Source organism: Candidatus Zixiibacteriota bacterium (assembly GCA_026397505.1).
GTDB lineage: Bacteria > Zixibacteria > MSB-5A5 > GN15 > PGXB01 > JAPLUR01.
Genome location: JAPLUR010000042.1, coordinates 1 through 50,304 on the forward strand (window position 1 = coordinate 1; position 50,304 = coordinate 50,304).

General features: G+C 50.9%; 39 protein-coding genes. 12 read left to right on the forward strand and 27 right to left on the reverse strand.

What is annotated here, in order from left to right; all coding sequences use genetic code 11:
* The 7 genes from NT002_02450 to NT002_02480 all read right to left on the reverse strand — a co-directional run.
* Positions 1 to 1,472 (reverse strand): hypothetical protein (locus tag NT002_02450; protein ID MCX6828129.1); only part of this gene is annotated, 1,472 nt, incomplete at its 3' end.
* Positions 1,462 to 2,445, reverse strand: a complete 984-nt coding sequence (locus NT002_02455; protein MCX6828130.1) for a hypothetical protein — start codon at positions 2,443 to 2,445, stop codon at positions 1,462 to 1,464. The genes NT002_02450 and NT002_02455, both read right to left, overlap by 11 nt.
* Before the next feature lie 91 nt (positions 2,446 to 2,536).
* Positions 2,537 to 3,106: a hypothetical protein gene (locus NT002_02460; GenBank protein MCX6828131.1), complete on the reverse strand. Its 570-nt coding sequence runs from the start codon at positions 3,104 to 3,106 to the stop codon at positions 2,537 to 2,539.
* A 17-nt stretch (positions 3,107 to 3,123) separates the two neighbouring features.
* Positions 3,124 to 5,241, reverse strand: a complete 2,118-nt coding sequence (locus NT002_02465) for a hypothetical protein (protein MCX6828132.1) — start codon at positions 5,239 to 5,241, stop codon at positions 3,124 to 3,126.
* A 323-nt stretch (positions 5,242 to 5,564) separates the two neighbouring features.
* Positions 5,565 to 6,617 (reverse strand): hypothetical protein, encoded by a 1,053-nt coding sequence (locus NT002_02470; GenBank protein ID MCX6828133.1) that lies wholly within the window; start codon positions 6,615 to 6,617, stop codon positions 5,565 to 5,567.
* Positions 6,610 to 7,704: an NHL repeat-containing protein gene (locus NT002_02475; GenBank protein ID MCX6828134.1), complete on the reverse strand. Its 1,095-nt coding sequence runs from the start codon at positions 7,702 to 7,704 to the stop codon at positions 6,610 to 6,612. The genes NT002_02470 and NT002_02475 overlap by 8 nt, the downstream gene beginning before the upstream one ends.
* A gap of 777 nt (positions 7,705 to 8,481) precedes the next feature.
* On the reverse strand, positions 8,482 to 11,793 hold the full coding sequence (locus tag NT002_02480) for a PDZ domain-containing protein (protein ID MCX6828135.1): 3,312 nt from the start codon (positions 11,791 to 11,793) through the stop codon (positions 8,482 to 8,484).
* Positions 11,794 to 12,075: 282 nt separating this feature from the next.
* Between NT002_02480 and NT002_02485 the strand changes: the two genes are divergently transcribed.
* Positions 12,076 to 12,459 (forward strand): VOC family protein, encoded by a 384-nt coding sequence (locus NT002_02485; protein ID MCX6828136.1) that lies wholly within the window; start codon positions 12,076 to 12,078, stop codon positions 12,457 to 12,459.
* A gap of 205 nt (positions 12,460 to 12,664) precedes the next feature.
* On the opposite strand, the gene NT002_02490 is transcribed toward NT002_02485, so the two are convergent.
* The 12 genes from NT002_02490 to NT002_02545 form a co-directional block, all read right to left on the reverse strand.
* Positions 12,665 to 13,708, reverse strand: a complete 1,044-nt coding sequence (locus NT002_02490; protein MCX6828137.1) for a radical SAM protein — start codon at positions 13,706 to 13,708, stop codon at positions 12,665 to 12,667.
* Between the two features lie 37 nt (positions 13,709 to 13,745).
* Positions 13,746 to 15,077, reverse strand: coding sequence for an SPASM domain-containing protein (locus NT002_02495; GenBank protein ID MCX6828138.1), 1,332 nt, complete (start codon positions 15,075 to 15,077; stop codon positions 13,746 to 13,748).
* 1,111 nt (positions 15,078 to 16,188) lie between these two features.
* Positions 16,189 to 17,649, reverse strand: a complete 1,461-nt coding sequence (locus NT002_02500) for a serine hydrolase (protein MCX6828139.1) — start codon at positions 17,647 to 17,649, stop codon at positions 16,189 to 16,191.
* A 225-nt stretch (positions 17,650 to 17,874) separates the two neighbouring features.
* Positions 17,875 to 18,540, reverse strand: coding sequence for a hydrogenase nickel incorporation protein HypB (hypB, locus tag NT002_02505; protein MCX6828140.1), 666 nt, complete (start codon positions 18,538 to 18,540; stop codon positions 17,875 to 17,877).
* A gap of 50 nt (positions 18,541 to 18,590) precedes the next feature.
* Positions 18,591 to 18,932, reverse strand: coding sequence for a hydrogenase maturation nickel metallochaperone HypA (locus tag NT002_02510; protein ID MCX6828141.1), 342 nt, complete (start codon positions 18,930 to 18,932; stop codon positions 18,591 to 18,593).
* Positions 18,933 to 18,939: 7 nt separating this feature from the next.
* Positions 18,940 to 19,398, reverse strand: coding sequence for a hydrogenase maturation protease (locus tag NT002_02515; GenBank protein MCX6828142.1), 459 nt, complete (start codon positions 19,396 to 19,398; stop codon positions 18,940 to 18,942).
* A gap of 5 nt (positions 19,399 to 19,403) precedes the next feature.
* Positions 19,404 to 20,867, reverse strand: a complete 1,464-nt coding sequence (locus tag NT002_02520) for a Ni/Fe hydrogenase subunit alpha (GenBank protein MCX6828143.1) — start codon at positions 20,865 to 20,867, stop codon at positions 19,404 to 19,406.
* 2 nt (positions 20,868 to 20,869) lie between these two features.
* On the reverse strand, positions 20,870 to 21,853 hold the full coding sequence (locus NT002_02525; GenBank protein ID MCX6828144.1) for an oxidoreductase: 984 nt from the start codon (positions 21,851 to 21,853) through the stop codon (positions 20,870 to 20,872).
* Complete coding sequence (locus NT002_02530) at positions 21,850 to 22,338, reverse strand: hydrogenase iron-sulfur subunit (protein MCX6828145.1); 489 nt, start codon at positions 22,336 to 22,338, stop codon at positions 21,850 to 21,852. The genes NT002_02525 and NT002_02530 overlap by 4 nt, the downstream gene beginning before the upstream one ends.
* The gene (locus NT002_02535) at positions 22,331 to 24,334 is read right to left on the reverse strand and encodes a CoB--CoM heterodisulfide reductase iron-sulfur subunit A family protein (GenBank protein ID MCX6828146.1); all 2,004 of its coding nucleotides are present in this window, start codon (positions 24,332 to 24,334) and stop codon (positions 22,331 to 22,333) included. Before NT002_02535 ends, NT002_02530 begins: the two co-directional genes overlap by 8 nt.
* Positions 24,321 to 25,223: a CoB--CoM heterodisulfide reductase iron-sulfur subunit B family protein gene (locus NT002_02540; protein MCX6828147.1), complete on the reverse strand. Its 903-nt coding sequence runs from the start codon at positions 25,221 to 25,223 to the stop codon at positions 24,321 to 24,323. Before NT002_02540 ends, NT002_02535 begins: the two co-directional genes overlap by 14 nt.
* Positions 25,220 to 25,864: a 4Fe-4S dicluster domain-containing protein gene (locus tag NT002_02545; protein ID MCX6828148.1), complete on the reverse strand. Its 645-nt coding sequence runs from the start codon at positions 25,862 to 25,864 to the stop codon at positions 25,220 to 25,222. Before NT002_02545 ends, NT002_02540 begins: the two co-directional genes overlap by 4 nt.
* Before the next feature lie 554 nt (positions 25,865 to 26,418).
* On the opposite strand from NT002_02545, the gene NT002_02550 reads away from it, so the two are divergent.
* From NT002_02550 to NT002_02580, 7 genes are all read left to right on the forward strand, one after another.
* Positions 26,419 to 27,354, forward strand: coding sequence for a cation diffusion facilitator family transporter (locus tag NT002_02550; protein ID MCX6828149.1), 936 nt, complete (start codon positions 26,419 to 26,421; stop codon positions 27,352 to 27,354).
* 307 nt (positions 27,355 to 27,661) lie between these two features.
* On the forward strand, positions 27,662 to 30,235 hold the full coding sequence (locus NT002_02555) for a cation-translocating P-type ATPase (protein MCX6828150.1): 2,574 nt from the start codon (positions 27,662 to 27,664) through the stop codon (positions 30,233 to 30,235).
* 155 nt (positions 30,236 to 30,390) lie between these two features.
* Positions 30,391 to 30,687 carry a GYD domain-containing protein gene (locus NT002_02560; protein MCX6828151.1) on the forward strand — a complete coding sequence of 99 codons (297 nt, stop codon included), beginning with the start codon at positions 30,391 to 30,393 and terminating at the stop codon, positions 30,685 to 30,687.
* 32 nt (positions 30,688 to 30,719) lie between these two features.
* Positions 30,720 to 31,745, forward strand: a complete 1,026-nt coding sequence (locus NT002_02565) for a patatin-like phospholipase family protein (protein ID MCX6828152.1) — start codon at positions 30,720 to 30,722, stop codon at positions 31,743 to 31,745.
* 106 nt (positions 31,746 to 31,851) lie between these two features.
* Positions 31,852 to 32,436, forward strand: coding sequence for a hypothetical protein (locus NT002_02570; GenBank protein MCX6828153.1), 585 nt, complete (start codon positions 31,852 to 31,854; stop codon positions 32,434 to 32,436).
* A gap of 257 nt (positions 32,437 to 32,693) precedes the next feature.
* Positions 32,694 to 33,554: a hypothetical protein gene (locus tag NT002_02575; GenBank protein ID MCX6828154.1), complete on the forward strand. Its 861-nt coding sequence runs from the start codon at positions 32,694 to 32,696 to the stop codon at positions 33,552 to 33,554.
* A gap of 45 nt (positions 33,555 to 33,599) precedes the next feature.
* Positions 33,600 to 35,309: a hypothetical protein gene (locus tag NT002_02580; protein ID MCX6828155.1), complete on the forward strand. Its 1,710-nt coding sequence runs from the start codon at positions 33,600 to 33,602 to the stop codon at positions 35,307 to 35,309.
* Between the two features lie 68 nt (positions 35,310 to 35,377).
* Here NT002_02580 and NT002_02585 read toward each other — a convergent pair whose 3' ends face one another.
* Positions 35,378 to 37,498, reverse strand: coding sequence for a serine hydrolase (locus NT002_02585; protein ID MCX6828156.1), 2,121 nt, complete (start codon positions 37,496 to 37,498; stop codon positions 35,378 to 35,380).
* A gap of 69 nt (positions 37,499 to 37,567) precedes the next feature.
* A complete protein-coding gene (locus tag NT002_02590; GenBank protein ID MCX6828157.1) occupies positions 37,568 to 37,930 on the reverse strand; it encodes a hypothetical protein in 363 nt (120 codons plus the stop codon).
* A gap of 125 nt (positions 37,931 to 38,055) precedes the next feature.
* On the opposite strand from NT002_02590, the gene NT002_02595 reads away from it, so the two are divergent.
* From NT002_02595 to NT002_02610, 4 genes are all read left to right on the forward strand, one after another.
* Entirely contained in the window at positions 38,056 to 38,628 is a 573-nt protein-coding gene (locus tag NT002_02595; protein MCX6828158.1) for an RNA polymerase sigma factor, read from the forward strand.
* Positions 38,619 to 39,095: a hypothetical protein gene (locus tag NT002_02600; GenBank protein ID MCX6828159.1), complete on the forward strand. Its 477-nt coding sequence runs from the start codon at positions 38,619 to 38,621 to the stop codon at positions 39,093 to 39,095. The genes NT002_02595 and NT002_02600 overlap by 10 nt, the downstream gene beginning before the upstream one ends.
* A 116-nt stretch (positions 39,096 to 39,211) precedes the next feature.
* The gene (locus tag NT002_02605; GenBank protein MCX6828160.1) at positions 39,212 to 40,309 is read left to right on the forward strand and encodes a hypothetical protein; all 1,098 of its coding nucleotides are present in this window, start codon (positions 39,212 to 39,214) and stop codon (positions 40,307 to 40,309) included.
* Between the two features lie 130 nt (positions 40,310 to 40,439).
* On the forward strand, positions 40,440 to 42,773 hold the full coding sequence (locus NT002_02610; GenBank protein MCX6828161.1) for a TolC family protein: 2,334 nt from the start codon (positions 40,440 to 40,442) through the stop codon (positions 42,771 to 42,773).
* Between the two features lie 160 nt (positions 42,774 to 42,933).
* Here the strand turns inward: NT002_02610 and NT002_02615 are convergent, their stop codons facing one another.
* The 6 genes from NT002_02615 to NT002_02640 form a co-directional block, all read right to left on the reverse strand.
* Positions 42,934 to 44,352, reverse strand: coding sequence for a PDZ domain-containing protein (locus tag NT002_02615; protein MCX6828162.1), 1,419 nt, complete (start codon positions 44,350 to 44,352; stop codon positions 42,934 to 42,936).
* Entirely contained in the window at positions 44,349 to 45,740 is a 1,392-nt protein-coding gene (locus NT002_02620; GenBank protein ID MCX6828163.1) for a trypsin-like peptidase domain-containing protein, read from the reverse strand. The genes NT002_02615 and NT002_02620 overlap by 4 nt, the downstream gene beginning before the upstream one ends.
* Positions 45,741 to 45,927: 187 nt before the next feature.
* Complete coding sequence (locus NT002_02625; protein ID MCX6828164.1) at positions 45,928 to 46,779, reverse strand: toast rack family protein; 852 nt, start codon at positions 46,777 to 46,779, stop codon at positions 45,928 to 45,930.
* 26 nt (positions 46,780 to 46,805) lie between these two features.
* Positions 46,806 to 48,044, reverse strand: coding sequence for a polymer-forming cytoskeletal protein (locus tag NT002_02630; protein MCX6828165.1), 1,239 nt, complete (start codon positions 48,042 to 48,044; stop codon positions 46,806 to 46,808).
* Between the two features lie 4 nt (positions 48,045 to 48,048).
* Positions 48,049 to 49,113: a DUF4097 family beta strand repeat-containing protein gene (locus NT002_02635; protein ID MCX6828166.1), complete on the reverse strand. Its 1,065-nt coding sequence runs from the start codon at positions 49,111 to 49,113 to the stop codon at positions 48,049 to 48,051.
* Positions 49,114 to 49,132: 19 nt separating this feature from the next.
* Positions 49,133 to 49,696 (reverse strand): sigma-70 family RNA polymerase sigma factor, encoded by a 564-nt coding sequence (locus tag NT002_02640; GenBank protein ID MCX6828167.1) that lies wholly within the window; start codon positions 49,694 to 49,696, stop codon positions 49,133 to 49,135.
* Positions 49,697 to 50,304: the final 608 nt, after the last annotated feature.

Sequence of the window (50,304 nt, forward strand, 5' to 3'; positions counted from 1 at the left end):
TGGCCGATTGTCAATTTGCGGATATCCGAAGATACCGCCGAAGGAAATATCGACAACGGCGCCCATCCGTTTTCCTGTTCGGCTTTGACCACTTTGACCTGCTCTCCATATTGCCTTGCAAGATATTCAAAATCGGCGCCATCGGCAAGACGCCCTCCAACCTCCTGAGCCTTGACCGAATCAATTACGGCCATTCGATCTAGCAGAAACTGTTCCGGCTCCCGAAAACTGTCCGGGTTCTGTTTATAATATGTTTCGAATTCGGCCCGGCTGAATTTTATCTGCGATACTATGGTCTCTTTAAGATACGCTTCCAGCAGCATACTATCAAGACTCTTTTTGAAGGCTGCCACAACCAGAGGATTATTCGCGTACCCGGCTTTATCAGTCGCGGCGGAAAGGATTATCTGATCTCGGGCGCGGGAGGAGACGCTCTCTAAAATGCTGTCGAAAGACCGATTTTGCACCGACATCGCCGCCTTGGATAACATCGTCCTGAATTCCTCATCCGTCATTTTATCTTTATCATTTACATGAAAAATAACGGCGCCTGAACTCTTAATGAAATCCTGGGTATATAGCTTGGCCGAATCGCTTTGAATATTCGCCCATCCGGTTGAATCTGTGGTCACGGGAAACATGGTCCCGAGATTTTTGACATATATATTCCAGGCCGCTTCATTTTTCTGCGACTTCAGGAGCTCGGTAATAATTCTTTTAAAAAGCGGCATTTCCGTCGTGTCGGCCGGCTGAAACAGCTCGAGCCTGAGAAACGCATATGCCTGCTCATAACGGAATGGCGGCGACAGCTCACCCGGCTTTAGTTTCAGGGCCTGATTACGCAGAACTTCTTCAATGCTGACTCTGTGCATTATGCTATGAAGACCGCCCCGGAATCTGTATGTATCAAGCGATACCGCATTGGCAATGCTGTCCATGGAAGCGCCCCGCTTTATCGCGCCGATCAGATTCTGCGCCTCGTCGATGGTCTTCACCGCCACGGTTCGTATCTGTATCTTATCATAATTCTTCAGAAAATAGGCAAGAATCTCACTCTCGCTGATATCCAGATTCGGTTTGTAATTGTCAGCCAGATAGCGGCGGATAGCATTATCACGCCGGATTTTTTCCATCTGTTTGATAAGCCAGGCCTCTTTATCCATTCCCAGATTGATGGCTTCCTGAATGATAAGGCGGTCATTCACCAGTTTATTGAGAATCTTCCGGTAATCAAACTCCTCCCGCTTTTCCTGATCGATATTTGAATGGAATGTTATCAGGGCGGAGTCAAGATCGGAAGCGAATATGGTGTCGGCATTGACGACCACCAGAGCCTCCCGCAGGGTATGCGCCGGTTGGACGGTAAGTGCTTTTTCCTGTGCCGACGCGCTCATAAACGTAAGTAACAAAATAGCCATGCAATCGAAAGCGGCACCGCGAAATTTCCTTGCAAAATGGAATCTATTTCTCAAAGACATGTAACTTCTCCAGCAAAAGATGAGTTGCGTTCCTCGTCAGTTTCCCCAGCGAGCGGGTGATGCCCAGTCTGAATATTGTTTCCGAATCGGTGCCGCGGCAGCTTAATTCGGCGGCCGCCAATACTTTTCCCGTGGCGGCATCAAGATACCGGCCGCCCAATTCAATCTCCGGAGTCGATGTTTCTCCCCCCGCCGGCGCAGGCAGGAAGAGATCGACGCTACCGGTGATAACCCGCTCAACCTTGAACCTCTCATGCAGCTGTTTGAGAAGAGTCAAGTCCACTTCGCCTCTGGGGAACTGTCCGTTTTGGCGGAATAATTCCAGCGCGGCTCCGGGTTCGAGGATGCGGATATTATTCGCCGCCAGATCAGATATCGCCGTCATGGTAATGATATCACCGGCATGTTTGTCTGTCGAGAGATTGTCAAAAACCACCAGGGCATGCAATGGGCCGACGCTGCGTGCCGGATCCTGCGCCAGGCGATAAATCATTCGAGAATTGAAATCGCCCAGAGATTCTTCGGTCAATTGCCGCGCCAATTGCTCCATAGATGTAATCCGTCCGATACCAAGCATCCCAACATAATCCTGACCGCTTGCCCCGGTCGATGTGGCCCATAATATGGACATATCGCCGGCATCGACAATCCTGAGGGATATTGCGGCCTCCGGAATCTGATCCGGGAGAAAAATATCGATTGAGCCCAGCATGAAATAGTCGATCCCCAAATCACCGGCCATCCTGGCCGCGTCTTCGAAACCAATCGTCGCTGTCGAACGTATCCGGTATTTCCGGAGCTCGCGGTCAAGACTCCCCGAATCTATCAGCGTAAATTCTCCGCGCGAGATATAGTCGTTAATAAGAGGAGAAAAGACTGTTACCGCTTCGGCACGACCGCAGTAGTTAACCAACGGCAATACGGCGAGCCGAACAGACGGTAAAATGGCGGAGTCAGCAGAGAACATTTTGCCATCGTCGGCCGCACCGACAACGGAACATATAAACGTCATAATCAAGAAAGTATGGATGAGAAATTTACTCTGTGCAATCATATAGCTATTTTATCAAAGTCATCAAAACACCATCCACACAGGCGCGAATGGCCTCTGTCTGCGTTTTCCCGCCGCCGCCGAACAAAGACGCCCAGAAACCTCGTTTACCCGCCGAATGCGTCGCCGACCAAATCGTCGTCCCTTTCTCCGTCTCAATCAGGCGCACCACCAGAGTCACAATATTAGTTGTGGAACTGCCGCTGCGAAGCTCCGATAATTCCGTGACCGAGCCCACGAAGATTCCCTGTACTTTCAGATCTTTGCCGATATTAAGAATCTGTTCCTGCGTCATTTCGCTGAAACGCCCGCCGGCTGTGAATTTTTCGATGGCGCGGGTCACTTCGCCCGGTTCAACCACATCAAATGACTCCATGGCCAGAAGCCGGGAGATAAAAATCCGCGTGGCGCGCGGCCCGGCCCCCTGATTATCCGACAGATTGTCAAAGGGAACCACTGCCACCCGCTCAAGATATTGATAATTGTAATCGCGATTTAAAAATACGGTCGGACCGCCGGCGCACCCGCACAGCAGAAGAGCCGGCAACACCAACGTAATCAATAATATTATCTTCATCTTATGCAGTCCTCAATTTAGAATCCCGTATTCAATCCTACCTGTATGAAACTTATCCGGCCCCCGTCACTCAGGGAGGTATTGCTTCTGGAATAATTGGCAAAGGCCGTGGTTCGGGGACTGAATTGGAAGTTTATCTGTGCATTGCTCCGCTCATAGCGAACGCCGTTTCGGCTGTCATTTATGGCATAACCGCCCCCAACCGTAATCTTTTCACTCATCGTCCAGCTTAGATTGTAATCCTGCGAATAAAATATATTCTTGGTTTCATAATTGGCGGCCAGCGCGCCGGAAAAATGGATATTTGTCGTCACCCGATAGTTGATGCCGAGACGGTACTGGCGTCGAATGCGAAAATCATCGGTCTGGTGCACCGACGTCGATTGATACACGAAAGCAAAACTGGCGGCGAGAGAACGCGATACGGCGCCGCTGGTAGAAAAATGATATGTCCAGGTGTCGAACCGATTATGAGAATCAAACAGATTATTGCGGCTGAATCCGACATCATGGGACACGGTTAGGGCGTCCAGTAAATTCGCCTTTGTCAAGAAAAACAGGCTATTGCTCTCTTGTGTTTTCACCCGATTAATATAATTCGAGCGCGTCAGAGCCACAAATGAAAATTCCACCGTTTTTATCGGACTTACTTTGAGATTATAGGTAAGATTGGTACTCGTATTGCGCATATTCGTGGCCTTGAAATTCTCTGTTCCCCCCTGGAATCGAATATCCTGGGTCAGGGTGGCTTTCGGATTGTGCCGCAGCGCCAGATTATAAAAGAATTGGTTGCGGCTGTCCGAGAATTCTCCCTTTGGCTCCAGACGGTAGGAAATATCTGCCGATGAAGTCAATACTTTCGAGAGTACATAGGCGCTGCCCAGATTGATATTATGCGATGTTTGATGGATCTTTTCCTGAGACGACTCGCTGAATAAGTCCCAGGCCTCGATTTCGGTCACCAGCGCCAATGGCACATCGTTGGCGCCGTAATTTACCGCCTTTATATAACGGGCTTTCTGCTCCGTGAATTCGATCTCATATCGACCGAAACTGGTATTGAATACCGTAATAACATTCCCTTCAATCATGTCCCAGGTCAGATTATCACCGGAAATATAAACACTCCAGCCCAACCCGGAACCTGAGGGGCGATCGGTATAAATATACAGGGCGCTCACTGCCCGGGGAAATCCAAAATCAACTCCGATATTGCGGTCAAGCAGGGCCTTGCCGATATCAATCTCCGGCGTAACCGGAGAGGAGTTGTTACCATCCGCGAGCGTGGGAAGAGTATCCAGTTGGCCCAGATCAGGAGTCGGGTCGTAGGCATACAGGGCCGCCACAAAGGGAATTGGCCGCAGCACCGCGGCGGTGGGCGGCCGGCTCGTCTCCTGAGACCGATATATGAAATTATACGAGGAATTGAGCTTAAGATGCTTGCCTATCGCTATACTTGTTTGATTCCAGCGGAATTGATGCTGCCGGTTGATAATTTTGAGACCGGTGACAAGATCGTTATTCTTATTGCGCCCCATGCTGTAATAAAAATCCCGGTTCTTCCAGGAATAGCTTAATGCCGCCTGCCAGAGTCTCCGACGCGTATTCCGGGCATTGCCGCCGGTTGGGGTCTCATCAGTAGTACCCTCGATGACCGTATTTACCTCACTAAAAGAATGATCCCATTGATAACGGAATTTTAGAACCGGATATGATACGGCCCGGGTCGCAAATGCGACCGATGAATTATTTTGAATCAGATTCGTGGTGGCGTCGTTGCTGGTGGATTTTTGATGGATCAGATTTCCGTTGATCGTATAAACCGGATGATTCCAGAACAATTCTCCCTGAGGCTGAAACTCCCGGCGCCACATATGTGTCCCTTGTATTTCATCCACGCCAATATTGTAATAGTGCAAGGAGGCGCGAGTGCCCAGGTATGAAATCAGGTTCTTTGACCAATTGACCGTATAATCCTGCCCAAGCGATTTTGTCCTGCCGTCCGAAGAATTCAATTGCAACCCCGAAATCTGAGCGTTGCCGTGCAAATTATTTGACAGAAGAGCGCCCGCTGGAATAGCGCCCCCAAAGAAAAGGAGGCTTAGAGCTATCAACGCCGTTTCAAAATGTGTCATTCGGCTATGCCGACTTCTGTATCTCTGCATATTCTCCTGCGGCCGAGAAATCATTAATTTGACGCGGCGGCTCGATACCGGCTTTTCCATCTTTTGTCAGCGGAGAACATATCAAATTGAAGAGGAAAACCGTATTTATCCATTTTATCGTGCCTTAATATATCTTTCCTGCGACATGACATCCAGTATTATCTCTTCAAACTCACAATTTACTTTCATGCCTGTCATCAAAACGCCCGGGTATCAAACCCGGGCGTCTTGAATCTCATTATTCTAATGACTCAATGTGCCGTCAGAGTGAGGACATTAGAATCAATATTTCATTAAAATGTCAGCGCGTCACCAACATCCTTGTTGTGGCATTTGTTGCAAAGCGAACGCTGTTTCACTCCGGCCATCGTATATGGGCTTGGAATGGCATAGGTGCCGGATCTCACACCGTCCGCATCAAGCGTGCCGACAATGAAATCCCAGCGACCGGCATCGGGAGCCGAGGAAGCGTGGGCGCGATGGCAGGTCAGGCACATTACCTGGCTGGAAGCGGTCGGGCCGGTCGTCGAAGTAGTGTCCATGGTCGGATCTTCAAACGGTACCAGTTCCAGGAAAGCAGTTGCCTGAACACCACCGGTCTGGTCGCCGGTACCATTATAACGATTGTATGTACCGGCGATGGTACCACCCAGCGTCATTCCGGAAGGGTGAATCAGCTTGGTGTTATTGTTGTGGAAATCGCCGTGGCAGTTGCCGCACCAGGCGCTCATGCCGCTATGATAGGCGGTGTGTTTGACATTGGAGACGGTGTCATCATATGACACCCCCTCCGCAAGCGGGGCGGCATTCGTGAATGTGAACAGGCCATCCTGGATAGAGCCGATGCCATAAAGCATACGGAAATTGGTGTTACCATGCGGGTCATGGCAACTGGAGCATCCGAGGTCCGAAGACGGGAAGGCGATCGCGCCGTGGCCCGGAGCATCCAGAACCGTTCCATCAGCGGCAAGAGCATAACCGGGAGCCACAATGTTGTGGCCGGCGGTTCTGCCGGGGTAACTGCCGCTGCGCCCATCATTAAGATTGGCAGCCGTCAAGAAGATGAAACTGCCGGCCGCAGTCTGCGGCGGCGGATTCAGCGGAGTGCCGGTGAATTCGTTGCCGTGGGTGACAGCATGACATGACAGACAGACGTCACTCGGGGTGGCGTCTTTCAGCAGCCACGGATTGCCGTTGGGGCTGTTGGCATCAACCAGAGCATTATTCTGGCTGTTGTGCATGGTATGGCAACCACTACACCGGGCAACACCCTCGTCGTGGAATGCATAGGCGGTGCCGCCGAGCACAAACAACACTCCGGCTGCAAGCAGTAGGAGCTTACGCATGAAAAATACCTCCAAAATGTTGATAGTTGTTTATGGCCGCAAAGGTTGTCTTCCGCGACCTATTATCCAGTATCTGCCCGGTCTGGTTGTCAGAACCGTTCAGCGACTTTTCTTGTATATTGTTGTCATTAATAATCTTAGTTTGACGCTCGCGAATACGCTCCGGCATCCGGCAGACCTGAATCTTATTATTGAAAATCTGACCAATATATATCAGACCATTGCCGTCAACCGCCAGCCAGGTGGGATGATAAAACCATCCCGGACTGACTCCTTTGCCCCCAAACTCACCCAGGAATTGGCCATCGCCGGTATAGCAGGATACGTTGTAGCGATGTTTATCAAGAACCAGAACCGTCCTATCGGGAGCGACGGCCACCGCCACGGGGAAATTCAATTCGCCCGCCTGAGTGCCAAAATAACCGATCTCCCGAATCTTATTCCCCTCCAGATCCAGACAATAGACCGTCCCGATGGAACTGACCGGAAGGTAAATGGTGTCGCTGCTGATCGCCATAGCTCCATAAGAAACGTCGCGCAGAAGATTCCCTGTCAGGTCGGAAGTCGCCGGGAATTCCTTATCTATCAGGCCATTATCTGAAAATCTCAGAATTCGCTTGCCACGCCCATCAGTTACATATAGTCTCTGCCGGCTGTCAAAAGCAATCGCCCCTATTTTGGCATTGGCGATTAAGGAATCGGAGGTGAACTGGCGTAAAAAAATGCCATTATAGTCATACTCAAATATGCCCTGTCCCGAGTTGTTTGTCCCCAGCACAAAAACATGACCGGCGGAGTCGACCGCTATATCTGTCGGCGCCCCACACTGTTCTGATGTTGAAAACTCGAATTTATACAGCCCATCCTGATTCATTATCACAATTCTGTCATTACCGGCGTCCGCCAAATAGATTTCGCTGACTCTATTATCCGCCAATATCCTGGACGGACGCAAAAAGTGATTTACTGCCCCCGGAAGCTTCAACTCGCGAACAAGGTCGGCCGGGACCGAAATCAATTCCTGCGATGAAAGATAGGACGGAGTGAAAATGCCAAATATCATCAGAAAATATGCAATTATGACCATTCCGAAACATCGACGCCCACGAGAGAACAGGGTACCCGTGTGAAAATTTTCACAAGAATTGATACGCGATGAAGGCAAGTGAACATTTTCACAAACTTCCGTGTGCGAAAAAAGCGCGTGAACTATTTCACAAGTATTCATATTCAAAGCTAATTCCGTTATCACTCATCTATTCTACGCAAGTAATCAGGACAGTAAAGGTATTTTCTCTCATGTTTTGCTCCAAATCTAATATAAAACAGGAGAATGTCAAGTGAATTTATCCTGATTTCATGCATTTTTTTTGAAGCCCCATATGTTTGGGGGAATTATAACATTAACAATGGGTTAGAGAACATTATCATTTATAGGTTTCGTGTCAATGGCACTAATTTATTCGCGAATCTAAATAATGCCAGACTTTATTACTCATGATTGGCAATTCAATTGTGGGCAAAAATGGTCGAAATTGTTGTTATTTAATATGATAGCCTGAATGTCATGGAATCCTGATTATATTCCTCGCCCGGCTGGCAAATTATAAGGAAAATGATACCACCCTGAATCAGGATCGGGGTATGGATAGCATGGCAAAAAACATCATCCCCATGCAGAATTGTCCAATTATTCAGCTTCGTTTGCCCCCAATGGCATAATTTGCTCTCTATTCCAATATAGCCCGGCTGAGTTCCACGGTACCCCGAAATGCCTGCAATGAAAAGGCCCAATGATTACTGGAACCATTGGGCCAAACAGCTAAGAAAGAGATATTGGGAAGATTCCTGCCGGTCCTAAACCTTACCTTGGCGTCGGCGGGGCCGGACGCGGCGGCAATTTTCTGGGCTCTTCCTTGATCTTTTTCTGCAAATATTCAATAGCCCTATCCAACTGGTCATCATGCCCTTGTATTAGGCGTCCGGGAAGATTATCCACCTCCATATCCGGCTGAACGCCAACATTTTCCATCACCCACTCGCCCTTCATATTGTAAATCGTCCCCTCCGGCACCGTGAAATACCCACCATCGAGGAGCGGCGGAAATCCCCCGATGCCGACTACACCGCCCCAGGTGCGCTTCCCCAGAAGTGGGCCAAGTTTGTTTTCGCGGAAGAAATAGGAGAAATAATCGCCGTCGGAACAGGAAAATTCATTACACATGGTGATCATATGGGCATTAAGACCGGTGGGCACCACCACCGTATCCCGGCCGACTCCCATCGCCTGCACCGGCTGCCTAAGTCTCTGCATGATAAGATCGGAGACAAAACCGCCACCGTTATATCTGACATCAATAATCAACCCCTCTTTGCGGGTCTGATGATAGAACATTTTCATGAAGCGGACCAGGCCATAACTACCCATATCCGGTATCTGAATATAACCGATTTTACCCCCTGAAACCATATCGACATACTGCCGATTCTTATCTACCCAGTTATAGTACCGCAGAGCTTCCTCGGAGGCAATCGGTTTGACTGTCACCTCGCGTGAACTCTCCATAGAAGGTCGGCTATTGATTGTCAAGGTGACAGTTTTGCCCACTGTATTGACCGTGAGCAGATATGGGTCAATCTCACCGGTCACCTGATGCCCGTCAATGGCCAAAAGATAGTCGCCCGGTTTAACTTCTATGCCGGGTTCGGTCAAAGGCGAACGAAGTTCATTGTCCCAGTTCTCACCCTTGAGAATTTTCGCAATCCGAATTCGATTGCTTGCCTTATCAAGTTCAAAATCAGCCCCCAGAAGGCCGGTATTGCTGGGATTGATAGGGGGCATATCACCGCCCCCAACATAAGTATGAGAACAGCAGAGTTCGCCAAGCATCTCGCCCAATATATAGGTGAAATCGAACCGGTTGATAACATAGGGGAGAAGGACTTCATATTTATCATGAATCTTCTTCCAGTTGACCCCATGCATATTGGGATCGTAGAAGAAATCTCTCTCCATCCGCCAGGTTTCATCGTACATCTGACGGTACTCGACCATATGATCCACCAGCATTTCCATCCGGGATAGATCCAGCCGGTTATCCTCAAGTTCGGCCTTCTTGCCACCCGTTTCGGCTATGAAATAATCATTCCCCTTCTTAAGGAGAGTCTTTTTTCCGTCCGGGACCAGAGCATAGTCGGTGACACCGCCGGCAAATTCATAATCTTTTCTGTCTTCAAGGATATATTTGTGCAGAACCTCATCCTCTTTGCCGACTTTTCCCATCAGTCCGCGCATCGGTCGGCTGATATAGAAAACCGCACCCTGCATAGCGGCGAGACCGTAATATTCGCCTGCCGGGAGATCAAAGGCTACCTCGCGGTCATATATGCCGTCAAAATCGATTTTAACGTCGACCGGCTTCTTCTCTTCTCCTTTGCCTTCTTTTTCTCCCCCCTTGGCGCTGTCGGCTTTCCCTTCTTTCTTATCCATTACAGTGACTTCATCACTCTTCGGCGCAAAGGGAGAGGGGCCGGTCGCAGAAAGGACAATCAGATAGAGATTCGTAATGGCATTGTTAACCGACGAGAATTCATAGGTGCTTAAGATCGGGTTGAAATTTCTTTCCGAAAGAAAATAGAGATATTTGCCGTCGGGATCGAAAGCGGGCGAATAATCATCGGTGTATCCGGGGGTCACCTGATGTATCGAGCCGTCGGCGAAAGAATAAATATATATCGCTCTGATATCGTTCTGACCTGCTTTAACATAAGCCAGATACTTGCTGTCCGGCGACCATGAGAAGCCGCGCACATCGCTCCGTGGCGAGAAATCTATCTTGGCCTGCTTCTTGGTGGCGATATCGATGTAGTACACATTCTTATCTCTATCCGAAAAAACCAGCTTCTTGCTGTCGGGCGACCATTGTGGTTCGAACTTACGGCAGTGACCGTCGGTGGTCAGCCGAATTTTCTCTTTGCCGTCCTGCGACACCAGATAGAGTTCCTCCTCGCCGGTGCTGTCGGAATTAAAGGCGAGCCACTTGCCGTCGGGCGACCAGCGCGGGACAACCTCCTTGGAGCCGGTCAGATTGGTCAGGTTACGCGTGTTACCTTCCTTGGCCGGCACGGTGAATATATCGCCGCGCCCCGAGAAAACTGCCCGTTTACCGTCTGGGGAGATATCGAAATCATATAACCGGTCAAAGGCTTTCACTATCTCGGGACGAACCGTATGCCGGTCGGTGATCAGACTGACCGCAACTTTGCTCACCTGTTCCGAAGGCAGTTCCAGTAGATAAACATATCCGGCATTTTCAAAAGCGATGGCATCGGCGCCAAGACTCGGCCAGCGAACATCAAAGTCGGTAAAATTGGTCACCTGATGAATCTGCCTGGTTTTGGTGTCATAACAGAAAAGATTGAGCGTCCCGGCGCTGTCCGGTTTTGAGGTGCGATCGGAGTTGAAATAAATTTTATCGCCGTACCACATCGGAATATTGTCGGTGCCGACCCAGTCGGTGATTTTCTCAGAACTGAAATCTTTCAGGTCGAATATCCAGACATCCTGCGCCATGCCCCCTTTGTATCGTTTCCAGGTGCGAAAATCGCGGGAAATAGGGCAATAGGCGACCTTCTTGCCATCCGGCGAAAAACTGGTAAATCCCGCCGAAACCATCGGCAACGGCTCGGATAGCCCACCCTTTACATCCACCAGATAGGCCCGCCCCTCCCACCAACTCATCGCTTCCTTGCGCGAGCGATAAAGAACTTTCTTGCCGTCGTTAGACCACCCCAGCGTCATATTCTCCGGGCCAAACCGCTCGGCCGTATGCGCAATACCGGGGTGAAAAGTCAGTTGTTTCGGCTCGCCGCCGACAGTCGGCATGACATAAATCGACATCTCGCCGTCGTATTGCCCGCTGAATGCAATCATGCTGCCGTCAGGGGAGAAGCGCGGGAACAGCTCCAATCCCTCGTGGCTGGTCAAGCGCGCCGCCTGCCCGCCGGCACGCGGGGCGGTGTAGATATCGCCGCCATAAGAGAAAACGATCTTGTCTTTGGAGACATTCGGGAAACGCAGCAGCCGCGCCTCACCCGAATTTGCCGCCGGCTGGGCTGGGGCAACATTGCTCAATAGGAATAAACCGAGCAACGCCGTTAGCATCAGTTTTTTCATAGAGACTCCGGAATATTATGTGATAAGAAATTCAGCATCTTTCCCAGAAAAGTTCATGGCCTTATATACGTCACTGCTCTAAAATCAGTTTCTTTTCTTTATAGCTTGGTGAATTTATGCTAAAATGCCGGTTTAGGCAAGGACAACAATTTGGGCTGGCGGATGACCCCTGATATTATTTTCCGTAGGGGTGGCCTGCATGTTGACCCCGTTTTACTCCGCCAAATAAATCCATAAATGTCTCGCCCAAGAATCGTATATTTTCCAAAAAAGGAGAAATCTATGCCCAGAGTTGTACACTTTGAAATTCATGCCGATAACCCCGAAAGGGCGGCAAAATTCTATACCGATTCCTTCGGCTGGAAAATCCAGAAATGGAACGGGCCGGTCGAGTACTGGATGGTTATGACCGGCGAGCCGGGCAAGCCGGGGATCAACGGCGGTTTGATGCGCCGCCACGGCACTGTCACCGGCGATTCCGTGATAGCCTTTGTCTGCACCCTCGATGTTCCCTCGGTGGATGATTATGTCAAAAAAGTAATTGCCGCCGGAGGGACGATCGTGATGCCGAAATCGGCGGTGCCGGGTATCGGCTGGATGGCCTACGGCAAGGATACCGAGGGGAACATCTTTGGTCTGATGCAGGAAGACCCCAACGCCCGTTAGTCAGAGATTTTACTTCTCGTATGGATCGACCGACAGGGGCTGTCCGGTAAGTACTGTGATTGGCGGATTCTCAAACCCGCCATCGGCGGAAGTGTGACCCGTCACATATTGCATCTATCCTATCTTAAATGCGCCAGCCCTCTAATTATAAAAAGCAATTCCTTCTGATCCTGAGAAGCACTGCACGCCGTCGAAAAGAAAAGACTTATCTGTTTATATTTGGTTTAACTTCCAGCGCCGTCTTATAAAGGCATAGCGGAAACGAAGCTTTGATATCGCCGGTATGGGCCAGCGTCGCCCCCCGGCAGGCTCCGCGGCAGTTAGTAAAATTGTCGCATGACCCGCACTCCCCGTGAATCTCCTCCCGTGGAACAATCGACATTGCCCGCATCTCCGGCAAATTCCATATCTCTTCCAGCGGGCGCTGGCGGAGATTGCCGACTTTAAACCTTTTATCCATCAGAGCCGTACAAGGATATATATCGCCGTTGCCTTTCAGGTAGAACGTCTCCACCCCTGCGATGCATTTATGAAATCCGTATTCGGGCGGACACGGGCCGAAACTGACATCAAAGGACGTCACAAGTGAATTATTAGCCTGCGCCTCTTCGACAAAGCGAAGCAGACCCGCCAGCTCATCGGTCAGATTCAGTCGCTCATTGACATTACCGTGCTTCCCTCTTCCGACCGGCGCAAATCCGCAGAATCGGATCGTATCCACCCCTTCTCTACCGGCCAGTTTCATCATCTCGGGGATATCGCCCAGATTCTCTTTTCCAATCAAGGTCGCCAGTATCACTCTTGTGCCGAGGCCTTTGCTGATACGGATTGCCTCAATGATTTTATGAAATTCCTCGGCGCTCGCCCCCCGCATCCGGTGGTTCATCTCCGGCGTGGAACCGTCGAGACTGATCTGAATCGCGCGAATGCCGCCCTCTATCAAACGCGCCGCCCGCGTTTGGTTTAGAAGAATGCCATTGGTGGTAATATTCGACTTGATCCCCTTCGCCCAGGCATACTCCGTCAGTTCTTCGAGGTCTTCTCTCAGAAGCGGTTCGCCGCCGGTCCAGCCGATCATCTTGACCCCGATTCCCGCCATGGCGTCGATAACCCCTTTGCATTCATCCGTATTCATCTCATCATGCGGTCGTCGGGCGGCGGCGCTGTAACAATGAGGGCAGGAAAGATTACATTGATTGGTTATCTCCCAGCCGACAATTTCCGGTATTCGTTCCGATTGATCTGTCATAGTATTTTAAGCCTGCTGATGTTGCGCCGGTGCAATTTCATTCCGCGGCCGCCTGTCTTGCGGCGCCGGAATGGGCAAGTGCAAGCATCTCCTTGAAGTTGTATTTCCAAGATGAACATACTCCGTGAGGTACTTCAGGATTCTGTATGCTCCGCATCGGGCAGCCCCCCATGCAGACAGGGAAGATTTTGCATTCCCGGCATTCCGCCAATTTAAACGGATCCCAGGCCGTGTAAGTCTCCAGATTTTTCCTCTGCATATCGTCGGGAGTCAGTGCCGTGAGATGACCGATTGACTTGGCCGGATCAAGCGCCAGATCCTCCCAGCAACGGAACAGATGCCCGGTCGGAGAAACGACAAAATGCCCTTCGCATATCGCCCCGCAGGTGGCGCCGGTCATTACGTGAGGATAATCAACCTGTCTCATGCCCATGTCAAACAGCCTCTGGTATATCAATACCAGAGTTTCCGAAAACTCCTTGTCGTCATAACATCTGTCACGAATATTGGAGCAGGCGGCTCCCGATGATGTCACTTGCGCGAAGTAGACCTTAATCTTGGGAAGAATCCCGCGCTGCTGCAGCTGCTCCGCAACCTCGCAGGCCGAATCGACATTTTCTTTATCCACATTTATGCGCACGTTTATGTTAAGAATGTCGGCCGTCACCGAAAGGTTGTCGATAATCCTGTTGAATGTTCCCCGGCCGTTACGGAGCTTGCGGCGGCTGTCGTGCACCGCCGCAGGGCCATCGATCGTTATCTGGGCCTGGGCAATGCTCAAATCCTTGAGACGCCGCGCCATTGCCTCATCCAGCAGATAGCCGTTGGTGATAATCGCGCCGGGCATAATATTGACACGATGCTTTTCGGCCAGTTCCAACAGCTTGCTCTGAAGCCGCTCGAGAATAGAAAAGCAGAGAGTCGGTTCACCGCCGAACCAGCAGATACGCAGCGCCGCGGCTCGAGTCAGATAGCGATCGGTGAATTTCAGGAGTGCATCTTGTGTATCTTCGGCCATCCGGACATTCGAGTGCGATTCAAAGCAGTAATCACAATCGAAATTGCAGGCGAGCGTCGGCGCGATAGTAAGTGTCAAAGTATTACCCTCAAGCCGGGTGGAGCGCGCCCTGGTTTTCAATGCCGCCGTCTGGTCGACAGCGTCGGCAATCAGGAATCCACCGTCCTTTAAACAATGCATAAACTCTCTATCCTGCTCTGTCTCGGCTCCGTCGGGATGAGCCAGCAGATGCTGCACGCGGGGATAGTGTTGTTTCTCGATCTCGGCCATGGCGCCGGTATAGCTGTTGAAAGCCAGAATCATGCTGCCGTCTTTGGCATCGAAGAAATGGTTGTAAGGTGATGGTTTCATGTTTGTCTTTCGGCGATGTGGCCTGTCATTGTTACAAAATCATCTTTTCTGTCGGCCGTGCGCCGGTGATTTTATCACCGGCGCACGAAAAAACTGCCTGATTATTACGGTTTATACTTGCGGCAGACCGGCGGCTCATTAATCATGCAAATGATGTAGTAAGGAGACTGCGGATTAATCTGGAGCTGTGGGAAATTAATTAGTTTCACTATTTCACCTCCTTTCGGTTCCATGTGAGGGTCTCTTATTCCATTACATGCTTACGCATGCTCTAAGAAAGGATCTTTGTTCTCAATTCGACTGTGCTGCGGCATTACTTCAACCGATACGCGTCGCTCTGTCCCCATGACCATTATTTGTAGTTCTTACATATGATAAAAAGAGGACATTTGGAAATGCAGAGATTCGGCTTGCCCACAATTTCCATCTGCGGCAATGTGATTAGTTTCACTCTTCCACCTCCTCTTCGCCTTAGGGGGTAACTTCAATCTTCATAACTCTAGAATTGCCCAAGCTGCGCTCGTTGAGTCTTGCATAACGGCAAGCAATGCGCCGACAAGAATTCCTGCCGGCGCATTCACTTTTTGCCAAGAAATTACGGTTTGTACTTACGGCAAACCGGCGGCTCGTTATTCATGCAAACGATGGGGAAAGGCCCGATAATGGGTAACGGCCTATTGGCGATTTCAAGCTGTGACAATACGACTAGCTTCACTATTCCACCTCCTTTCGTCAGTTAAAGGATTTTGCGCGATAATTAGAGAATTCCCATTTGACAGAGAGACTCCGATATGGAATCTATTCTGCTCTTCGCCGGAAAAGGAAATTGTCCTCATAGTCTATCAGAGTAACCGTAAGAAATTCCAGACATCCTTACCTCTGGGAAATCCTTCCACCATTAGTTGTAATTTAATGGCCGCAAGCCAAATGTCAATATAAATCGGTTCAAAATGTTAACGCCCCGATATCTAAATCGCCCACTGGCAGGGCAGATGACAGATACGGAACCGAATGGGTAATATCAATCTATTATCTGACTTTTGCCCGATTCCTGCGCCGATATGCAGCCCCTTCGGGCTATCTGCCTTCCCCCTCGGAAGGCACCTCATTTCTACTTCGCAACCCGTGTCAGCCACTGTCGGGCCAGCGCCGCGACCCGACCAGCATTGGGCGGGTCATAATTCCCCACTACGACCACCGTGTAACCAGTCGAAAAATCCGCCTCCAGAGCCGCATTAATTCCCGGGGCGCCGCCGGCCACCCCGATTCCTCGCGGCGGAACGATGCCGGCCGGCCCAGATGCTGCTGGCTTTGCCGTTCCGGGGCGCTCATCGGTGAGAAGCCATTCGGCATAGGCGGGCGAAAGGAGAATGTTCTCTTGCAGGGCAATGGTGAATTTGAGCAGATCTTCGGCCGTGGAATAACCGCCGCCCGCGGCGCTTCCTCGGGCCGGACGTGAGTAAATATTTTTCCGCCGGGGCGCCTCTTTTTCACCCTCCGGACGAGTATATCCTTCGGCCAGGTTGGCCACCGGCATATCCGCCTCATAGGAATCGCTGTTGGTCATCCCGGCCGGCCGATAGATATTGTCCCGTATGTAGTCATAGTACTCCTGTCCCGATGCCGCCTCAATGATAGCGCCGAGCAAAATATACCCGCCGTTGGAGTACTGGTTTCGACTTCCCGGTTCAAAAGCCAGGGGAAGACTGTCGAACATCGGCAGAAAATCATTGTTCGTGCGGAAACGATCCTTGGGAGTGTTGTCGTACTTTTCCCCGAAAAAATCGCCGATTCCGGCCGTCATATTGAGCAAATGATCGACCGTTACTTTACTTCGCGCCTCAGGATTGGGATAATCGGGAAGAAACCTCCCCAGCGTATCCTCAAACTTTATTTTCCCCTTCTGAATCAATTGCCCGATAGCTACTTTGGTAAATAGCTTATTGATCGAACCCAGATTGAACTTCGTATCTATGCGATTGGGCACCCCGAATTCCTTGTTAGCCAGCCCATATGCCTTCTGGAAAATCGGTACATTCTTCTTCGCGACCAGCACCACTCCCGAAAACTCATCATTCTGCGCCATTTTGTCCAGACGATTACCCAGCGAATCAAGAAACTCCTGTTCGGCCATAGGTGTTGCCGGCTGATCGACAATTGTCGGATCGGCCTCTTCAATCCTTATGCCGAGCAATTTAAATGGCGGCAAAGCCTCAAATTGGAACGAAAACGTAAACCAGGTTTTGTCTCCGCTTTCCACCAATATGGTCGCCGTGGCACTATCCGCTCTGACCACACGGTCCGGCCGCAGTTGACCAAAATCCCTTTGCATATTGCGATACATTTCCAGCCGTTGCTCCATTGTTCTCTGCTTCAGCGATTGTTCGGCAATGCATTCGAGGATGAATCCTTTCATCGCCCCTTCACCGCCGTTAAAGGCCTCAAAATAGTCGGCAACGCATTTGCCGCCGGGGATGTTAGGTGGGTCAAACGCCATTCCGCTCGAAATGCCGATAGTCCCAATGGCCGCCAGAACCAGAAATATTATCCGGGAATTAACTCTGGAAAACATGCATCCTCCCTATGGGAATGTTTCTATATTCGATTGAGATTTTACAGGAGATTATACGTCCAGTTTGGAATTTTGTTCCTTTTGGAGGGGCCGGGTGGCCCACCAGCCTTTGGATTGCATCTGAATTATATATTCAAAATAGGGTTTGATTAATCAATCCCCATCGTCTGTTTCTTGTGTTCTATCTGATACACCGGCAAGGTGTGGTCGCATGACGGTCGGCTTTTACAGTTTCTTTCCGGCGACCAATTCCTTGAGCCATTCATACCAGGACTCAAGCCCGGCTCCGGTACGGCAAGACGTTTCGAATATCTTCAGATTGCCGTTTATCTGAAGCGCATTCTTCTTCACCCGCTCGATATCGAAATCAGAAAGCCCCAGCAAATCAATCTTGTTTATTACCATCGCCGAGGCCCGGCGAAACATCGCCGGATATTTGAGCGGTTTGTCGTCCCCCTCGGTCGTACTTATCAGCGCCACCTTCATATCCTCACCCAAATCATAGCTGGAGGGGCAAACCAGATTTCCCACATTCTCGATAAAGAGTATTTCAATCCGGTCGATATCCATTTCATCCAGTACACGAGTGATCATCCGCGCATCGAGGTGGCAGGCGCCGCCAGTGACAATCGGCCGCACCGCCTTGCCGCCCGCTTTAATGAGACGGTTGGCATCGTTCTCCGTCTGCACGTCACCGGCAATCAGCGCCATATTGATTTCATCGCTAAGAGAACCCAGCGTCCGCTCCAGAAGCGAAGTTTTGCCGGAGCCGGGGGAACTGACCAAATTGAGCGAGACAATCCGCCTAGCCGCCAGTTTCTTCCTTATCTCCGCCGCCAGACGGTCGTTCTCGGAAAGAACTTTTTCCTCAATATTAATTTTCTTCGTCATCTTACTTTCCGTCATTTATCCGAGCCGAACCCAACCTGCATCCCCAGAATCTACTCCGTCTCCAAGTAGGCAATATCCAACTCCTCACCCTGCGTCACCTCAATATCACCCGAAAAGCAATGCGGGCAAACAAAAACAAATTCTGCAACCTCAAAATCCTCTTTGCAGGCCCGGCAGATTCCCTTGACCGGCACCTCCTCAATCACCAGTTTTGCGCCGGAGAGTTTCGTATCGACTGTAATCGCCTGAAAGCCGAATTCCAGTGCATCCGGATTCACCCCCGAGAGCGCGCCGACCCGCAATCCAATCGCCGAAATAGCCGCCAGATTTCGATTATCCATCTCCTTCAGTGCAATATTCATCACCGATTCGGCAATCCGCAGTTCATGCATGACGGGTCTAATCTTTCCAGATTTCCAGTTGCTGTTTGACTTTCTGCACCAGTTCTTTTATACCTTGCTCGGCCTTTTCGCTCAGGCCGCCTCCTACAGTATACGGGTCAACCACTTCCAGCGCAAAAATTTTTATTTTCCAGGGAAATTCCAACTGCAACTCGCGGGCCAGAGCCAGCATTTCCGGGAGGCCGGCATAGTGAGGGGAGGGGGCGAACACTTCACCCAGGTCCTCGGGACTCAGATCGAGAATTGTCCCCGCCGGATGTTTCCCCGTCTTGATGGCATCCAGAACAATGGCGCGCTCATACCCGACAAATAAATCAAGAAGGGCCAGGCCGGAGAGGGAGCTTTCCACGATCTCGGCCTGACCCTTTATTTCATCTCTGAGCGCCCGTGCCGCCAGTATACCGACTGCATCATCGGCCAGCAGCTCGTTACCCAAACCCAGCACGAGCGTTTTCATATCAGCTAATCGCGGCGAATCTCTTTGACCAGCTCATGCTGTGCATCATAAACCCTTACGATTAAAGGGGTCTGCCCCGGCAAGGCGTGCGTGGCGCATCCGTGACAGGGGTCATAGGCCCGGAAACCCATCTCGACCATATTGAGCAGGCCGTCGTTCACCTGGCCGCCTTTGATCAGGCCGCGCGCCGCCTTGTCGACCGACATGGCTATCCTGGCGGCATTGTTTTGCGTCGCCACGATCAGGTTGGCCATGGTGATAACACCTTTCTCGTTGGTCTGGTAGTGATGGAACAACGTTCCGCGCGGCGCCTCGACCACACCGATACCCTCTTTGGGAATCTCTTTTGGTATGGTGCGAACATTGGGGCTGACAATTTCGGGATCCTTGGCCAGTTCCACCGACCGTTCGGCCGCATAGAGCAATTCAATCAGACGCGCCCAGTGGTTGGCCAGCGTGTGATGCACCGGTTTGCCGCCGAGTGTCTTGTAAAACAACTCGTAAGCCGCCTGCGCTTTGGGAGTGGCCATACCGTCGGCGGCATTCAGCCGCGCCAGCGGAGCGACCGCATATACGCCGCTATCGGGGCCGTCCTCAAAACCTTTCCAGCCGACATCCTTTAAATAGCAGAACTTGATATAGCTCCATGGTTCAACATGCTCGGCGACATGCTTGAGATAATCCTGTGCCTTGAATTTCAGGAACTCTTTGCCGTCCGGCTTGACTACCCGCAGAAGGCCGTCATAGAAATTGACCTTATTGTTGGCATCTACCTGACCCATGTAGTATGTCTTGTGCGTGTACATATCGGAGAGGATATAATCGACATACTGCTTATTCTTCAGAACGATGTCATTGAACACGCTAAGAGAGAATTCTGCGAACTTGACCGCATGTTCCGCGCCGGCAATAAACTTCTGCTGATCGTCCTTGTTTATCGGCTTGGCAATTCCGCCCGGCAATCCAAAAACCGGATGGATTACCTTCCCGGCCGCCAGGATAATCAACTCCCGAATTTGCTTGCGCAATCCGATGACTTCCTTGCCGATATCCAAGCCGACTTTCCCCAAAACACCGAGAATATTCCTCTCCGCTTTGGGTGCGGTTGGACCGACAACAAAATCGGGGCCGCCCAAGAAGAAGAAATGAAGAGCATGATCTTCGACATAGAAAAGGCTGTAAACCAACTCTCTGATCTTCTTGGCCGCCGACGGCGGATCAACCTTGTACAGGTCATCCAGCGCTTTGGTGGCGGCCATATGATGCGCCGTGGGGCAGACCCCGCAGATACGTGATGTAATCTGCGGCATATCCTCTGCCGGACGTCCTTCGGCAAACTTCTCGAATCCGCGCAGTTCCGGTATCTGAAGGTAGGCGCGCTCGACATCCCCTTTATCATTCAGGAAAATGTCAATCTTTCCGTGCCCTTCAAGTCTGGTGATAGGATCTATAAGTATTTCACGAGCCATTATCACTTACCTCCTTCTTTCGCCGGCTGGTAAGTCCGATGCAGCAGCGAGGCCGGCAGGCTGTAGCGGAAAAATGTCCCGCCGGGATCGGCGATTTTGTCCAAAATGGCCGCAATCTCCGCTTCATCGTTGGAACCGACCAGCGAGGCGATGGACGAGAGTGCTTTGGCGCCGTAGTCGATCACATGGCTGGTCGGGCCAAGGCATCCGGTGCAGGGCATATTGCCGTTGATACAAACCGAACCGCAACCGCTGCGGGTCACCGCACCAAGGCAGAGAAGCCCCTGCGCCAGAAGGCACTTATCGGTCTCGATCAAAATCTCATGCGGCCGCTTGAACTCCTTAATAGCCAGTTTCTCCGGCTTGGACTCTTTGCGCGGGCAATCCTGACAGAGAGCCTTATCGGGCGCCAGCACCGTACCTTTCGCGGGAAGTTTCCCCTCAAGTATCGCGCCCAGCGCCTTATTGATTAAATCGACCGGCGGCGGACACCCGGGTAAATAGTAATCGACATCAACCACCTGATCGAGCGTCTTGACCGTCTTCCAGAGCGAGGGGAGAGTGAGCGTACCCTCTTTCACTTTAAATGATTCCTGAGGCAGCGTCTTCTCCGGATTAACCGTGCTGGGCGTCTGACTATAAGAATTTTCAAGAATCGCTTCTTTGGTCGTAAAATTGGCCAGGCCGGGAATGCCGCCCATATGAGAACAGCTTCCAAAGGCGATCAGAACGCCGGCCTTCTTGCGAAGAAGCTTGGCCATTTCGCCCTGCTCCGAAGAGCGGACAGCGCCATTGACAAAGCAGACCGCCATCTCTTTGTCCTGCATCTTTTCAACATCTTCTTTCTTGAAATCGAGCGCCACCGGCCAGAAGACGATATCCACCGCATCAACCACTTTCAGAATATCCTCATTGAGATCGACTATGGCTTCTTCGCATCCGCCGCAGGCGGCGCACCAGTAAAACCCGACTTTAGGTTTGCTCATACCGGCGCTCCTTGCCGGGCCGCCCCGGCGCCATGGGCCGCCATGGCGGCTGCTTTCGGCTCAAGGTGAAGCGGGCCCAGTTTCCGGATATGCTCCGTCATCTCATTCATCACTTTCTGAACCCGATCTCCCTCGGAGGCGGCGATCCACTCCATGCGGACTCGCTCCGGCTCGATACCCATTTCGTCCAAAAGCCGTTTCAACAGAGTGAAACGACGCAGGGCCTTGTAATTCCCCTCCTGATAGTGGCAGTCGCCCGGATGACAGCCGCCGATAAGAACGCCATCGGCGCCCTCACGAAGGGCCGTCAGGATGAACTGCGGATCCAGTCTTCCCGAACACATGATCCGTATTACCCGGGCATTGGGGGCATAAACCATTCGTGCCGTTCCGGCCAGGTCGGCGGCCGTGTAAGTGCACCAGTTGCAGAAAAAGGCAATTATCCGGGGCTCCCACGGCTTATTGGTATTCAATTTATCAGACATAACTGATTACTCCCTTGATTTCATCATATATCTGTTCATCGGTGAAGAGATTCTGCTGGAGAGCGCCCGATGGGCAGGCCGCCACGCAGGTCCCGCACCCCTTGCAGAGAGCGCCGTTAACCGAGGCGATATTCTTGTCGGCAACAAAGCTGATTGCACTATAAGGGCAAAGCCCGATACAGGTCTTGCAGCCGGAGCAGAACTCATCCTGGATATAGGCGGTGTTCGGCTCCAGTTCGACAAAACCCTTATCAATCAGCGCCAGCGCTTCCGCCGCTGCGGCGCCGGCCTGGGCAACCGTATCAGGGATATCTTTGGGGCCCTGACAGGCTCCCGCCAGCGAAACGCCATCGGTGAAAGTTGATACCGGCGCCAGTTTGGGATGTCTTTCCAGGAACCACCCTTCGGCGCCGCAGCTGATATTGAACACGCGGCGCACATCTTCGGCATCGGCCTGAGCCTCCAGCCCCGTGGCTAAAACCACCATATCGACCGGAATTCGCCGTACCACGCCAATCAGTGTATCTTCGGCCCGGATGATCAGTTTCCCTTCTTCTTCAGGTGTCGTGGCCCAGTCGGAAATCTCGGCCACCCTTCCGCGGATAAAATGGACACCTTCCGCAAGCAGGCGATCATAGAACTCCTCATATCCCTTGCCGGCGGCCCGCATATCGATGTAGAAATTGTAAACTTCAGCCTCGGTCCGTTCATGGATGAGATGCGCCAGCTTCAGCGAAGCCATGCAGCAGACACGCGAGCAATAGCGGTTGGTGTTTTCATCACGGCTTCCGACACAGTGGACGACAGCGACCGATTTTGGTTTCTTGCCGTCACGAAGCAGCACCTCGCCGCCCGTCGGCCCCGAAGCATTGACCAGCCGTTCCACTTCCATAGCCGTATAGACATTGGGATATTTCCCATAGCCATATCGCGGAATCCGTTTGGCATCGAAAGTCTTGTAGCCGGTCGCCAGGATAATGGCGCCGACCTCGATTTCCTTGATCTCCTCTTTTTGATTGAAATCAATTGCATTTCTCTCGCAGGCTTCAGCGCAGGTCTTCTTGCACTTCCCGCCGCGGAATTCGGCGCAGGTCTCCGGGTCGATCAGGGCCACCAGCGGCGTCGCCTGCGGAAATGGAATGTAAACCGGCTTCCGAAGATTCAATCCCTGGTTGAACTCATCCGGGAATTTCGGCTTCTTGAAGATACACTTGTCGATACATTCATAACATCCCACGCAGAGAGTCTCATCGACATAACGCGGTTTCCGCCTGACTTTCACCTTGAAATTCCCCACATATCCCTCCACCTGGCTGACTTCGGAATAGCTCCAGAGAATGATATTGGGGTGCGACCTGACCGCCGACATCTTCGGCGTGAGAATGCAGGCGGCGCAGTCAAGCGTCGGGAAAGTCTTATCGAACTGGGCCATATGCCCGCCGATCGTAGGTTCCCGCTCCACCAGATAAACTTTCTTACCGGAATCAGCCAGCGTCAGAGCGGCATGAATTCCGGCGATACCGCCTCCTACCACCAGAACATCCGGATTTACCGGGACCCTGGTTCTCTCGAGTGACTTATGATGGGCCACCCGATGCACGGCGCCCGCAATCAGCGCCTTGGCCTTAATGGTGGCCATCGCCTTGTCGGTTGTAACCCAACTGACATGCTCGCGGATATTGGCCATCTGGAAGAAATATGGATTCTCGCCGCCGGCCTTGGTCGCCTTGCGGAAAGTATTTTCATGCATCAGGGGAGAGCACGAGGCCACCACGACCCGATTAATCTTGCCGTCGCGGATATCCTGCTGAATAAGCTCCTGGCCGGGATCGGAACAAATGAATTTGTACTCCCGGGCGACCGTAACATTGGGAAGCGTTTTGGCAAACTCCACCGCCCCCGCCACATCAATCTTGCCGGCGATATTGATACCGCAATGACAGACATAAACGCCGATCTTAGGAGCGCCATTCTGTTTGCTGTCACTTGCTGACATGAGCGCCTCCTTCCGCCATCGTCACTTTCGCTTTTGGCGGCACAAACAGCCGTTGCATGCCGAGCTTCTTGTCGGCGATGTTCATCGCCCGGCCCATTAATTGCGTGAAATAGGCCACCGGCAGATTTATGTTTTCCTTGTATTCACTGCTCATCGGGCTCTGGTAGCATTCAAGATTGAACTGGCAGAGAGGGCAGGCGGTGACAACCACATCGGCGCCGCGCTTCTTTGCCTCTTTCAGAAGCAGGTAACTCAATCGCATCCCGACATCCTGCACCGTACCGGTAAGTGACCCTCCGCAACAGCGGGTCTTAAGCGGCCATTCAATAGTGGTGGCCCCCAATGCCTGTATCAGACGATCCATGATAATGGGATTGTGCTGATCGTCAAAATCGGCATAGGGGCGTACTATCTGGCAGCCGTAGTAGCAGGCAACTTTGAGACCTTTAAGCGGATTTCTCACCTGCTGCGAGATCTTTTCCAGACCGATATCATTGACCAACACATCAAGTGGATGTCTGGCTCGGATCGTCCCGCTATAGCTCAAATTCGCCGACTTAAGAGCATCATTAATTTGATGACTGACTTTCGGATAATCTTTGAGATAACGCTGAGCCTTGTTAAGCCCCAGGAAACAGGCGGCGCAGGGGACTACCATGTCGGTGCTGCCGATTTTGGCTGCCTGCTTTTCCGCCAGAGCCAGATTCCGCGCCGAAAGCCCGAATGCTTTCAATTCGCTGATGGCCATATAGGCCGTGGCGCCGCAGCAGTTCCAGTCTTCAAGTTCAGTAAGACCGACACCCAGGTTTTTAAAGACAGAGAGGATTGATTCCTCATATGCCCTGCCGGTCCCTTTCAGGGAACAGCCGGGGTAATAGAGATAATTCATAACCCCTCCTTTACCGGGATTCTTTTTCTGGCCTTGCTTTCTTCATCCTCGACTTTATCGAGGGTCCGAAGTATCGTTTGAAGTTCGCTCTTTTTCTCAATCGATTCGGCGCCCAAACCGATTCTCCCCTGCGACCACAGCCTTAGACCCATACCGGCCAGCTTCAGAGCGCTGAATGGATTTGTTTTCAAATAAAGCCTCATAATAAGGCGACCCTCACTGCTCCGTCCTTTACTTTCGACTGAATTGAAAAACTCGCGGGCCAGAACTGAAACCGGGAACCGCTTGGGAGCAACCCCCTCCCGAATCGCCAGCCGCTTGGTGGCATACATGATGTCGGTAATCTTGATCTTCTTCGGACATTCCACGGCGCAGGAATAACAGGAAGCGCATAACCAGCTCGTATAACTGTTTAGCACTTCACTTCGGAATCCTCCCCGAATCATGGCAATAATCCTTCGGGGAGTGAAATCCATCTCGGGACTCAAAGGGCACATGCCGCTACAAGTTCCGCATTGGATACAGTTGAAAAGTGTCTCTCCTCCGGGTATCGAAGCTATCTCAGCTGCAAACCCGGGATCGAGTTCAGCCTCATATTGTTCACCTTCCGGGCAGCAATCAAAATAGTATTTTTTAGCCATATATGTGAAATAATTCACAAGGAAAATGATAATAAAAAATCCCTCCGCATAGGATGTGATATAAGTCCAGCGGGAAGGGTATATATGACAATCACAAGCCTGGCTCAACTGCACAATCCTTTCTATGGACTCGAATCTATAAGAAGTGGACCTTCATGTCAAGGAAAACCTGACATAATAAAGGGCATATTTGCAGAATGAAAAATAGATGGTAAATGGATTGCATCATACGGGGCAAATATTGTCCTGATTTGCTGGCATCACGCAGTAAATCATCATGCAATTCAAAGCCCTCAATATGAGTTACAAAATCTGTGTCCACTAAGCAATTAATACCAGACATTTATTCTCATAATTACTTATCGGCTGGAATTATCGAAATGTAACCTCGCTCTGTTTCTGTTATTCCAAATCGGCTGTCTATTGTCTTGTTTTACATCGACTTGTGTGGGGGCGGTTTGCTGCCGGAAGCCCAGGTAGCTCGATTTTTTCTTGGCGCTTGTTAGCGAAATGTCGTATTTTGGAACGTACCTTGGATTCTGGATAGACTGTTTATGAATATAGACCAGAAGAAAAAATTCGCCGCCGGCCTGTCTATCGTGTCGAACACCATTCTCGTCGCCGGCAAATTTATCGTCGGCATCTTGATAAACTCCGTCAGCGTCATCAGCGAGGCGGTTCATTCCGCCATTGATTTAATAGCGGCAATCGTGGCTTTTATTGCCGTGCGGGAATCATGCAAGCCGCCCGATAAAAAACATCCCTTCGGTCACGGCAAAGCAGAGGGACTGTCGGGCGCCTTCGAAGGCCTTCTAATCTTTGTCGCCATTGCTATCATTGTCTATAAAGCGATTCTCAAAATTATTCAAGGGGCGGAAGTAGAAAGAGTCGATATGGGGCTGGTCATAATGGGGATCTCGGCTCTGATGAACATCATTGTCTCCAGACAATTATTTAAAGTCGCCAAAAAAGCCGATTCGCTGGCTCTCGAGGCTGATGCCCTGCATTTGTCCACCGATGTTTTTACATCGCTGGGCGTTTTTGCCGGGCTCCTTCTTCTGAAACTGACCGGCTTTCATCTGCTCGACCCTCTTATCGCTCTGGGCGTGGCAATCGTGATCGGCCATGCCGCTTTTGGCATTATGCGCCGTTCTTTCCGGGACCTGATGGATGAGAGACTCTCCGATATCGAACTGGAAGAAGTTGAGCAGGTTCTTGATGAGCACCGCCCCATTTTTGTCGGCTTTCACGATCTCCGCTCCCGCAAAGCGGGGAATCAGCGCGAAATCGACCTGCATCTGGTGCAATGCCGCGACATAAATGTGGGTGACGCTCATAAAGTCTGCGACCATCTGGAAGAGGAAATGAAGAAGAAAATCCCCCGGGCCCATGTCGTCATTCATGTCGAACCTTGTGATCATAAGTGCGAGGATAACGGAACTCCTTGCGCTCTTTTTAAAAAAACACCCGAATCCGATCTACCCGGATGAAAAACAGTGACCCTCTGTATAAATCAGGTGTGACCGGCCCCATCACGACGATGTACAATCTGGGGTATGGCGCCTTTTGTTATCTTGCGCAATAATAATCATTTAAAAGGAATTTGCTCAATTGACTTTGAAGCGCGCTGAAGTGCCTCTTGAATAAAGCGACAGAATTAGTTATACTGGACTAATTATTCTGATTTGATAGTGAGATAGATGAACTGATGATGATATTTGGCGCTGTATTAAAATCGCGGCTTGGCTATTTCGTTGAACCATAAATCTTCTCGAAAATGAGAGAATCGCAGTCGGTATGACCGGAAAAAATACCCTTTTTGGCCAGCTTGATTCAAACACTGTCGCCGGCCTTTCCGAGGAGGAAGCCCAAAAAAGACTTCAGGAGGAGGGATATAATGAACTCCCTTCGACCAAGAAGCGAAGTGTCCTGACCATCGCCCTGGATGTGGTCAAGGAACCGATGTTCCTCCTTCTGGTTGCCTGCGGCACCCTATATCTGTTTTTGGGTGATTTTCAGGAAGCGATCATGCTTCTGGGGTTTGTCCTGGTCGTGATGGGCATCACTCTGTACCAGGAAAGGAAAACCGAACGCGCCCTCGAAGCGCTCCGCGACCTTTCCAGCCCGCGGGCGCTGGTAATTCGTGACGGCAGGCAGAAACGTATCGCCGGAAGGGAAGTCGTCAGGGGTGACATTCTGGTTATCAGAGAGGGGGATCGGGTGCCGGCTGATGCCGCGGTTCTATCCTGCATCAACCTCTCCGCCGATGAATCTCTTTTGACCGGCGAATCGGTGTCGGTCAGGAAAATGATCTGGGACGGGAAGCAGGAAGCCGTCCAGCCGGGAGGCGATGATCTGCCGTTTATATATTCCGGGACTATGATTGTGCAGGGGCAGGGAATCGCCCGTGCCTATGCCACCGGAATCAGGACCGAAATCGGGAAAATAGGCAAGGCGCTCCAGTCGGTTGTAGAGGAGGAAACCCTTCTGCAGAAAGAGACCGGCCGCCTCGTGCGCAATCTGGCGATTCTCGGAGTTTCTCTCTGCGCCCTGGTCGTAATCGTCTATGGCTTGACCAGAAGTGACTGGCTGCATGGACTGCTGGCGGGTATTACGCTCGCGATGGCCACCCTTCCCGAGGAATTCCCCGTGGTGCTGACCATTTTCCTGGCTCTCGGCGCCTGGCGCCTTTCACAAAAACAGGTGCTCACCCGCCGCGTTCCTGCGGTCGAAACTCTGGGTTCGGCCACTGTTCTCTGTGTCGATAAAACCGGTACCCTTACTCAAAACCGGATGACCATCACAAAAATATCCGCCAATGGGAAATCATACGATACGGATTCTCTTTCGCAGGAAACCCTCCCCGAAGCTTTTCATGAAATTGTTGAATTTGGCATTCTGGCCAGTAAAAGAGACCCCTTCGATCCAATGGAAAAAGCCTTCAAGCATCTCGGCGATATGCATCTGGCCCAAACCGAACATCTGCACGGTGATTGGGAGCTGGTACAGGAATACCCGCTTTCAAGGGAACTCCTGGCGCTGTCGCATGTCTGGAAGTCCCCCTCAGGAGAAGACTATATCATTGCCGCCAAAGGGGCCCCGGAGGCAATTGCCGATCTCTGCCATCTCGGCCCCCAGGATATGGAAAATCTCAACCGGAATGTCAGCCTCATGGCCGATGAGGGTCTCCGCGTCCTCGGTGTCGCCCGCGCCGCTTTTAAACATACCGAGCTGCCTCTGGAGCAGCATGATTTTGTCTTCAAGTTTCTTGGATTAATCGGCTTGGCCGACCCGGTCCGACCCACCGTGCCCGGGGCCATTCAGGAGTGTTATGCCGCGGGCATCCGCGTCGTCATGATCACCGGCGATTACCCCGGCACGGCTCAAAGTATCGCCCGCCGGATCGGCCTGATACCGACCGACAAATTTATCACCGGATCGGAACTCAACCGGATTTCGGATGAGGAACTCCGATCTCGCATCAAAGATGTAAATATTTTCGCCCGGGTGATTCCCGAGCAAAAACTTCGCCTGGTCGAGGCTCTTAAAACCAACCGCGAGATCGTCGCCATGACCGGCGATGGTGTGAACGATGCTCCCGCTTTGAAATCAGCACACATCGGCGTGGCCATGGGCGGGCGCGGCACCGATGTGGCCCGCGAATCTTCCTCGCTCGTGCTTCTTGATGATGATTTCTCTTCCATTGTTCGGGCGGTCAGATTGGGCCGCCGCATCTTCGACAATATCAAGAAAGCGATGGCCTATATATTCGCCATCCATGTGCCGATTGCAGGCATGTCGCTCATTCCGGTTATTATGCAATGGCCTCTCGTTCTCCTTCCGGTGCATATCGTATTTCTGGAACTGATTATCGATCCGGCTTGCTCCGTTGTTTTTGAGGCCGAGGCGGAGGAGGCAAATGTCATGAAACGACCGCCCCGAAATCCGAAGGAACCGCTTTTTGGTAAACGCACCATCATTCTCAGTGTCTTGCAGGGGCTTTGGGTACTGGCCATCATACTGGCTGTCTTCGTCATGGTCCGGCAAAGAGGCGGAAGTGCCGAAGAGGCCCGAGCACTCACCTTTACCACCCTCATTTTTGCCAATATTGGGTTGATTCTGACCAATCGCTCCTGGACCAGAAATATCTGGACCATCCTGCGCTCCCGCAATGCCGCCCTCTGGTGGGTTCTCGGCGGCGCCTTTGTCTTTCTTGGTCTGGTTCTGTATGTCCCCTTCCTTCGCCGCCTTTTCCAGTTGTCACCGATTCATGTCGGCGATATCTTCATCTGTCTCGCCTGCGGTATCATCAGTATCCTCTGGTTTGAGGGACTCAAACTCTTCTGGGGCCATAGAGAAGCTCGCTCCTGATTTCTTCCATAAGTTCAATTCCCCCGGATAATCGTTTAAATTTGCTCTTCTGAAAGTGCCTCATTATATTATCCACAGAGTTTCCAACATAGCGCGTCAATGACAATAGTGCCGTAAGGGATTCTACTTTCTGGAACAAATAAAGGAGGTCGGTTATGAAAACCTTCGTGCTGATGACCAAACTTTCACCCGAAGTGGGAAGACAGATTAAGGATCGGGCGAAATTGGGACGAGCCTGGCTGGATCAGGTGAGGAATAAATGCCCCGAGGTTAAATTCGTGGCGCATTATGCGCTTCTGGGCGGATTCGATTTCATGGATATCTATGAGGCCCCCGATGAGGAAACCGCCGCCAAAGTATCAATGATCAGTCTGGCCAACGGCGCCTTCGAGGCCCAGAGCTGGACCGCTATACCATACAAGCGGTTTGTCGAACTGACCGAGGAAATCTGAAAAAATTGCAAGTTTGACCATAGGAGGAAATAGTGGCCTATCATTTCAAAAATCTGGTCTTTGAAGGCGGCGGTGTAAAGGGAATCGCTTACGCCGGGGCGCTCGAGGAACTGCAAAAAAGGGAAATCCTGGGCGCCATCGAGCGGGTAGGAGGAGCCTCTGCCGGAGCCATCATGGCCGTTCTGGTCGGGCTGAATTATTCCCCGGAGGAAATCCGAAAAATCCTCTGGGCGCTTAATTTCAACAATTTCCTTGATGACTCCTGGGGTATATTTATTGACGCCAAACGGCTGCTTAATGATTTTGGCTGGTACAAGGGAGATTTTTTCCGGAACTGGATCGGCTCAATTATTAAAGCCAGGACCGGCAACAGCGAATCGACTTTCGGCGATATCAACAGCAAGAAGAAAGAAAGGAAATTCAAAGATATCTATCTCATGGGAACCAATCTTTCCACCCATTTCAGCGAGGTTTTCTCATTCGAGCATACGCCCCGAGTCTGCCTTGCCGATGCCGTTCGGATTTCGATGTCGATACCTCTTTTCTTCGCCGCCAAACGGAGTGCGCGGGGTGATGTTTACGTCGATGGCGGCGTCCTGGCCAACTATCCGGTAAAATTGTTCGACCGGGAAAAATATCTATTCAAAGCCAAAAATAGTCGTGAACCGGCTTACTACAAGAACCATAATAATGGCCTTAAAAAAGCCGGCCTGCCGATCAGCAAATATATCTATAATAAAGAGACACTCGGATTCAGACTTGATTCCGCCAAAGAAATCGCCATGTATCGCGACCAGGCCGAACCGCCACGCGAAAAGATCGATGATTTCTTTTCCTACGGCTGGGCGCTGGTGCACACCATCCTCGAAAATCAGCAGAATACGCACCTTCATGATGATGACTGGCAGCGCACCATTTATATCGATTCGCTGGGCGTCAAGACGACCGAGTTTGACCTCTCCGATGGCAGGAAGAATAAATTGGTCGTTTCCGGTCGTAAAGGCGTAACCGAATATTTCAGGTGGTATGACACCAAACCGGCCATTAATAAACCATGACCGCTGGCCCACCAATAGCTGATTGTTTGCAGCCGTAAAATTCGAAGCGGTGGACTTTTTGGCAATGTCAGATTTTGAAGACTTTTAACCTTTTGCGGAGGCAACTATGCGTATCTTAATCAGCGTTATTTCTGTCTTCTTTGTTATTTCTTTCTGCGGCCCGACATCGGCGCAGGAATTGTCACATTATTACACCCCCAATGGCTTTTCCATGCCGATGCTGGAAGGCGGCGAGTATTCCATTTCTCTAAGGGGATATTATGATCGCGGTCTGGGGAATTCCAGCGCGGAAAACCCATTTTATGGTAATTATGATCAAGATAGCAGAAACTACTATTTATCAGTTGGCGGAACTATAGCGGTGAATCGGCAATTCCTGATAAGGGGAGAATTATCATATTATCCCCGTCAGACCGCCGGCGACTATAAATATCATTATGCCTTTATTTTCCCCTTTGACACCAGCATATCCGATTATCAACGGCTTGTAAAGCAGAAAATATCACTCCAGCCGCAGCTCTTGTTGGCTTATCGTCCCTTACAAAATCTGGAAATATCAATTGGAGCCCGGTACTCTTCCGTTACTTCTGATATCATGAATCTGCCGACTGTTGACCTTTCCGACGATGTCAGAAGTAAATGGGAAATGCAAACGTTCTATTTCAATGTGACCTATTTGGGGAAATTATAAAGGCTCCGGCGCCCCGATTAATCAAGATCGGGCGCCTGACCTCATAAATTAGTCTGACCCGTTTCTTGGAGAGAGGGAGAGCAAATTGGTGTTATCTCTCTTTATTCCGTGGCTCCGAGATTCGGCCTATTCCGTGGCCGTTAAGACCCTGGAGGGCATCGGCATGGGCGGAATTGAAGCTAAATTTCCCTTGACAAGAGAAAATATGTTTTATAAATTAACTGCACGACGCCAAATTTTTATGCAGTAGGGATTATATGGATAAAATGAACTATGAAGGTAGCCACCCTTTTAAAAAAGGTAATTTTCTCCATTTATGGGGATTAGTCCTTTTGGCCGCATTTGTTTTCTGCTATCCGGTTCCGGCCCGGTCGGCAGAGTGCAAATTCGACCGCAAGAACCCCAACATCACCAACGCTCGTATTAATTTCAAAACCCTGAACTATGAATGTGCCGAAGAGGAACTGGGACTTCTCTTGAGAGATACCACGCTCAGCTATCAGGATAAGGCCAATGCTCACGTTCTTCTGGCCGCCGTCTACTACGCCCGCCTCAAGAATGACTCTGATATGAAAACCAGAGTCATTGACCAGTTCAAGGAAGCGTTCCGTACTTATCGAAACTGGCGCGGAGAACTGGATATCAAATCGACTGATTTCGAGGATCTCATGAATGAAGCCCGGCAGCAGCTGGATCAAGAGCCTGCTATTCCGGTCACCGAAACCCCCGAAACTAAACCGGCCGAGAAACCCCCCGTAATCAAGGAATCAAAGCCGGCGGGACCGTCTGCTACCGTGCCTCTGATCACCACTGGAATCACCGCCGCTTCTGCCGTCTTCTACATCCTAAGCGCCGGTAAGGCCTCCGACAAATGGGATGACTACGTCAATGGAGGCGCCACAAGCACTCTCTATGACTCCTATAAGAGCGCCAATAACACGAAAAAAATCGCCGCCGGCGTAACTATCGGCTCCGCCGTGGTATCAGGATATTTCTGGTTCAAATATTTCCGTGACAAAGGTAAAAACCAGGAGGCTCCTTCGGCTGATATTTATAATAACGGCTTAAATCTGGCCGCAAACAGTAAAGGTCTGGTACTAATATATAGATTCAAATAATAAATCAAATTTGCATTACATTCCCGATTGGGAGGTTAAATCATTATGCGCAAAGTAGACCAATTTTGCTTTTATGGCGTCGTGGCAATGTTCCTGTTGTCCCTGGTAATGCTCTCCTGCAGTACAAAGTCCCCGGTCGAACCGACAACCGTGATTTGCAGTAAGGACTTTGATGCTTCCGGAGGCGAATTTACCTGCGGAGGGGCGACTATAGTTGTCGCGCCGGGAGCCCTGGACTCCGTCCTCACGGTCAAGATCACCCAGATCCTGAAGCCGGCAAATCCACCTTCAAATTATTCTTTCCCGGAACCCGGTTATATCATTGAGCCGCACGATTACAGTTTCCAGGATTCAATAGCCATTCGCATCAATTATGCAAACGATGCGGCCGTTCACACTTTGTTTTATCTCGAGAATGCGACCGACACACTCTGGGATACTCTGTCCGGGGTAACCTATAATAGCGGAATAGTAACAATCGTTACCGATCACTTATCCTTTTTTGCGATCGGGAGATTTTCTCCGCTAACGGCAGTCTATGTCTCCAATTCCTCGCGTGGCATAGCTGCTGCCGGCACCGCAAAAGACCCTCTCCCTTCAGTCAATCTCGGCATTATCGCCGCCCTTGGCGCCGGAACCCCTTATCCGTCCGTTTATGTTGCTGAAGGCACTTATCAGGAGGATGTCACTTTTTTGGATGGAATCACTGTTCGGGGAGGATATGATCCCGTCAGTTGGGCAAAAAAAGCCGGTGCCTATTCAACTATTGAACTGAAAACAACCGCCGCCCGGGCATCTCTGATCAGTTCACCCACGACCATCTCGGCCCTGAAAATCATTGCCGGTTATCCGTTGGATCCGTCCGCAAATTCAATCGCCCTGCGTGCCGATTCCTGCACCAATAGTCTGGTTTTTGACTCCTGCTGGATCGAAGCCGGCAACGGAAGTGAAGGAAATGCCGGGTCAAGCGGCCTGAATGGAGGTCTTGGTTCCATAGGTACTCAAGGCACTGGATTGGCTAGCGGTAGAGGCGGACCGGGCTGCTATTTGGGAGGCAATGGTGGACTTGGCACAGGAAGTGGCAGTAATGGCGCGGGGCCCCAAGGAGGCTCTGGCGGATCTTATAATAATTCAGGTGGAAACGGCGGGAATGGCCCATATGGTAATAATGGAGCGGGTGGCGCTATTGGCAGTCTTATAGCCGGTAATTGGGTAGCCGGTAACGGCGCCTCCGGTAATGACGGAATCTGTGGTTCAGGCGGCGGCGGTGGCGGTGGTGGGTACTTCCTGTTTTGGTCTTCCGGTGGCGGCGGCGGCGGCGGCGGTGGATATGGCGGCAAGCTCGGGTTCGGCGGGAAAGGTGGCGGTGGTTCATTCGCAGTTTATCTCTGCAAATCATCTCCAATCTTTGAGGATTGCATATTTAAGGGCGGAACTGCTGGAAATGGCGGTAACGGTGGCGATGGCGGTAAGGGGGGCGCAGGCGGCACAGGAGGTGCCGGTGGCTATAATAGTGGCGCGACCGGTGGCAATGGCGGCAGAGCCGGAATCGGCGGCCATGGGGGCGGCGGACAGGGTGGAGCAGGCGGTATAAGTTATTGTGTATTTAACGTTCTGAATAGCGTCCCTGCCTTGGTTCGCACAACTTATAATGTCGGTCTGCCCGGTTCTGCCGGCGTTGGTGGAAAACAGGGGGTTGATGGAACACAAGCAGACAGCGGCGTGGCTGGTACAGCCGGCGAAATCGGACCATAATTGCCGACCGCTTTGCAAATAAAAAAGGGCACGCCCGATGGCGTGCCCTTCTTAATTTATGCTCAAATCTATTTCTTTCTCGTCGCCGTAAAAATCCCATTCGGCTGCTTGAAAACCGCCGAAATTGCTTTGCCCTCTTTGTCCAGAATAAACTCGACACTGAAACCGGATAATCCCTTTAAATTAAATTCATTCCCCTTGTAAGGGGTCAGGTCATAAGGCGGCTGCCCGGTAACGGTCAGCACCAGAGCACTATCTCTCTTCAAATCAAATCGGGATATCTGACCCATGATTTCATATTCTCCTACAAACTTGGCCAGAAATTTCGGGTTTTTCATCTCCGGCGAGGCTTTCCGCACAAAGGCAATTTCGCTTACCGTCGGCTCCAGCGGAACCAGAAGCCGGTCAATATCCCCCTTGGTATTGGTCTGGAAATTGAACAATAAATTGGCGTTTTCAACTTCCTTAACGTTGGCGCGAAAAATGTCATAGTGCCAGTGTTCCAGCAAGGCCGTTATGCCGTTGAAAACGGCGGAGAGATTCTTGCCGTCATAGCTGACTTCAAGCAACCCGTACCCCGAATTTTCGTACTCCCCGGCGTAATCCTCCATCTTATGCGAGGGTTTTGTCCCCGGTTTCCGTTCCTGCGCGATATCACTTTTCTTCTGAGCCTCTTTAATCTGAATGTACTGCATCCTTAAGCGGGAATTCCAGTCCACCGGCTCCATTCCCAGCATCAGATCGGCGGCATGGTCGGCCGCAATGCTTACCTCCGGGGTTCCATCCATATTGGTCAGGACAACAATCCCCAGGTTGTCCTGCGGATAAAGCGAAACGAGCGAGGAAAAACCGTCGATATTCCCCCCATGGTGCACCCGGTTGTGCCCGCGATAGTCATCAATCATCCACCCCAATCCGTAAGCGGAATGCGAAAGCTCCGTGTACTGGAGAGGCGCGGCAATTGTCATATATGGAAGCTGCATCTGGGCAAAGCCGGCCGGAGAAATCAACTGAATATCCCCGACTTTCCCCTTATTCAGATGAAACTTAACCCATTTGGTCATATCCGCCAGATTGGAATTGATCGAACCGGCCGGCCCGATCAAATCAAGATTTCTGAACGGTATCTCCTTCACCAATGAATCTTCTTCCCGGTACGGCCGTGCGAAATCCGCCGCCTGCTGCGATTCGGCCACCGAGCAATTGCTTCCGGTCATCCCCAGCGGTGCAAAAATCAGCGTGCGAATATTTTCCTCCCAGCTTTTCCCGGTCGCCTGTTCCACCGCATAACCGGCCGTGGCAAACATCAGATTCTGATACTGGAAATCGGTGCGGAAATCTTTATTCGGTTCCAGATACTGCAGGCGCTCAACCAGCTCTTTTCGGGAGATGGAATTATTGCCGTACCATACCATGTCGTGACGCGGCAGCCCGGAGCGGTGCGTCACCAGGTCGCGCAGCGTCATCCGCTCGGATGCAAATTGATCTTTCAATTTGAAATTGGGAATATAAGTTCGGACCGTTTTATCCCAGTCGACCTTGCCGCTGTCGGCCAGAATCCCGATCACCATCGTCGTGAAAGCTTTGGTGGCCGAGCCGATGGCAAAAACTGTAATTGGCGTCACCGGCAGACTGTCTTTGACATTACGCTTTCCGTATCCTTCGCTGAAAAGAACCATGCCGTCCTTGACTATCGCCATCGCCAGCCCGGGGACTTTCCAGATTTTCATCGTGGAATCGATAAAAGCACGGAGGGCGATCAGTTTCTCATTGAGCGATTTGGCCTGCTGCTCAATTTCAGTCTTTCCTTTTCTGCTGAGACTGAATGAATATGTCTGCCCGCTCTGGGTAAAATTCCCGGTGATACTATCCCCATCCGGTTCGACTACCCCTTTAAAAGTCGGCGCCCCCGGTACATTCACGATTTCAAATGTGACATTGTCCCCCTCAACCGTGATATTCTTCAAAGGCAGCCCTTTGGCCCCCTGAAGCGGTATATCGATCGCTCCTTTCAGGCCTCCGGAACTGTCCCGCGAGAAATCAACAGTAATCCCCAATTCCATCCCTGGAAGATTGATAGCGCCATTCCAGAGACCGGTTAAATCGGTAACTCTCGCTGCCGCCATTAATGGTATTTGGCTACCGACAATCAGGGCCAAAATAAAGACAAGAATCCAATTCTTTTTCATTTCACTCCTCCTTGATTGTCGGAAAGTAGCCAAATCTCGGCTTGAATTCAATCGGAAATTTATCCCCGACTATTGCATGAGATTTTCATCTTTACCCTTCTTCATCATCCGGGCGGCAATAAAATAGTAGATAACCAGCGCCAGACCGCTTAAGATAAGCATTGCTGAGATCGTGAGTTCAGCCTGCGTCTCCTCGGGCGCGGATAGTCCAATCAGTGCGCCCAGACCCAGAGCCACCAGAACCATTCCCCATTTCAGCGAGGTGGGCACACCCAGGCCGGGAAGATCCGAATAGAGATGTTTGACACTGTCGTCAAGCTTCCCTTTTTCGATCAATTCCTTCTTGATCTTATAATCCAGAGATATTTTGACAATATACCCCGCCGCGCCGAAAACCGCGATTATCGGGAAAATCTCCCAAAAATGTTCCATCACAAACTCCTTTCTTTTGGTTTTTGTCTCATTAGACCATTTCTGCCCTGACAATGTTGCAGTAAACCAGAAATTCCTGCAACATTCCGCTGCCTCCGGCGGTCAAATCAGATAGGATTAATTAGATGATAGAGTCCCGCCATCTGATAGACAGGATCATTTCCGGCGACCGGGAGGCTTTCCGACTGTTTGTCGAGCAATACCAGCGCTTGGTGGGGCATATTGTCTTCCGAATGGTCGACTGCAAAGATGACCGGGAAGATATCTGTCAGGAGGTCTTTCTTAAAGTGTATCAGAACCTCTCTGAATTTCGATCTCAATCGCGGCTTTCCACGTGGATTGGGGCTGTCGCCTACAATACCTGCGTGAATTACCTGCAGAAAAAGAAACACCAGCCGCTTGATATTCTTCATAATGATGAGGGAGAGGCCGATGATCTTGGCACCCTCGAAACGCCCCCCGATGACCGGATGGAACAATTCGACCTTTCCTTCAATCTGCATCGCGAGATTGAGAAAATTCCACCGCACTACCGAACCGTCCTGACTTTATACCATCTTGATGAAATGACCTACAGTGAAATTGGTTTGATCATGAAAATGCCCGAGGGAACAGTCAAAAGCTATTTATTCCGCGCCAGAAAGATCCTTAAAGAAAGACTTCTGGCCAAATATACTCAGGAGGATTTATGCCGTTGAGACATCTCACCGATGACCGGCTTCAGGAATATCTTGATAGAAATACCGCCAAACAGGATATGGAACTGATTGTTCATCTCAGAACCTGTGACCAATGCCGCAGGAAACTCGATACTTACCGGCTCCTGTACGGCGAGTTAAGACACCTGCCCGAGCCCGATCTCCCTCCCGATTTTGCCGCTTCCACCGCCGCGCTTCTGCCGATAGGGCAGAAAAGAGCGCCGGCACACAATCTGCCGGGTTACTTGCTCCCCATCCTGGGCGGAGCGGCCTCTTTGGTGCTGACATCATATTTTGTCGATCTGAAGTCTCTGGGAAAGTGGCTGGTCGAGATTTTTGCCCCTCTGACCAGACTGCCCGCCGTTTTGAATGGAAGTATGAACCTGCTGATATACACCGGTCTGATTCTCCTGCTGTTGTTTCTGGTCGATTCTTTTATCATTCATCCGCGGCACAAAACCTCTTAAACCGAGCCTGCCTCCAAATCCTTCAAACCGGCGGCGGCGCCTTTCCTAAAAACCATTTGCATAAATCAGACATATATCTGTACTTTCAGACTATTCAGTAGATTAAGAGAGTAAAGATGAAAAAATATCTTATCCCGGCCGCCATTTTTCTCTGTTTTGTCGGGCTGTATCTCGGCTATTCGAATATAAAAAACAGCAATTATATCTTTCTACCGGTCTGGGATATCCGGCATTACATCGATATCTCCGAAATCGGGTATCAGGTCTATCCTTGCACGCCGGGCGTAGAATATCCGGCCGGAAAAATATGCGGCAATGCCGGCTGGTATCCCTTCTGGCCGATAGTGGCAAAGCTCATCCGCCCGCTGACCGGCGGTTCCTCGCAGATTACCTTTATCGGCCTGGCTTTTCTTTTCACTTTCCTTTCCTTCCTGACACTCTTTCGCTTCATGGAAAAGAATTTCGGCCTCAAAGAAGCGGTAATCTCCACTCTGGCTCTTGCCTTCGGCCCCGGCTCTTTTTATTTCCTGACTGGTTTTCCTTATGCTCTTTTTATTTTTCTTTTTATTCTCTATCTCTTTCTCCTGTATCGCCCGCCGGATCTCAACCGCGATATCGGCCTCTTTGCCGTCGCCCTGGCCATCTCTCTAACCTACCCCAGCGGGGCTCTCCTCGTGATTATCCCTTTCCTTTGGTACATCGTCTCAAAGCATCGCGAAAAAATCTCTCTCCGTACCCCGGGCTACTGGTTGGGTTTGGCCAAATATGTCTTACCCTTTATCCTCGGGCCGCTGCTTCTCTGGAGCTATTTCTATTTCAAATTTGATGATTTTTTTCTGCAGTTGCATTTCCAGGCCAAATATCAGCGTACCTGGGCCGTACCTTTCTGGATCATTTTTAAGAGCCTTACGCAAGATCCCATCTTCAGCCCCAAGAACGCCGTAATTCTGTGGTATGGACTGACCTTTCTTCTCTACATCCCCTATAGAATCAGAACCGAACTTTGGGTGTCGGCTCTGGTGCTCTATCTCTTTTCTCCCGCCACCGGAACAACCATGTCAATTTATCGGCACTATCTCATCCTGCTTCCGTGCTACATGATTATCGGCGCCTCGCCGCGCCCACGCTGGTTCAAACTCGCCTTTGTCCTGGCTGGACTGGTTCTGGCCATCACCGTTCTGTTCCCGCTTTTTATTAGCAATCGACTGATTTGAGAGCTATTTAGCAGTTGCTATGACCGCCCCGAGCGGGAAAACCACTCATCGCTGTTGAAATAGAAGCGGGATTGTATTATCTTGACAGGCAATTCATTGTATAAATAGGAAAATTGACAGAGGAATAAATATGTCGAGAATCGGCCCTTATATCATGGCCCTGGCTGTTCTTTTTCTTTCAGTTACAGGATATTCCCAAACACCAAAAAAAATCTGCCGCATCGCCTATCTTGAAGCCGGTAATTACCTGGTACAAAAGGCAACGATGAACGTGCTGCGCGACGATCTCGACCTGCTGGCGGGCGATTCTATCGATATTCAATTCCTGCCCGATGCCTATCTCACGGCCGAATGGAAAAGGGACATCTCAAGGGCGATGGCCGGCGACCTGGCAAAAAATAAAAATGTTGACCTGGTTATTGCAGCCGGCCCCTGGGTCGTGAGCGACCTGCTTGAAGCCGGCTTCAAGAAACCTATTGTCGCCATCGGCCAATTTGATCCCGAAATAATGGGGCTCTGCGATAGTCTCGGGCGCCCCATAGCGAGCAATTTAACGGTCAACTACAGCCCGAACAAGATTAGGAACGATATCGCCGCACTGGAGAAGGTTTTTCCCTCCCGCAAAATCGGCCTGCTCTACTTCCCCTCGGGGGATGAATCCGAAAAACTAAGGGATCGAGTTTATGCCGCTGCCGGGCAGTTCGGCGCCACCGTCCATACCGCGAAAGAGTTCACGCCGGTCGGGAAATACACTTTTTTCAACTCCTTCCAAAAAATCAGCCGGCAGATTGATGTCCTGTATCTTCCCGCCCTCTGGGGAATGGAGCTTGACCAGATAAAGCAATTCTTTTATGAAACACAGAACGCCCGGGTGCCGACCTTTGTCGCCGAGGGGATTCTTCTGGTGGAGAAAGATGCCGTCGCCGCCAATTGCCTTCGGCCATATAAATCAATGGCTCGTTTTTCGGCCTATAAGATCATAAATATCATCCGTGGCGCCGAACCGGCCTCTTTACCGACCCGCCTCGATGAATTCGAGGAACTCTGCCTCAATCTCGATGCCGCTGCCAAAGTGGGCGTTGCCTTTCCCCGCAAAGTAATGAATGATGCTAAGCTTTTACCGGCCTTACCGGCTGATACCGTCGCCACTTATTCTCTTCCCCGCGCGATCGAACAGGCCCTGGCCGAAAATGCTGGCTTCCAGGCCAACAGCCTCATCTATGACCGCGCCGTGGCTGAGGCGAAAAATGCCTATGTCGGCTTCTATCCCCGGGTTGATCTCACCATGTCCGCCGCATCCACCGATAATGAAACCGCCGTCACCCATTTTGAGTCTCTTTTCAATCGCGAATCTCAGGTAGGCCTTACCGTGGAGCAGAAACTCTTTTCCTTTCCGGCCCTCAAAGCGGTTCAAATCGCCAGGAAAAATATGGCTCTCAAAGATGTTGATCGGCATCAGGCCGAAATGGATCTCAGGCAATCTGTTGTCGCGGCCTACTTGTCGGTTATGGAAAAGGAGGATTTGGTCGCGGGCCTTGAGGAAATCATGGATCGCCTCCGCGATATCCGCGATTATTCGGCCACCGGCGTCAGACTTGGCCTGGCCGATTCCAGTGAAATTCCTCTTATCGAGGAGCGGCTGGTAAAAGCCAAAATTGAACTCTTCAATGCCAAAAGCGACCAACGTATTGCTCGTGTCATATTCAATGTTCTGGTTGACCGCCCGGGCGATTATGATTTCCTCCTTGACAGGGGCGAGTTTACCCCCGAAGTCATGGCGGCGATGGTGCGAAAGCTGGATGAATATATCGCCACCGGCGCCAAAGAAAAAAAATTCGAGCAGTACCTGTTGGATGTCGGCGTAAGGAATTCCACCGCCATGGCCATGGCCGACCTGAATATCGGGATTCAGCGGGATCTCCTTTCGCGCCACAAAGCGCGATATCTTCCCGAATTGAGCTTGCAGGCGGGATATTCCTACGGCCGCCAGTTTTCTCCGGCGGTGAGTGACAAGAATCACTATTGGATCTTCGGCGGCCTGCTGAAATTCCCCCTTTTCCCGGGAGATCGGACCCACAGCGGCAAAGCGCTTCAGATCGGCATGGATGCGGTGCTTTATAAAAAAGATGCGGCGCGCTATGAAAAAATGCGCGAGGTTTTATCCGAGAAGAATGAACTGGCCGCCCTGATGAGCACCCTGCCTCTCGATTATTTCGCCCGCAACATTTCCTCGCTCAACCTCGATGCTGCCCGCCGGGAATATAACGCCGGCAAACTCTCTTTAAGAGAACTGCTGTCCCAGGAGGAAAGGAGTTCCGCTCAGGCGGTAAGTACCGTCGAGAATAGATATCTTTTTTTTCTGACTTACGCTGAACTTCTTTATTCCTGCGGCGTCGGCTATTTGATTCACAGCACCCCTCAGGAAAATGATTTCTACAGAAATCTCGAGAACTACTTGAAGTAAATAAAAGGGCGGACCGTTAAGCAGTCCGCCCTTACAGATTTCAGTCGCAATTTTCGATTGCCCTGGTTCCTGCGCAAGGCCCACGGAGCGTACGAACCAACGCTTTATATCGTACTATCTCCGCAATCCTGCCGATCGGAGCTCGGTATCCCCATAGAATCTACCATTCAGTCTTCACATTTACAAATGTCGTCTTATTGTCCCGCCAGATAAAGAAAACCACTTCCTTTGGTTTATTGGCGGCAACCTCCGTAAGAATCGTCCGGGCATCCGTAACCGAGGATATCTTTTGCCCACCGATCGCCTGAATAATATCACCCGGCATTATTTCGCCCACCGATGCCCAGCCGCCGGCTTCCACTTCCTTGACCACCACACCGTTGAATTCACGGCGGTCCAGATTGTAAAGATTGTAATCGGCGAAAGCCATATCGCGCACTATTAGTGAAAAATTGCTGTCTTCATAGCTGGAAACCTCGGACGGCGTGAGCGGGGCGCGGGCCAACACCGCCCTCAAATCCAGCGTATCCACCTTGCCGTCATTGCGTCGAAGCACCTCAAAGGCGACATGCGCGCCGGCGCCCATATCGACAATCTCCCTCTGGAAAACCGGGAGATTCTCTTCCTTGTTGATATTAATTGCTTTATCGTTCATGCGAGCGATAATATCTCCGGTTTTAAAACCGGCCGAATCCGCAGGCGACTCCTTGGCAACCTCATTAATAATAATTCCGCCGCTCGTTTTTATTCCCCAGAAATCGGCGATGTCGGGCGTCAATGCCTGCAGGTACACCCCCAGCCAGCCGCGATCGATTTTCCCCGGCGTCGGCGGGTCCTTAATCAGTCTTTCCAGTTTGTCCGCCCCAATCAGCCCCAGAAGCGGCAAGTATTGTTCTGACTGTGAAAATGACGGCATCCGTGACGCATCAAGGCTCCCCATCCCGCCATTATCCAACTGACCCAGAACACCCACCGGGTTTCCATCACGATCGTATAGAACCGAGGACAATTGATTTTCGTTGAACCCGACCGTCAGGACAAAATTCTCCGGTACCTTTATGAGCGAGGAAACCATGCCGATATCCGATGCCAACGGCGGATCGACAAACTCCGGCATCAGGGAGTACAATGTCAGCCATTCGCCAACCCGGATATTATCTCGTTTCTTGAAAACAACCGATCTAAAATTAATCTTCCTCTCCGCTTTTATTTTGCAAAACCCGATTTTCGTGAATTTATCCACCCCGACAAATTCCGCCGGGTATTTTGTACCGTCCATCATGGTGATTTCGATGCTTTTCGGCTTGGTATTGATCTGCATCCCCGCCATCATCGAAAAAGGGTTGTCGCTGTCCAGCGGTATGCCGTCGAATAACACCAGTCCCTCGGAACTCACTAACGTGCCGATACTGCGGCTCTGGGCCTCGGTCGTCTGTGTCCCCAGCGAAATCTCCATCTTGATATTGATGATGACTGTATAAGCCACCGCTTCCTTCGAAATCTTCTCATAATTCATCTGCTGGCCGTAAACGACCCCCGCTGTCAGAAGAATAGCCAGTAGGAAAGAAATATTTTTCACTCTTCCACTCCTTGTTTCCCGGATTCCGTGGCCCTGGCGCCGTCAACCCGGATCAGGATAAATTTGGTGCTGCCGAAACGCTTGACCGTGAATAATATCCGCTCCGCCCCGGAGGTCGTCAACTCAATATAACGATCAGAGAATTCTCTGAAAGTATTAATCGGTTTCTCATTGATTCCTTTGATCACATCGCCCGGATGCAGCCCGCCTTCACCCGCGGCGCCGACCCTCTGCACTCCGGATACATATACTCCCAACGTGTCCTCAAGCTGATTATCGACCGCCATTTGCTTGGTGAGACCCTTGACAGTGAAGCTCCAGTCCTTACAGTCAAGGTCCTCGCCCAGAGCATCTCCCAGCTCGCGGGTGGCAACCTCAATATTGACCGGTTTGTTGCCGCGCAGCATCGAGAGCCTGATATTGGTTCCGGCCGGATAATCGGCAATCATTTTATAGAAAGCGGGTAATTCCTCGGCAAAACGAGCCGAGACAGGCTTCCCGTCAACTTTCAGGATAATATCGCCTGACTGAAGGCCGGCCTCTTCCGCCGGCGATTTCGGGTCAACCGAGGCAATCAGGACACCTTCATTGAGCGCCGTTCCAAACCACCCTTCCAGATTCTGAAGTTCCTGGCAGTTTACCCCGATCCAGCTCCGCACCACCTTTCCCTGAGACAAAATGCTCTCTACCACATGCTTGACTATATTGATCGGGATGGCAAAACCGATGGTGTTGGCAAACATCGTCGCCCGCGAATTGATGCCGACTACCTTCCCGCTAAGGTCCACCAGCGGCCCACCCGAGTTTCCCGGATTGATCGCCGCATCGGTCTGGATCCAGTTGTTATACATGCCGGTTTTCTCGCCGGAGGGAAGCCGCACATCACCTGAAAAATTGCGGTCGGTGGTCGAAACCACCCCGCACGATACCGAACGGGAAAGCGCCAGGGGAGACCCCATTGCCAAAACGTACTGGCCCACCTGAAGCGAATCAGAGTTGCCGAATTCGGCCATCGGCAAATTCCCCTTATATTCCTTGAGATCCAATTTTATTATGGCGATATCAGTCAGCGGGTCGCCGCCGATCAGCGTCGCCCTGACCTGCTCCTTACTGTTAAGCGTGCAAATAATCCGTTCCGCTTTGCCGGCCACATGATAATTGGTGACTACATAACCGTCCTTATTAAAAATAACCCCCGAACCAACCACCGATTGCTTAATCATCTTGCCCGTGCGGTAATCGGTGATCACCGGCTGGATATGAACCAGAGCGGGGAGAACCTTGTCCCGAGCCAGGAATATTTCCTGTTGCAGGGGGGGAATTTGCACGGCCCCGGCCGCCAGTCTCATAAATATAACTAGAATCAGTACCCAAAAAGCTTTTCGCATCCAACACCTCAAAAAGTTTTCCGTTATGGAGATCAGAAATCTCCCAATCTTGCCGTAAGAGAATAATCAAAACCACATCTTACAACAAGCCCTTATTTAACACTTCATCGGGTCAGAAGTTCGCTCTTTCGCGCCACAAAAAAACCATCCCGCTTGGGATGGTTTTTTTGTGACAAATCATATGATTTCAATCTACCCAGACTATCTCAACCTTGCCCAGACTCACATCAATTTTAATGTCCAATCCGACCGGTGAGTCATGGAAATCTTTCGATTCGCAATATACATCCTCGATATCAAAACGCCCGGCATTCTTGAAATCGACCGAGGATAAAAAATTATCCTCCGCTTCGATCCTGATCGGCAGGCCCGAGGGAATATAGATAGTCGCCTTTCCCAGACCGATCGAGATCCTTGCCCGCGCCTTGGTCTTGTATTCTCCCGCGAAATCAATAATAAATTCCCCTACGCCGCCGTCAAGGGTCAGATATTCGAAATTGGCGTTCCCCAGTTTTTCTATCTCAAAACTGGACGCCCCGGCATCGATGGAAATATCACATGTCGCCGGATTGGGAGAACTGAAAACCAAATGCCCTTTGGCCGCACCGATGCTTAATTTCAAAAAAGTCAATGGTATGCCTCCCAAATCCAGGTCGGCATCGCAGGCCCCGATATCTATTTTCAATTCCGTCTGGTACTGTTTGGATAAGATTATGTTCCAGCGATTATCTTCCGTATCCATATGGGTATGACTTTGAACCTCACTGCCGACTTCCAGATAGCCGGTTTTTCCCCGCTTCTCATAATCAGAATAAACCTCAATATTTTTGGGATCATACTCTACGTCGGCGCTGACTATCGCCTTGGTAGTATCTCCCGGCCTCAGGTTGATTTCCCCTGCTCCGATATCGAAATTGGCTTCCAGACGGCTGATTTCGTCGGGCGGGAAAATTATCTGCTTGCTCCTCAGGCTGCCCGCCTCAGATTTCCCGCCGCAGAATGTCACGGCGATCAGACAAAATAATAGAACTTTATACATACTACTCTTTCGTTATAAAATTTAGATTAAGCGCCGCCTTCGTCCGATTTCAGGGGCGGAGGTGAGGGGGGCGGAGGCGAAGGTACAACTTCCAGTCTTATTGATATTTTTTTCGCCCGGCTGCAATCCCGGCTTCCAAATCTGGTAAGCACGACCGATCCAAGCCCGGCCGTAACACCAATCGAACCGACAATAATCGCGATCACCATAAATACCGTGGAAAAACCGTGGCTGACCGGCGATGGGGAAATTTTGAGAAGCGACATGAATATCGATGGCGAGGAAAGAAGCGCCAACCCGGCGATAACCTGGGGCATCTGTCTATTCGGCTGACCCCCGAAATACTTGCCGGCCCATTCCCCGAACGTTTGTCCCAGAGCGACGATTCCCAGAATCAGCGCCAGCACCAGAGCGATCGGAAGGGCAAAAATGGCGATGGGAATACCTATGATAGTCAGACAGAGAAGAGCGAACAGCGGCGCAAAGAGAATCCAGACCAGAAATCCGGTCAAAAATGATTTCAGGAAACGCGTCTGCATGCAGTCATGAAGACGACCGATGGGTTTCGGCATGATGGCTGTCGCCAGAAAACCGCAAAAAAGAAGTACGGAGAGAATAACGAGATTGATGATCAAGGCGCTGTATGATGTCTCTTGAAATATATCGATCTGCGGTATCTTGGGAAGATCGGTCTCATAACGCCTGCCGCCGATAACGCCCCCTCTCATTTTTACTATTTCCGGCGCGCGGGCATCACCCGTGATCTCTCCGGTCTCCGTCACCGTAATTTTCTTATAAGATATGACATCCCCGTCAACCAATCCCTCAACCGTTATCGGCCCTACCGCCACCAGCGGCCCGTCAACCTTCTCTCCCGGCCCAATCTCGATTGCCCCCAACTGCAGCCCCTTTATCCTCTTGATAGCCGAATAGATCTCTTTTTTGGCGGAATCCGTATCCCTGATAATATCCGTTTCCGACTTGCGGAATACCGTCCTGGTCCCTTCCGTCTTCACTTTCCCTTTGACAAAATGGCCCTGGCTGAAATCATATTCCCATTCCGCGCCGCCGGAATCAACTCCGTAAACCCCCTCTGATGAAAGATGCAGTTCCTCCAACGTGGTATCCTCGCTGGCCGCCGAATCAGCGGAAGAACCCTTGGTGGGCGATGGTCCGATCGCCATCGCCGCTCTATCCGCCTGCAATGACAGCATCAGCAGAAAAGCCAGACCTGTTAGCAGAGTGTATGGGACAATTTTTTTCATAATCCTAATATGATTCCAGCGTGATGTCTCCCGAGAAGGTCGAAAGGGAAATTTTCGGGCCGCCTTCGCCGAAATTTCCCGCCATCCGATGTTTGCTCCGGCTCTTATTATCCAGAGACAGCTCCGTTATGATTCTGCCGGTGCCTGTTTCCATCCGAATTGTACCCGCTGATGACTGCGGAACGGCAAAAATAATCGTCCCCGAGGTCGTTTCGACATAGTAATCCTTCGGGGAATCAAGCTTCGTTTGTATCTCCACGTCCCCGGAATAAGTCACGATGTCGATGGCGCCCGATTCCTGCCGGACAACTATATCCCCCGAAGTCGATTTCAGCCTTAAATCTCCGCTTAGCCCGGTCAGCCTGACATCTCCCGAAGTTTGGGTCAATGAGACCGAGCCGTTAATCTTCGTCCCGCGCAAATCACCCGAGGTCGAGCGAATATCGACCATACCGTTAATGGAATCGAGCCTCATATCGGAACTGGTCGAGGAAATATCAATATCTCCTTTGATATCCGCCATATCGAGGTCTCCCGAAACCGTGGAAATCTCTATCATCCCCTGAATGGTGCGCAGGCTGATATCGCCGGAAGTACTGCCTATATCGATATCGCTTTTGATATCGGATATGGCCATATCGCCCGAAACCGATTCCACCTCAACCTGGCAATCGGGCGGGACACTTATCGTGTAGTCAACCGACCCGTAGGAATCAAAATTGGAGCCGAACAGCTTCTCCCAGAACGACCGGGGACGCTTCGACTCCTTGAGATAATTGGTCGCGACATCTATATGGTTGCCGGTCTTCTTTACCTCAATTTCAATCAATCCGGCTTTCTCTTCGGCTTCCGAGGCCTTATCGGCCTGGATTATCTTTATCGCCCGGATAAGAACCTTTTCCCCCGGAACCCCCATAATTTCTATGCCGCCGGATATATTGGATAAGGTCAGCGAGGACTTTTCAGTCACCGCAATTTCTTTCTGATATTCAAAACGGTAGTCTTTGCCGTAAGAGACGGCGGCAACTATTAGAAAAACGACTGACAGACAGAGAATTGTTTTTTTCATGGCCGGTTTCTCCATCCCTTTAAACTGATTTCAGCTTTTTCTTCAGCAATTCGCGGGCGCGGAATATCCTCGCTTTGACCGTCCCGATAGGGATACCGAGCGCCTCCGCGATTTCCTCATACGAGCGGTCGTCCTTATGCCGATACATGATAACAATCCGGTATTTCTCCGGGAGCGAGTCGATCGCATCCTGAATCGAAATCCGCCTTTCGCGCTCCTCCAGCTCTCTTTCCGGATGATATGATAGGTCGGCTACATCCATCGTGGCCGAGTTTTCCTCGTCGTCGGAATGAGAATCGAGCGAAAGCGTGTGAATCCGCTGTTTGCGAAGGTAGTCTATGGCCGAGTTGGCCGCAATGCGGTAGAGCCAGGTGGAGAACTTGTATTCCGAACGATATGTTTCGAGCGACGCAAAAGCTTTCATAAAAGTCTCCTGTACCAAATCGGCGCTGGCCTCTTTTTCCCGAACGAACTTGAAGACGATGTGAAATATCGCCGGGCGGTGGCGTTCCATCAACTCCCGGTATGCATCCTGGTTCCCCGAGAGAGCGCTGGCGATCAGATTCTTGTCAAGTTCCGGCAACTCGGCCTTTCAGTACAGGTTACGTTACTTCAGCCTGGCAGTTTCAAAACGGCTTAAAAGATAATAAGAAAGGCTCATTTAATAAATAGAAAAATACAGCTTCTTATCGACCAGACCAGCCCGCCCATTGTGCGCTTTTTGCACACCCCGGATAACCCCTTAGAGAGTTATGACTTGGTTGGAATGCGCCCCGTGGGGGCAACCATTGCGGTCCCCCTTTTCTCCGCGCGGCCAGTCCGCTCTATCCGTTCGGGCAGGTCCTGATTCCGCACAAGCGGAATTGTGACCTGCCCGCAACTCGTCTTGGATTTGCGCTGGGTCTTGCCGAGAACAGCGTTCGAGGTGTGACCCAGCGCGTTCCCATGCCGATGGTCACGCCTTGCCGACTAAAGCTCGTAGCTTGTAGCGCAAAATCCCGAAGGGTTTTGCGAAACCGATTGGGTGTTATTCCCTGTAGGGGCGAACCGAAGGAGGCTGTCCCATAAGTTTTGGTTGATTGGCATTGATGGAGCGATTAATATGGTGGTGAATTGGAGGAAGAGAGATGATATATCGTCGCGAGGATGTTAATCAATTGGGGTTTTCCTGTCTTCATGATGAGGTTGCGG

Coding starts and splice junctions, on each gene's coding strand:
- NT002_02495 (MCX6828138.1), bottom strand. CDS start 15,077: ATGAAACCATCACCTTACAACCATTTCTTCGATGCCAAAGACGGCAGC.
- NT002_02500 (MCX6828139.1), bottom strand. CDS start 17,649: ATGTTTTCCAGAGTTAATTCCCGGATAATATTTCTGGTTCTGGCGGCC.
- NT002_02605 (MCX6828160.1), top strand. CDS start 39,212: ATGAAAAAATATCTTATCCCGGCCGCCATTTTTCTCTGTTTTGTCGGG.
- NT002_02510 (MCX6828141.1), bottom strand. CDS start 18,932: ATGCATGAACTGCGGATTGCCGAATCGGTGATGAATATTGCACTGAAG.
- NT002_02625 (MCX6828164.1), bottom strand. CDS start 46,779: ATGTATAAAGTTCTATTATTTTGTCTGATCGCCGTGACATTCTGCGGC.
- NT002_02600 (MCX6828159.1), top strand. CDS start 38,619: ATGCCGTTGAGACATCTCACCGATGACCGGCTTCAGGAATATCTTGAT.
- NT002_02570 (MCX6828153.1), top strand. CDS start 31,852: ATGCGTATCTTAATCAGCGTTATTTCTGTCTTCTTTGTTATTTCTTTC.
- NT002_02520 (MCX6828143.1), bottom strand. CDS start 20,867: ATGGCTCGTGAAATACTTATAGATCCTATCACCAGACTTGAAGGGCAC.
- NT002_02620 (MCX6828163.1), bottom strand. CDS start 45,740: ATGCGAAAAGCTTTTTGGGTACTGATTCTAGTTATATTTATGAGACTG.
- NT002_02585 (MCX6828156.1), bottom strand. CDS start 37,498: ATGAAAAAGAATTGGATTCTTGTCTTTATTTTGGCCCTGATTGTCGGT.
- NT002_02465 (MCX6828132.1), bottom strand. CDS start 5,241: ATGACACATTTTGAAACGGCGTTGATAGCTCTAAGCCTCCTTTTCTTT.
- NT002_02580 (MCX6828155.1), top strand. CDS start 33,600: ATGCGCAAAGTAGACCAATTTTGCTTTTATGGCGTCGTGGCAATGTTC.
- NT002_02515 (MCX6828142.1), bottom strand. CDS start 19,398: ATGAAAACGCTCGTGCTGGGTTTGGGTAACGAGCTGCTGGCCGATGAT.
- NT002_02530 (MCX6828145.1), bottom strand. CDS start 22,338: ATGTCTGATAAATTGAATACCAATAAGCCGTGGGAGCCCCGGATAATT.
- NT002_02535 (MCX6828146.1), bottom strand. CDS start 24,334: ATGTCAGCAAGTGACAGCAAACAGAATGGCGCTCCTAAGATCGGCGTT.
- NT002_02545 (MCX6828148.1), bottom strand. CDS start 25,864: ATGGCTAAAAAATACTATTTTGATTGCTGCCCGGAAGGTGAACAATAT.
- NT002_02635 (MCX6828166.1), bottom strand. CDS start 49,113: ATGAAAAAAACAATTCTCTGTCTGTCAGTCGTTTTTCTAATAGTTGCC.
- hypB (MCX6828140.1), bottom strand. CDS start 18,540: ATGACGAAGAAAATTAATATTGAGGAAAAAGTTCTTTCCGAGAACGAC.
- NT002_02590 (MCX6828157.1), bottom strand. CDS start 37,930: ATGGAACATTTTTGGGAGATTTTCCCGATAATCGCGGTTTTCGGCGCG.
- NT002_02595 (MCX6828158.1), top strand. CDS start 38,056: ATGATAGAGTCCCGCCATCTGATAGACAGGATCATTTCCGGCGACCGG.
- NT002_02540 (MCX6828147.1), bottom strand. CDS start 25,223: ATGAATTATCTCTATTACCCCGGCTGTTCCCTGAAAGGGACCGGCAGG.
- NT002_02630 (MCX6828165.1), bottom strand. CDS start 48,044: ATGAAAAAAATTGTCCCATACACTCTGCTAACAGGTCTGGCTTTTCTG.
- NT002_02525 (MCX6828144.1), bottom strand. CDS start 21,853: ATGAGCAAACCTAAAGTCGGGTTTTACTGGTGCGCCGCCTGCGGCGGA.
- NT002_02485 (MCX6828136.1), top strand. CDS start 12,076: ATGCCCAGAGTTGTACACTTTGAAATTCATGCCGATAACCCCGAAAGG.
- NT002_02470 (MCX6828133.1), bottom strand. CDS start 6,617: ATGCGTAAGCTCCTACTGCTTGCAGCCGGAGTGTTGTTTGTGCTCGGC.
- NT002_02560 (MCX6828151.1), top strand. CDS start 30,391: ATGAAAACCTTCGTGCTGATGACCAAACTTTCACCCGAAGTGGGAAGA.
- NT002_02550 (MCX6828149.1), top strand. CDS start 26,419: ATGAATATAGACCAGAAGAAAAAATTCGCCGCCGGCCTGTCTATCGTG.
- NT002_02610 (MCX6828161.1), top strand. CDS start 40,440: ATGTCGAGAATCGGCCCTTATATCATGGCCCTGGCTGTTCTTTTTCTT.
- NT002_02575 (MCX6828154.1), top strand. CDS start 32,694: ATGGATAAAATGAACTATGAAGGTAGCCACCCTTTTAAAAAAGGTAAT.
- NT002_02460 (MCX6828131.1), bottom strand. CDS start 3,106: ATGAAGATAATATTATTGATTACGTTGGTGTTGCCGGCTCTTCTGCTG.
- NT002_02480 (MCX6828135.1), bottom strand. CDS start 11,793: ATGAAAAAACTGATGCTAACGGCGTTGCTCGGTTTATTCCTATTGAGC.
- NT002_02475 (MCX6828134.1), bottom strand. CDS start 7,704: ATGGTCATAATTGCATATTTTCTGATGATATTTGGCATTTTCACTCCG.
- NT002_02555 (MCX6828150.1), top strand. CDS start 27,662: ATGACCGGAAAAAATACCCTTTTTGGCCAGCTTGATTCAAACACTGTC.
- NT002_02490 (MCX6828137.1), bottom strand. CDS start 13,708: ATGACAGATCAATCGGAACGAATACCGGAAATTGTCGGCTGGGAGATA.
- NT002_02455 (MCX6828130.1), bottom strand. CDS start 2,445: ATGTTCTCTGCTGACTCCGCCATTTTACCGTCTGTTCGGCTCGCCGTA.